Source organism: Modestobacter sp. SYSU DS0904 (assembly GCF_054051115.1).
Map to the genome: position 1 here is coordinate 1 of NZ_JBJHAQ010000024.1, position 57,671 is coordinate 57,671.

Annotated in this window: 47 protein-coding genes (1 of these 47 running past the window's edge); 23 read left to right on the forward strand and 24 right to left on the reverse strand. The window is 73.7% G+C overall.

The genetic code is table 11. The features are described from left to right. Positions 1–134: 134 nt before the first annotated feature. The 8 genes from ACI79U_RS15000 to uvrC form a co-directional block, all read right to left on the reverse strand. Complete coding sequence (locus tag ACI79U_RS15000) at positions 135–1,904, reverse strand: ABC transporter substrate-binding protein (RefSeq protein WP_457069968.1); 1,770 nt, start codon at positions 1,902–1,904, stop codon at positions 135–137. 40 nt (positions 1,905–1,944) lie between these two features. Further along, complete coding sequence (tpiA, locus tag ACI79U_RS15005) at positions 1,945–2,772, reverse strand: triose-phosphate isomerase (protein WP_457069970.1); 828 nt, start codon at positions 2,770–2,772, stop codon at positions 1,945–1,947. A gap of 9 nt (positions 2,773–2,781) precedes the next feature. After that, positions 2,782–3,975 (reverse strand): phosphoglycerate kinase, encoded by a 1,194-nt coding sequence (locus ACI79U_RS15010; protein WP_457069972.1) that lies wholly within the window; start codon positions 3,973–3,975, stop codon positions 2,782–2,784. Between the two features lie 2 nt (positions 3,976–3,977). Beyond that, complete coding sequence (gap, locus tag ACI79U_RS15015; protein ID WP_457069974.1) at positions 3,978–4,985, reverse strand: type I glyceraldehyde-3-phosphate dehydrogenase; 1,008 nt, start codon at positions 4,983–4,985, stop codon at positions 3,978–3,980. Positions 4,986–5,253: 268 nt separating this feature from the next. Continuing rightward, a complete protein-coding gene (gene whiA, locus ACI79U_RS15020) occupies positions 5,254–6,279 on the reverse strand; it encodes a DNA-binding protein WhiA (protein WP_457069976.1) in 1,026 nt (341 codons plus the stop codon). Between the two features lie 87 nt (positions 6,280–6,366). After that, positions 6,367–7,329 (reverse strand): gluconeogenesis factor YvcK family protein, encoded by a 963-nt coding sequence (locus tag ACI79U_RS15025; protein ID WP_457069978.1) that lies wholly within the window; start codon positions 7,327–7,329, stop codon positions 6,367–6,369. Then, the gene (gene rapZ / locus ACI79U_RS15030) at positions 7,329–8,267 is read right to left on the reverse strand and encodes an RNase adapter RapZ (RefSeq protein WP_457069980.1); all 939 of its coding nucleotides are present in this window, start codon (positions 8,265–8,267) and stop codon (positions 7,329–7,331) included. Before rapZ ends, ACI79U_RS15025 begins: the two co-directional genes overlap by 1 nt. Then, on the reverse strand, positions 8,264–10,330 hold the full coding sequence (gene uvrC / locus ACI79U_RS15035) for an excinuclease ABC subunit UvrC (RefSeq protein WP_457069982.1): 2,067 nt from the start codon (positions 10,328–10,330) through the stop codon (positions 8,264–8,266). Before uvrC ends, rapZ begins: the two co-directional genes overlap by 4 nt. A 134-nt stretch (positions 10,331–10,464) precedes the next feature. On the opposite strand from uvrC, the gene ACI79U_RS15040 reads away from it, so the two are divergent. Further along, positions 10,465–11,709, forward strand: coding sequence for a cytochrome P450 (locus tag ACI79U_RS15040; protein WP_457069984.1), 1,245 nt, complete (start codon positions 10,465–10,467; stop codon positions 11,707–11,709). 47 nt (positions 11,710–11,756) lie between these two features. On the opposite strand, the gene uvrA is transcribed toward ACI79U_RS15040, so the two are convergent. Continuing rightward, entirely contained in the window at positions 11,757–14,666 is a 2,910-nt protein-coding gene (uvrA, locus tag ACI79U_RS15045) for an excinuclease ABC subunit UvrA (RefSeq protein WP_457069986.1), read from the reverse strand. A gap of 101 nt (positions 14,667–14,767) precedes the next feature. Then, the gene (locus tag ACI79U_RS15050; RefSeq protein WP_457069988.1) at positions 14,768–16,243 is read right to left on the reverse strand and encodes an amidase; all 1,476 of its coding nucleotides are present in this window, start codon (positions 16,241–16,243) and stop codon (positions 14,768–14,770) included. Between the two features lie 48 nt (positions 16,244–16,291). On the opposite strand from ACI79U_RS15050, the gene ACI79U_RS15055 reads away from it, so the two are divergent. Further along, positions 16,292–16,969 carry an MBL fold metallo-hydrolase gene (locus ACI79U_RS15055; protein ID WP_457069990.1) on the forward strand — a complete coding sequence of 226 codons (678 nt, stop codon included), beginning with the start codon at positions 16,292–16,294 and terminating at the stop codon, positions 16,967–16,969. Between the two features lie 24 nt (positions 16,970–16,993). Here ACI79U_RS15055 and ACI79U_RS15060 read toward each other — a convergent pair whose 3' ends face one another. The 5 genes from ACI79U_RS15060 to uvrB form a co-directional block, all read right to left on the reverse strand. Next, positions 16,994–19,096 (reverse strand): prolyl oligopeptidase family serine peptidase, encoded by a 2,103-nt coding sequence (locus ACI79U_RS15060; RefSeq protein WP_457069992.1) that lies wholly within the window; start codon positions 19,094–19,096, stop codon positions 16,994–16,996. A gap of 134 nt (positions 19,097–19,230) precedes the next feature. Next, complete coding sequence (locus ACI79U_RS15065; RefSeq protein ID WP_457069994.1) at positions 19,231–19,833, reverse strand: M15 family metallopeptidase; 603 nt, start codon at positions 19,831–19,833, stop codon at positions 19,231–19,233. 496 nt (positions 19,834–20,329) lie between these two features. Then, on the reverse strand, positions 20,330–21,424 hold the full coding sequence (locus tag ACI79U_RS15070; protein WP_457069996.1) for a TerC family protein: 1,095 nt from the start codon (positions 21,422–21,424) through the stop codon (positions 20,330–20,332). A gap of 116 nt (positions 21,425–21,540) precedes the next feature. Then, the gene (locus ACI79U_RS15075) at positions 21,541–22,671 is read right to left on the reverse strand and encodes a TerC family protein (RefSeq protein WP_457069998.1); all 1,131 of its coding nucleotides are present in this window, start codon (positions 22,669–22,671) and stop codon (positions 21,541–21,543) included. Between the two features lie 307 nt (positions 22,672–22,978). After that, positions 22,979–25,126: an excinuclease ABC subunit UvrB gene (uvrB, locus tag ACI79U_RS15080; RefSeq protein WP_457070000.1), complete on the reverse strand. Its 2,148-nt coding sequence runs from the start codon at positions 25,124–25,126 to the stop codon at positions 22,979–22,981. A gap of 280 nt (positions 25,127–25,406) precedes the next feature. On the opposite strand from uvrB, the gene glgX reads away from it, so the two are divergent. From glgX to ACI79U_RS15135, 11 genes are all read left to right on the forward strand, one after another. Continuing rightward, positions 25,407–27,518 carry a glycogen debranching protein GlgX gene (glgX, locus tag ACI79U_RS15085; protein ID WP_457070002.1) on the forward strand — a complete coding sequence of 704 codons (2,112 nt, stop codon included), beginning with the start codon at positions 25,407–25,409 and terminating at the stop codon, positions 27,516–27,518. After that, positions 27,515–29,872: a malto-oligosyltrehalose synthase gene (gene treY / locus ACI79U_RS15090; protein WP_457070004.1), complete on the forward strand. Its 2,358-nt coding sequence runs from the start codon at positions 27,515–27,517 to the stop codon at positions 29,870–29,872. Before glgX ends, treY begins: the two co-directional genes overlap by 4 nt. A 438-nt stretch (positions 29,873–30,310) precedes the next feature. After that, on the forward strand, positions 30,311–30,883 hold the full coding sequence (locus ACI79U_RS15095) for a transglycosylase family protein (protein WP_457070006.1): 573 nt from the start codon (positions 30,311–30,313) through the stop codon (positions 30,881–30,883). Between the two features lie 156 nt (positions 30,884–31,039). Further along, complete coding sequence (treZ, locus tag ACI79U_RS15100) at positions 31,040–32,794, forward strand: malto-oligosyltrehalose trehalohydrolase (protein WP_457070008.1); 1,755 nt, start codon at positions 31,040–31,042, stop codon at positions 32,792–32,794. Positions 32,795–32,796: 2 nt separating this feature from the next. Next, a complete protein-coding gene (locus ACI79U_RS15105) occupies positions 32,797–33,507 on the forward strand; it encodes a dihydrofolate reductase family protein (RefSeq protein ID WP_457070010.1) in 711 nt (236 codons plus the stop codon). Between the two features lie 147 nt (positions 33,508–33,654). Next, a complete protein-coding gene (locus tag ACI79U_RS15110; protein WP_457070012.1) occupies positions 33,655–34,743 on the forward strand; it encodes an ATP-dependent DNA ligase in 1,089 nt (362 codons plus the stop codon). A gap of 78 nt (positions 34,744–34,821) precedes the next feature. After that, positions 34,822–36,381, forward strand: a complete 1,560-nt coding sequence (locus ACI79U_RS15115) for an alpha/beta hydrolase (protein ID WP_457070014.1) — start codon at positions 34,822–34,824, stop codon at positions 36,379–36,381. Positions 36,382–36,452: 71 nt separating this feature from the next. Next, positions 36,453–37,532, forward strand: coding sequence for a DNA polymerase domain-containing protein (locus ACI79U_RS15120; protein WP_457070016.1), 1,080 nt, complete (start codon positions 36,453–36,455; stop codon positions 37,530–37,532). A 113-nt stretch (positions 37,533–37,645) separates the two neighbouring features. After that, entirely contained in the window at positions 37,646–38,293 is a 648-nt protein-coding gene (locus tag ACI79U_RS15125) for a cyclodeaminase/cyclohydrolase family protein (protein WP_457070018.1), read from the forward strand. Positions 38,294–38,357: 64 nt separating this feature from the next. Continuing rightward, the gene (locus ACI79U_RS15130) at positions 38,358–38,990 is read left to right on the forward strand and encodes a 5-formyltetrahydrofolate cyclo-ligase (protein ID WP_457070020.1); all 633 of its coding nucleotides are present in this window, start codon (positions 38,358–38,360) and stop codon (positions 38,988–38,990) included. A gap of 121 nt (positions 38,991–39,111) precedes the next feature. Beyond that, entirely contained in the window at positions 39,112–40,713 is a 1,602-nt protein-coding gene (locus ACI79U_RS15135; protein WP_457070022.1) for a peptide chain release factor 3, read from the forward strand. Here ACI79U_RS15135 and ACI79U_RS15140 read toward each other — a convergent pair. Beyond that, positions 40,628–41,593 carry an EamA family transporter gene (locus ACI79U_RS15140; protein ID WP_457072664.1) on the reverse strand — a complete coding sequence of 322 codons (966 nt, stop codon included), beginning with the start codon at positions 41,591–41,593 and terminating at the stop codon, positions 40,628–40,630. The genes ACI79U_RS15135 and ACI79U_RS15140 overlap by 86 nt on opposite strands. A 68-nt stretch (positions 41,594–41,661) precedes the next feature. Between ACI79U_RS15140 and ACI79U_RS15145 the strand changes: the two genes are divergently transcribed. The 3 genes from ACI79U_RS15145 (at position 41,662) to ACI79U_RS15155 (ending at position 43,416) form a co-directional block, all read left to right on the forward strand. Then, entirely contained in the window at positions 41,662–42,516 is an 855-nt protein-coding gene (locus tag ACI79U_RS15145) for a LysR family transcriptional regulator (protein ID WP_457070026.1), read from the forward strand. Positions 42,517–42,643: 127 nt separating this feature from the next. Continuing rightward, on the forward strand, positions 42,644–43,084 hold the full coding sequence (locus ACI79U_RS15150; RefSeq protein ID WP_457070028.1) for a hypothetical protein: 441 nt from the start codon (positions 42,644–42,646) through the stop codon (positions 43,082–43,084). Between the two features lie 128 nt (positions 43,085–43,212). Then, on the forward strand, positions 43,213–43,416 hold the full coding sequence (locus ACI79U_RS15155; RefSeq protein ID WP_153356009.1) for a cold-shock protein: 204 nt from the start codon (positions 43,213–43,215) through the stop codon (positions 43,414–43,416). Positions 43,417–43,624: 208 nt separating this feature from the next. On the opposite strand, the gene ACI79U_RS15160 is transcribed toward ACI79U_RS15155, so the two are convergent. Then, complete coding sequence (locus ACI79U_RS15160; protein WP_457070030.1) at positions 43,625–44,092, reverse strand: hypothetical protein; 468 nt, start codon at positions 44,090–44,092, stop codon at positions 43,625–43,627. Positions 44,093–44,181: 89 nt separating this feature from the next. Between ACI79U_RS15160 and msrB the strand changes: the two genes are divergently transcribed. Next, entirely contained in the window at positions 44,182–44,622 is a 441-nt protein-coding gene (msrB, locus tag ACI79U_RS15165) for a peptide-methionine (R)-S-oxide reductase MsrB (protein WP_457070032.1), read from the forward strand. A gap of 285 nt (positions 44,623–44,907) precedes the next feature. Here msrB and hemQ read toward each other — a convergent pair whose 3' ends face one another. Further along, positions 44,908–45,639 carry a hydrogen peroxide-dependent heme synthase gene (gene hemQ / locus ACI79U_RS15170; protein ID WP_457070034.1) on the reverse strand — a complete coding sequence of 244 codons (732 nt, stop codon included), beginning with the start codon at positions 45,637–45,639 and terminating at the stop codon, positions 44,908–44,910. 158 nt (positions 45,640–45,797) lie between these two features. Here hemQ and ACI79U_RS15175 point away from each other — a divergent pair, with 158 nt between their 5' ends. Beyond that, positions 45,798–46,268, forward strand: a complete 471-nt coding sequence (locus ACI79U_RS15175) for a Dps family protein (protein ID WP_457070036.1) — start codon at positions 45,798–45,800, stop codon at positions 46,266–46,268. A 67-nt stretch (positions 46,269–46,335) separates the two neighbouring features. Here the strand turns inward: ACI79U_RS15175 and hemG are convergent, their stop codons facing one another. Next, positions 46,336–47,700, reverse strand: a complete 1,365-nt coding sequence (gene hemG / locus ACI79U_RS15180) for a protoporphyrinogen oxidase (RefSeq protein WP_457070038.1) — start codon at positions 47,698–47,700, stop codon at positions 46,336–46,338. Then, positions 47,697–48,743, reverse strand: coding sequence for a uroporphyrinogen decarboxylase (hemE, locus tag ACI79U_RS15185; RefSeq protein ID WP_457070040.1), 1,047 nt, complete (start codon positions 48,741–48,743; stop codon positions 47,697–47,699). The genes hemG and hemE overlap by 4 nt, the downstream gene beginning before the upstream one ends. Before the next feature lie 129 nt (positions 48,744–48,872). On the opposite strand from hemE, the gene ACI79U_RS15190 reads away from it, so the two are divergent. The 3 genes from ACI79U_RS15190 to ACI79U_RS15200 all read left to right on the forward strand — a co-directional run bounded on the left by ACI79U_RS15190 (position 48,873) and on the right by ACI79U_RS15200 (position 51,622). Then, a complete protein-coding gene (locus tag ACI79U_RS15190) occupies positions 48,873–49,499 on the forward strand; it encodes a DUF3000 domain-containing protein (RefSeq protein ID WP_457070042.1) in 627 nt (208 codons plus the stop codon). A 126-nt stretch (positions 49,500–49,625) separates the two neighbouring features. Further along, entirely contained in the window at positions 49,626–50,336 is a 711-nt protein-coding gene (locus ACI79U_RS15195) for a LuxR C-terminal-related transcriptional regulator (protein WP_457070044.1), read from the forward strand. A 20-nt stretch (positions 50,337–50,356) separates the two neighbouring features. After that, positions 50,357–51,622: an HRDC domain-containing protein gene (locus ACI79U_RS15200; RefSeq protein ID WP_457070058.1), complete on the forward strand. Its 1,266-nt coding sequence runs from the start codon at positions 50,357–50,359 to the stop codon at positions 51,620–51,622. Positions 51,623–51,646: 24 nt separating this feature from the next. Here the strand turns inward: ACI79U_RS15200 and ACI79U_RS15205 are convergent, their stop codons facing one another. The 4 genes from ACI79U_RS15205 to ACI79U_RS15220 form a co-directional block, all read right to left on the reverse strand. Further along, entirely contained in the window at positions 51,647–52,492 is an 846-nt protein-coding gene (locus tag ACI79U_RS15205) for a hypothetical protein (protein WP_457070046.1), read from the reverse strand. 123 nt (positions 52,493–52,615) lie between these two features. Then, positions 52,616–53,902 (reverse strand): sugar ABC transporter permease, encoded by a 1,287-nt coding sequence (locus tag ACI79U_RS15210; RefSeq protein WP_457070048.1) that lies wholly within the window; start codon positions 53,900–53,902, stop codon positions 52,616–52,618. A gap of 1 nt (position 53,903) precedes the next feature. Next, entirely contained in the window at positions 53,904–54,698 is a 795-nt protein-coding gene (locus ACI79U_RS15215) for a sugar ABC transporter ATP-binding protein (protein ID WP_457070050.1), read from the reverse strand. Between the two features lie 71 nt (positions 54,699–54,769). Further along, positions 54,770–55,852 carry a sugar ABC transporter substrate-binding protein gene (locus ACI79U_RS15220; RefSeq protein WP_457070052.1) on the reverse strand — a complete coding sequence of 361 codons (1,083 nt, stop codon included), beginning with the start codon at positions 55,850–55,852 and terminating at the stop codon, positions 54,770–54,772. 250 nt (positions 55,853–56,102) lie between these two features. On the opposite strand from ACI79U_RS15220, the gene ACI79U_RS15225 reads away from it, so the two are divergent. Next, positions 56,103–57,326: a thiolase family protein gene (locus tag ACI79U_RS15225; RefSeq protein ID WP_457070054.1), complete on the forward strand. Its 1,224-nt coding sequence runs from the start codon at positions 56,103–56,105 to the stop codon at positions 57,324–57,326. After that, positions 57,323–57,671, forward strand: the start of a protein-coding gene (locus ACI79U_RS15230; protein WP_457070056.1) for a 3-hydroxyacyl-CoA dehydrogenase NAD-binding domain-containing protein. Its footprint extends 1,730 nt past the window's final position; only the first 349 of its 2,079 coding nucleotides appear in the window; the start codon lies at positions 57,323–57,325; the stop codon falls past the right edge of the window. The genes ACI79U_RS15225 and ACI79U_RS15230 overlap by 4 nt, the downstream gene beginning before the upstream one ends.

Below are 57,671 nucleotides of genomic sequence, written 5' to 3' on the forward strand. Positions count from 1 at the left end.
CCCCCCCCCCCCCCCCCCCCCCCGCCCCCCCCCCCCCCCCCCCCCCCCCCCCCCCCCCCCCCCCCCCCCCCCCCCCCCCCCCCCCCCCCCCCCCCCCCCCCCCCCCCCCCCCCCCCCCCCCCCCCCCGCCGGGGTCAGCGCACGCCGGCGGTGGCGACGTCGTAACCACCGTAGGGCTGCATGACCAGGCCGTTGCGCAGCCGCTGCCCGGCCAGCAACTGCACGCGGTTCTCCGCCAGCGGCACGTACGTGTAGGTCTCGCCGACCGCGCGCACCACCTGCCGCCACGCGTCGGCCGCGACCGCCGGCTCCGCCGCCGCCCGCGCCGCGTCGACCAGCCCGTTGACCTGCGGGTCGTCGAGGCGCGCGTAGTTCGTGTTGCCCACCGGCCGCAGCGACCGCCCGTCGACCAGCGGCACGAGGAAGGACGTCGGCGTGGGGAAGTCCGCGGTCCAGGTGGCCAGCACCATGCCGTAGCCCCCGGCGGTGACCGCGTCCCGGTTGCCGACGTCGGTGGCGTAGTAGGTGGCCGGGTCGAGCGGACGGACCTCCGCCCGGATGCCCACCTCGGCGAGCTGCTCGGCGACCACGCCGGCCATCTCCACGATGGTCGGCACGTCCGGTACCGCGAAGACCGTGCTGAAGCCGTCCGGGTGACCGCAGGAGGCGAGCTTCTCCCGCGCCAGGGACGGATCCGGTTCCGCATCCTGGTCGTCCGGGCCGCCGTCCAGCGCGCGCGGCCACAGCGTCGAGGTGCGCACCACGTTGCCCGCCCCGCCCAGTGCCTTCTGCACGGCGTGCCTGTCGACGACGGCCGCGACCGCGGCCCGGCACTCGACGTTGTCCATCGGCGCCACGGTGGTGGGCAGCGCGAGCAGCCGCAGCGCACCGGTGGTGACGTCGTCGATCCGGCCGCCCTGGCCGAGGTCCTCGAGCCGGGTGGCGGTGGCCTGCTGCACACCCGCGCCCGACAGGTCCAGGTCCGCCGACCCGGCGAGCAGCGCCTGGTCGCGGGCGAGGCTGGACAGCCCGCTGCGCACCACCACGCGGTCCGGGAGCGCGGTGCGCACGTCGTCGGTGGCCGGGTCCCACTGCGGGTTCCGCTCGAGCACCACGCCGGTCTGGGCATCGACGGAGGCCACCGCGTACGGACCCGACGAGATGGGGTCCGTGCCGTAGCTGCCGGCCGTGTCGTTCTCCACCGGCACCGGGCTGCTGGAGGGCAGGGCCAGCACGAACGGGAAGTCCGGCGCGGGGGTGCTGAGGGTGAAGACGATCGTCCGGTCGTCCGGCGTGGTGACCGACGGCAGCCCCAGCCGCTCGGGGGTCTCGTCCTGGTAGGGCCCCGCGTAGGGGTTGGACCGGTCGTCGAGCAGGTCGACGACGTAGGTCGGTCCACCGACCACGACGTCGGAGGCGAAGGACCGCTCGATGCCGTACTCGACGTCACGCGCGGTGATCGGCCGGCCGGTCTCGAACCGCACGCCCTCCCGCAGGGTGAACGTCCAGGTGTGGCCGCCGTCCGGGGTGGTGCCGAGATCGGTCGCGAGGTCGGGCACCAGCTCGTCGGTGCTGCCGGGCTCGGTGGAGTAGGTGACCAGGGTGCGGGTGTAGAGCCGCATCAGGTTCCACACACCGGGCACGTAGGACCGCTGCGGGTCCAGGCTGTCGATCTCCCCGGCCACCACGCGCAGCGTGCCGCCGGGCTCGTCCGAGGGGCTCCGCACCCCGGCGACGCCGCTGTTCGCCTCACCGGTCTGGGTGGGCACCGCGGCCACGCCGGTGTTGCCCGTGCCGCAGCCGCTGAGGACCGCGAGGACGAGCAGGGCCGCCAGCACGACGGCCGGCCGCGCCGCGCCCTCGCGGGTGCGACGACGGACCGGCCGTCGATCATTGCTGTGCATCACCGTGGTGCTGCTCCGCCCGGGTCGGTGCCGGCGGCGGTCAGCTCCCGTCGGCGGCGTGTCGGCAGATCGATGCGAACTCGTCAGCGTCCAGGCTGGCACCGCCGACGAGCGCTCCGTCGACGTCCGGCCCGGCGAGGATGCCGGCCGTGTTGCCGGCCTTCACCGATCCGCCGTAGAGGATACGGACGGCAGCGCCCGTCTCCGCGCCGAATCGCTCGGCGAGCCGCGCCCGCAACGCCGCACACACCTCCTGCGCGTCATCCGGGGTGGCGACCTCGCCGGTGCCGATGGCCCACACCGGCTCGTAGGCGATCACGATGCCCGGCCCCTCGGCGCCGACGACCTGCTCGGCGGAGAGACCGGCCAGGGCCGCGTCGAGCTGGGCGGTGCAGTGCGCCACGTGGGTGCCGGCCCGGCGGACGTCGAGGCCCTCCCCCACGCACAGGATCGGCGCCAGCCCGTGCCGCAGCGCGGCCTGGACCTTGGCCGCGGCCACCGCGTCGTCCTCCCCGTGCAGCGTGCGCCGCTCGGAGTGGCCGACCAGCACGTACCGGCAGGCCAGCGCGGCGAGCATCGCCCCGCTCACCTCACCGGTGTAGGCCCCCGAGTCGTGCGCCGAGAGGTCCTGCGCGCCGTAGCCGATCTCCAGCTTGTCGCCGGCCACCAGCGTCTGGACGCTGCGCAGCGCGGTGAAGGGCGGGACCACCACCACCTCGGCCGCCTCGAGCTGCTTCTCCTTCAGCGAGAAGGCCAGCTTCTGCACCAGGCCGATGGCCTCCAGGTGCGTCAGGTGCATCTTCCAGTTGCCGGCGATGAGCGGGCGGCGCCCCTCCCGGGGCGCCGGCGTGCTCTTCGTGCGTGCCATCCCGCGGCCTCAGTCCGCCAGCACCGCGAGGCCGGGAAGCTCCCGGCCCTCGAGGTACTCCAGCGACGCGCCGCCGCCGGTGCTGATGTGCCCGTAGGCCGCCTCGTCGAGACCCAGCTGACGGACCGAGGCGGCGGAGTCGCCGCCACCGACGACGGAGAGCCCGTCGATCGCGCCGACCGCCTGGGCCACGCCCCGGGTGCCGCCCTGGAAGGGCGCGAGCTCGAAGACGCCCATCGGCCCGTTCCAGAACACGGTGTGCGCGCCGGCCAGGGCCTCGGCGAAGAGCTGCACGCTCTCCGGGCCGATGTCCAGGCTCATCTGGTCGGCCGGGATCCCGGTGGCCGGCACCACGGTGGTCGGCGCCTCGGCGTTGAACTCCGGGGTGCAGACGACGTCGACCGGCAGCACGATGCGGTCGCCCGCCTCGGCCAGCAGCCGCCGGCAGCTGTCGACCTGGTCGGCCTCCAGCAGCGACGTGCCGACCTCGTGCCCCTGGGCGGCGAGGAACGTGTAGGTCATCCCCCCGCCGATGAGCAGCCGGTCGACCTTCGGCAGCAGCGCCTCGATCACGCCCAGCTTGTCGCTGACCTTCGAGCCGCCGAGGACGACCACGTAGGGCCGCTCGGGGTTCTCGGTGAGCCGGGTGAGCACCTCGAGCTCGCGGGCGACGAGCCGCCCGGCCGCGTGCGGCAGCCGCTCGGCGACGTCGAACACCGAGGCGTGCTTGCGGTGCACCGCGCCGAACGCGTCGTCGACGTACAGCTCGGCCAGCCCGGCCAGCCGGTCGGCGAGCTCGCCGCGGACGGCGTCGTCCTTGCTGGTCTCGGCCGCCTCGAAGCGGACGTTCTCCAGCATGAGGACGTCGCCGTCGGCGAGCGCCTCGGCCTTGGCCGTGGCGTCCGGGCCGGCCACGTCGGCCGCCAGCGGCACCGGGGTGCCGAGCAGCTCGCCGAGCCGCGCGGCCACCGGGGCGAGGGAGTACTGCGGATCCGGCGCACCCTTGGGGCGGCCCAGGTGCGCCGCGACGACGACCCGGGCACCGGCCTCGCGGAGCGCGGTGATCGTCGGCAGGCTGGCCCGGATCCGGCCGTCGTCGGTGATGGCGCGGGTGTTCTTGTCCAACGGGACGTTCAGGTCGGCGCGCAGCAGCACGCGCCGACCCGACACCCCGCCGGCGATGAGTTCGTCGACGGAACGCATCGTCAGGAGAGCTTGCTGCCGACCAGGACGACGGAGTCGACCAGCCGGTTGGAGTAGCCCCACTCGTTGTCGTACCAGCCGACGACCTTGACCTGGTTGCCGAAGACCTTGGTCAGCCCCGAGTCGTAGATGCACGACGCCGGGTCGGTGACGATGTCGGAGGAGACGATCGGCGCGTCGGTGTAGACCAGGTACGGCGCCAGCGGGCCGGCGGCGGCCGCCTTGTAGGCCTCGTCGACCTCCTCGACGGTGACCTCGCGGGACAGCGTGACGGTTAGGTCGGTCGCCGAGCCGGTCGGCACCGGCACGCGCAGCGCGTAGCCGTCGAGCTTGCCCTTGAGCTCCGGGAGCACCAGGCCGATGGCCTTGGCCGCGCCGGTGGAGGTCGGGACGATGTTCAGCGCCGCGGCGCGGGCACGACGGAGGTCCTTGTGCGGCCCGTCCTGCAGGTTCTGGTCGGCGGTGTAGGCGTGGATCGTGGTCATCAGGCCACGCTCGATGCCGAAGGCGTCGTTGAGCACCTTGGCCAGCGGGGCCAGGCAGTTCGTCGTGCAGGACGCGTTGCTGATGATCGTCTGCGAGCCGTCGTACTGCTCGTGGTTGACGCCCATCACGATGGTCAGGTCGTCGCCGGTGGCCGGCGCCGAGATGACGACCTTCTTGGCCCCACCGGCGTCGACGTGCTTGCGCGCGTCGTCGGCCTTGGTGAAGAAGCCGGTGGACTCGACGACCACGTCGACGCCCAGCTCGCCCCAGGGCAGGTTCGCCGGGTCGCGCTCGGCCAGCACCTTGATGGTCTTCTCGCCGACCTTGATGCCCCCGTCGACGACCGTGACGTCCTCGGCGAGCTTGCCCAGGATGCTGTCGTACTTCAGCAGGTGGGCCAGCGCCTCGTTCGTGGTCAGGTCGTTGACCGCGACGATCTCGATGTCCTGACCGCTGGCGGCAGCTGCCCGATAGAAGTTGCGACCGATTCGGCCGAACCCGTTGATCCCGACCCGTACCGTCACTGCGGACCTCCCAGACCGTGTTGCCCAGCCGGACCGGTCGGCCCAGCGGCACCGTCGGCCGCGCGTGCGCGCGGCCACATTCCGCGCACACCCTATCGGCCTGCCACGGCGCGCCCGACGCCCCGGTGGGACCGGGCGGTGCACCCCGCAACACGTCAGCGACGTCTTCCCGACCAGGTCAGGAAGACGTCGCTGACGTCTCACAGCGTTCTGGAACGGCCCCCCTGCAGGGCCCCGCTGCGAGCTCGGGGGCAGGGGGGTCCTTCAACTACTGGGCCAGCATGTCGTCGGTGACGACGGATTCCGTGTCCGGGATGCCGAGGTCCTTGGCGCGCTTGTCGGCCATCGCCAGCAGACGCCGTATGCGCCCGGCAACGGCGTCCTTGGTCATCGGCGGGTCGGCGCGCTGGCCGAGCTCCTCCAGCGAGGCCTGACCGAACTCCAGGCGCAGCCGTCCGGCGACCAGCAGGTGCTCGGGCGCATCGTCGCCGAGGATCTCCAGCGCCCGCTCGACCCGGGCGCTGGCGGCGACCGCGGCGCGGGCGGAACGGCGCAGGTTTGCGTCGTCGAAGTTGGCCAGCCGGTTGGCGGTGGCCCGGACCTCGCGGCGCATCCGCCGCTCCTCCCAGGCCAGCACCGCGTCGTGGGCGCCCATCCGGGTGAGCAGCGCCCCGATGGCGTCGCCGTCGCGGACCACCACCCGGTCGGTGCCGCGGACCTCGCGGGCCTTGGCCGCGATGCCGAGCCGGCGGGCCGCGCCGACCAGCGCCATGGCGGCCTCCGGACCCGGGCAGGTGACCTCCAGCGAGGAGGACCGCCCCGGCTCGGTCAGCGAGCCGTGCGCCAGGAAGGCACCGCGCCAGGCGGCCTCGGCGTCACCGATGCCACCGGAGACGACCGAGGGCGGCAGCCCCCGGACCGGCCGGCCCCGCTGGTCGACCAGGCCGGTCTGCCGCGCCAGGCCCTCACCGTGCTTGGCGATCCGCACGAGGTAGCGCACGCCGCGGCGGATGTTGCCGCCGGCGAGCACGCTCACCCCGCTCGTGTAGCCGTAGACCTCGCTGATGTCGCGCCGCAGGCGGCGGGCGACCGAGCCGGTGTCCAGCTCCGCCTCGATCACCACCCGGCCGCCCACGATGTGCAGGCCGCCGGAGAAGCGCAGCAGCGCGGTCACCTCGGCCTTGCGCTCGGACGTCCTGGTGCACTCCACGCGGGAGAGCTCGTCCTTCACCATCGCCGTCATCGCCACGTCGTCCACCCCCGTGCCCGCACGGAGCGACCGGTCCTCGAGCATCCCGTCATCGCCATCAGCGGTGTTCCCTCTCCCCCAGGTCTGCTGGTCGGCCACCGGTGCCCCGGCGCCCGACTCCCCGCTGACCGCTCACCGGGCGCCGACCACGGAGGCCAGTGCCGCGGCGAGCCGCGCGGGGTCGTGCTGTGGTGTTCCGTCGGACGCGGCCACCGGTGCCAGCACCAGTTCTGCACCGCATCCCTGCACAGCAGACAGCAGACCACGCCGGTCAACAACTGCAGCCGCATCTGCGATCACCGTGTGCAACGACACGCCTCCCAAATGTGCCTGGAGCACGGCGAGGTGCTCCTGCGGTGAGAACCCGTCCGTCTCACCCGGTTGCGGCTCCAGGTTCAGCACGACGACCACCCGCGCGGGGCTGGCCGCCAGCGCCGCCCGCAACCGGGGCACGAGCAGGTGCGGCAGCACGGAGGTGTACCAGGAACCGGGTCCCAGGCACACCACGTCGGCGTGCGCGATCGCCGCCAGCGTCTCCTCGGGCACCGGCGGGTCGGCCGGTGAGACCCGGATGTCCTGCACCCGCCCCGGGGTGGAGGCGATGGCGACCTGGCCGCGGATGCGGCGGGTCTCCTGCGGGTCGTCGGGGTCGGTACTCGCCACGGTGGCCACCAGGTCCAGCGGGACCGCGGCCATCGGGAGCACCCGGCCCTGCACGCCCAGCAACTGCTCCAGCACGCCCAGGGCGCGCACGGTGTCACCGCCGTGCATCTCGGTGAGCCCGGTGAGCATGAGGTTGCCCACCGGGTGGCCGGCGAGCACCCCGTTGCCGCCGAGGCGGTGCTGCAGCAGCTCGGCCACCTGCTGGCCGCGCCCGTCGTGCCCGGCGAGCGCCGCGAGCGCCATCCGCAGGTCGCCGGGGGGCAGCACCGGCATCTCCCGGCGGATCCGGCCCGAGGAGCCCCCGTCGTCGGCGACGGTGACCACCGCGGTGAGGTCGGCGGTCAGCCGCCGCCAGGCGGCCAGCGACGCGGCGAGACCGTGCCCGCCGCCGAGCGCGACGACGCGGAGCGGCGCTCCGCCGGGTGCGACCACTACTCGCGCCCCAGGTCGCGGTGCCGGGCGCTGGCGGTCACACCGAGGGCGGTGAGCCGGCGGGCGAACTCCTCGGCGATCGCGACGCTGCGGTGCTTGCCACCGGTGCAGCCGACCGCGAGGGTCAGGTAGCGCTTGCCCTCGCGCCGGTACCCGGGCAGCAGCAGGTCCAGCACCCGCATGTAGCCGTCGATGAACTCCCCCGCGTGGTCCTGGGCGAGCACGTAGTCGCGCACCTGGGGGTCCTGCCCCGTCCGGGGCCGCAGCTCGGGCACCCAGTGCGGGTTGGGCAGGAACCGGGCGTCGACGACGAGGTCGGCGTCCAGCGGCAGGCCGTACTTGAAGCCGAAGCTGAGCACGGTGGCCACCACCTCCGGCGGGGCGCCGCCCTCGACGAACGAGGCCTCCAGGGTGTCGCGCAGCTGGTGCACGTTCAGGTCGCTCGTGTCGACCCAGAGGTCGGCCTCGCCGGCGATGCCGGTGAGCAGCTCGCGCTCGGCCTCGATGCCGTCGATGAGCCGGCCGCTGCCCTGCAGCGGGTGCTCGCGGCGCACCGACTCGTAGCGCCGGATCAGCACCTCGTCGCGGGCGTGCACGTAGACGACCCGGGGGCGGTGGCCGGCGTCGGCCAGCAGCCGGATCGCCTCCTGCAGGTCGCTGGAGAACGCCCGGCTGCGCACGTCGACGACGGCCGCGAACCGGCGCAGGTCACCGCGGGCACCGAGCTCCACCATCGGCTTGAGCAGGGCCGGCGGCAGGTTGTCGACGACGAAAAAGCCCAGGTCCTCCAGCACCCGCCCGGCGCTGTTCTTCCCCGCCCCGGACAGCCCGGTGACCACGACGACGTCCAGCGGTGCGACCTCGGTGCTGGCCCCGTCGGCCGAGGGCGGGACGTCGCTCTGCGGGCCCGCGGGGGCGCTCCGGTCGGCGGTGCTCATGCCTCCGTCCCGGTCTCGACCCCTGCTCCGGCGGCCGGCCGCACCCGGCCCACCTCCGCCGTCCCGCCGGCATCCGCGCCGGCGACCGGCTCCGGCGCCGGCCCCGACTCCACCTCCGGCTCGGGGTCCGCCGCCGCGGCGGCGCCCGCCGCCGTCGGCTCGGTGACCGCGGCGAGGACCGCCTCGGCGGTGCGCCGGCCGATGCCGGGCACCGCCGTCAGCTCCTCGACGGTGGCGGCCCGCAGCCGCTTGAGGGACCCGAACTGCTTCATCAGTGCCTTTCGCCGGGTGTCGCCCAGCCCCGGCACGTCGTCGAGGAGGGAGACCAGCATCGTCGTGGATCGTCGCTGCCGGTGGTAGGTGATCGCGAACCGGTGGGCCTCGTCGCGCACCCGTTGGAGCAGGTAGAGCGCCTCGGAGGTGCGCGGGAGGATGACCGGGTCGGGGTCGTCGGGCAGCCAGACCTCCTCCATCCGCTTGGCCAGTCCGCACACCGCGACGTCGACGATGCCCAGCTCGGCCAGGGACCGGCTGGCCGCGGCCACCTGCGGGGCGCCACCGTCGACGACCAGCAGGTTCGGCGGGTAGGCGAACCGCCGGGGACGGCCCTCCTCCGCGGCGACGCCCTGCTCGTCCCGGCGGTCGGCCTCGTCCTTCAGGTGCCTGGCGAACCGCCGCCGCACGACCTCGGCCATCGCTGCGGTGTCGTCGGTGCCCTGCGCCACGGAGAAGCGCCGGTAGTCGGCCTTCTTCGCCAACCCGTCCTCGAACACGACCATGCTGGCCACCACGTTGGTGCCCTGGACGTGCGAGATGTCGATGCACTCGATCCGCAGCGGGGCGTCGGGGAGGTCGAGCGCCTCCTGGATCTCCGAGAGCGCCAGGGAACGCGCGGTGAGGTCGCTGGCCCGCTTGACCCGGTGCCGGGCGAAGGACTCCTTGGCGTTGCGCTCGACGGTCTCCATCAGGCTGCGCTTGTCACCGCGCTGGGGCACCCGCAGGGAGACCCGGGAGCCGCGCAGCTCGCTGAGCAGCTCGGCGTAGACCTCGGCGTCGTCGGGCAGCTCGGGGACCAGGACCTCCCGGGGCACCGCCTCGCCGACCTCGCCGACGCCGGTCTGCTCGTCGACGCCGCCGTAGACCTGGAGCAGGAACTGCTCGACGAGCTGCCCGGTGCTGACGTCCTCGACCTTGTCGACGATCCAGCCGCGCTGGCCGCGGACCCGGCCGCCGCGGACGTGGAAGACCTGGACGGCGGCCTCCAGCTCGTCCTGGGCGAAGGCGACGACGTCGGCGTCGGTGCCGTCACCGAGGACGACGGCCTGCTTCTCCAGCGCCCGCCGCAGCGCCCCCAGGTCGTCGCGCAGCCGGGCGGCCTTCTCGTACTCCATCGCCTCGGCCGCCTCGGCCATCTCCCGCTCGAACCGGCGGGTGATCTGGTCGGTGCGGCCGCCCATGAAGTCGCAGAAGTCGTCGACGATCTCCCGGTGCTCCTCCGGGCTGACCCGACCGACGCACGGCGCGGCGCACTTGCCGATGTAACCCAGCAGGCAGGGCCGGCCGATCTGGCTCGCCCGCTTGAAGACGCCGTTGGAGCAGGTGCGGGCCGGGAAGACCCGGGTCAGCGTGTCGAGCGTCTCGCGGATGGCCCAGGCGTGCGCGTAGGGCCCGAAGTAGCGGACGCCCTTGCGCTTGGGCCCGCGCATCACCTGCAGTCGCGGGTACTCCTCGTTCAGCGTGACGGCGAGGCTGGGGTAGCTCTTGTCGTCGCGGTACCGGACGTTGAACCGCGGGTCGAACTCCTTGATCCAGTTGTACTCGAGCTGGAGCGCCTCGACCTCGGTGCCGACGACGGTCCACTCCACGCTGGCGGCGGTGGTGACCATCTGCCGGGTGCGCGGGTGCAGGCCCCAGACGTCGGCGAAGTAGCTGTTCAGCCGCTGTCGGAGGCTCTTGGCCTTGCCGACGTAGATGACCCGGCCGGCCGGGTCGCGGAACTTGTAGACGCCCGGGTCCTCCGGGATGGAGCCGACCGCCGGTCGGTACGTGGACGGGTCGGGCATGCCCCCAGGTTATGTCGGCGCCCCGACAGCCTCGTGGGCCGGACCGGTGGCCGCGGCCACGCCCCAGCGGTGAGGATGGGGAGGCCCGGAGCCGACGGGCGGCGGTTCGTGACCCGCCCGGAGGAGACCACCCGGTGATCCCCACCCTGATGACCCCTGACAGCACCCTGGCGCTGCTCCGCGAGGGCTACGCGTTCGTCTCACGGCGCTGCGACCGGCTGGGCACCGATGCCTTCCGCACCCGGTTGCTGCTGCAGCCGGCGGTGTGCCTGCGGGGCGCGGAGGCGGCCCGGCTCTTCTACAGCGGTGGGCGGTTCGACCGCGCCGGGGCGTTCCCGGCGTCGATCCTGCACCTGCTGCAGGACGAGGGCAGCGTGCAGTCACTGGAAGGAGACGCGCACCGGCACCGCAAGGACATGTTCCTCCGGGTGCTGCAGGGCACGGGCACGGAGGCGGTCACCGAGCGGTTCGCCGAGGAGTGGCGGCGCGCGGTGCCGCGCTGGCAGCGGGCCGGCCGGGTGGTGCTGCACCCGGCGGTGAACGAGGTCCTCACCCGGACGGCGACCGGCTGGGCCGGGATCCCGATGAGCGGGCGCGACGTCCGGCTGCGCACCCGGGAGCTGGCGGCGATGGTCGACCAGGCCGGGGCGATCGGCCCGCGCAACTGGTGGGCGCGCACCCTGCGGAACCGCAGCGAGCTGTGGGCCCGGGGGCTGGTCGCACGGGTGCGGTCCGGGTCGCTGCAGCCACCCGAGGGCAGCGCGCTGGCGGTGATCGCGGGGCACCGGGACCCCGCCGGTGAGCTGCTGCCGCTGCCCGTCGCGGGGGTCGAGCTGCTCAACGTCCTGCGGCCGATCGTGGCGGTGAGCCGGTACGTGGTGTTCTCGGCGCTCTCGCTGCTGCACCACCCGGGGTGGCGGGAGCGGTTCGCCGCCGGCGAGGAGGACGACCTGCTCGGCTTCGTCGACGAGGTGCGCCGGTTCCACCCGTTCTTCCCGGTGATCGCCGGCCGGGTCCACCGGCCGTTCGACTGGTCCGGCGAGCACTTCCCGGTGGGGCTCCGGGTGCTGCTGGACCTGTACGGCACGAACCACGACGAACGGCTGTGGCCGGCCCCGGAGAGCTTCCGGCCCGAGCGGTTCCGTGGCTGGGCGGGCGACCCGTACACCCTGGTCCCGCAGGGCGGCGGGGACCACCGGGACGACCACCGCTGCCCGGGTGAACCGATGACCCGGCTGCTGATGGCCGAGGCGGTGCGGCTGCTGACCCGGTCGATGACCTACCGGGTCGGGGTCCAGGACCTGAGCGTCAGCCTCTCCCAGCTGCCGGCACTGCCGCGGGACGGGTTCGTGGTGCACGACGTGCGCCCCGCCGGCTGAGCCGCGGCGTCCGGCCGCCCCCTCGGGACGGCCGGACGCCCGGGCGGTCAGCCGGCCTTCGTACGCACCCGCTTCTTCGGCGCGGCGGCCTGCTTCGGCGCGGCGGCCGCGGCGACGGCCGCGGGGTCGAGGATCTCGGCGAGGAACCGGCCGGTGTGGCTCTCCGGCACCGTGGCGACGACCTCCGGCGAGCCCTCGGCGACGATGGACCCGCCCCGGAAGCCGCCCTCCGGACCCATGTCGATGAGCCAGTCGGCGCTCTTGATCACGTCGAGGTTGTGCTCGATGACGATGACCGAGTTGCCCTTGTCGACCAGGCCCTGCAGCACCAGCAGGAGCTTGCGGATGTCCTCGAAGTGCAGGCCGGTGGTCGGCTCGTCGAGGACGTAGATGGTGCGGCCGTTGGACCGCTTCTGCAGCTCGCTGGCGAGCTTGACCCGCTGCGCCTCACCACCGGAGAGGGTGGTGGCCGGCTGGCCGAGCCGGATGTAGCCCAGGCCGACGTCGGTGAGGGTGCGCATGTAGCGGGCGATCGCGGGGATCGCCTCGAAGAACTCGGCGGCCTCCGAGATCGGCATGTCCAGGACCTCGGCGACCGTCTTGCCCTTGTAGTGCACCTCGAGGGTCTCCCGGTTGAACCGGGCTCCCTTGCAGACCTCGCAGGGCACGTAGACGTCGGGCAGGAAGTTCATCTCGATCTTCAGCGTGCCGTCGCCGGAGCAGGCCTCGCAGCGGCCGCCCTTGACGTTGAAGGAGAACCGGCCGGGCTGGTAGCCGCGGACCTTCGCCTCCGACGTGCTGGCGAACAGCTTGCGGATGTGGTCCCAGACGCCGGTGTAGGTGGCCGGGTTCGACCGCGGGGTGCGGCCGATCGGCGACTGGTCGACACCGACGACCTTGTCCAGCTGGTCCAGGCCGGTGATGGTGCGATGCCGGCCGGGGACCAGCCGCGCGCGGTTCAGCTCGTTGGCCAACGTGGTGTAGAGGATGTCGTTGACCAGGCTGGACTTGCCCGAGCCGGAGACGCCGGTGACGGCGACCAGGCAGCCCAGCGGGAAGGCGACGTCGATCCCGCGCAGGGTGTTCTCCCGCGCGCCCTTGACGACCAGCTCGCGGCCCGGGGTGGGCACCCGCCGGTCCTTCGGGATGGTGATCTCCCGGCGGCCGGACAGGTACTGCCCGGTGATCGACCGCTCGCTGGTGAGCAGGTCGTCGAGGGTGCCGCTGACCACGACCTCGCCACCGTGCTCGCCGGCGCCCGGGCCGATGTCGACGATCCAGTCGGCCTGCTTGATCGTGTCCTCGTCGTGCTCGACGACGATCAGCGTGTTGCCCATGTCGCGCAGCCGGACCAGGGTCTCGATCAGCCGGACGTTGTCGCGCTGGTGCAGCCCGATGGAGGGCTCGTCCAGCACGTAGAGGACGCCGACCAGCCCGGAGCCGATCTGGGTGGCCAGCCGGATCCGCTGCGCCTCACCACCGGCCAGGGTGGCGGCCGGCCGGTCGAGGGAGAGGTAGTCGAGGCCGACGTCGACGAGGAAGGACAGCCGGGCCTGGATCTCGCGGAGCACCCGGTCGGCGATGACCTTCTCCCGCTCGCCGAGCTCCAGGGCACCGAGCCACTCCGATGCGTCACCGATGGACAGTCCGGTCACCTCGGCGATCGACCGGTCGTTGAGCTTGACCGCGAGGATCTCCGGCTTGAGCCGGGTGCCGTGGCAGATGGGACACGGCACGTCCCGCATGTAGCCCTCGTACTTGTCCTTCATGAACTCGCTGTCGGTGTCCTCGTGCCGGCGCTCGAGGAAGGGCAGCACGCCCTCGAAGGCGGCGTAGTAGCTGCGCTCACGGCCGTAGCGGTTCTGGTAGCGGACGTGCACCTGGTCCGGGGACCCGTGCAGCACCGCCTTCTGCACCTTGGCGGGCAGCCGCTCCCACGGCGTCGTCATGGAGAAGCCGAGCATGTCGGCCAGCCCGGACAGCAGCCGCTGGAAGTACTCCTTGCTCATCGAGCCGGCCCACGGCGCGATCGCCCCCTCCTCGAGGCTCTTGGTCGCGTCGGGCACCACGAGGTCGGGGTCGACCTCCTTGCGGGTGCCGATGCCGGTGCACTCCGGGCAGGCGCCGAACGGCGAGTTGAAGGAGAACGACCGGGGCTCGAGCGCCTCGAAGGACAGGCCGTCGTCGATGCAGGCCAGGTGCTCGGAGAAGGTGCGCTCGCGGGCCGGGTCGCCCTCGGGCAGGTCGACGAAGTCGAGCAGGACGAGGCCGCCGGCCAGCCCGAGCGCGGTCTCCACCGAGTCGGTGAGCCGCCGCTTGGCGCTCTCCTTGACGGTGAGCCGGTCGACGATCACCTCGATGGTGTGCTTCTCCTGCTTCTTGAGCGTGGGCGGCTCGGTCAGCTGGTGCACGGTGCCGTCGACCCGGACCCGGGAGAAGCCCTGGGTCTGCAGCGAGCTGAACAGGTCGACGTACTCACCCTTACGGGCGCGCACCACCGGGGCGAGCACCTGGAACCGGGTGCCCTCCTCCATCGCCAGCACCTGGTCGACGATCTGCTGCGGGGTCTGCCGGCTGATCGGCTTGCCGCAGTTGGGGCAGTGCGGCTGGCCGGCGCGGGCGTAGAGCAGGCGCAGGTAGTCGTAGACCTCGGTGATCGTGCCGACGGTCGACCGGGGGTTGCGGTTGGTCGACTTCTGGTCGATCGACACCGCCGGGGACAACCCCTCGATGAAGTCGACGTCCGGCTTGTCCATCTGGCCGAGGAACTGGCGGGCGTACGCCGACAGCGACTCGACGTAGCGGCGCTGGCCCTCGGCGAAGATGGTGTCGAAGGCCAGGCTGGACTTGCCCGAGCCGGAGAGCCCCGTGAACACGATCATCGCGTCGCGGGGCAGGTCGAGGTCGACGTTCTTGAGGTTGTGCTCGCGGGCGCCGCGGACGACGAGCCGGTCCATGTGATCCCTGTCGGTCGCAGTGGTTCGTGCCGGGTGGAACGCCGGTGCCGGCGGGCGGGCTTCCCCGCCGCGGTGTCGGCTGGGTCTCCCGAGCAGGCCGGTCAGCCGGCGGGGACGCCGGACCGGGGGTGGGGGTCGAACACGGGCGCGTGCCGGCGCCAGGGCAGCCGGCGCTCGAGCTCTCCGGCCAGCCAGAGTAGTCGCGTCTCGCTCCCGGCCGGTCCGACCAGCTGGACCGAGGTGGGCAGCCCGGACCGCCCGGGGCCGGCGGGCAGCACCAGCGCCGGCAGACCGGCGCCGTTCCAGGCGGAGGTCCACGGCGCCCACCGCGCGTTGGCGGTCGCGTTGGCCAGGAAGCCGCGTTCGTGCCAGGGGCGGGCGGGCAGCGGCGGGCCGCTGACCACCGGGGTGAGCAGCACGTCGACGTCGGTGAAGAAGTCGGCCATCCGGGCCCGGAAGGCGGCCAGCGCCCCGGGGCGGAGCAGGTGGGCGCGCTGCACCAGCCGGCCCAGCCGGGTGTGCACCCGGTGCCGGGGCTCGAGCGCGCGCTGGTCGATCCCGAGGGCGTCGGCGTCGGTGACCGGACCGGCCAGCCAGCGGGCGACGACCCCGGCCGCCGCCGTCGGGGTGATCGGTGGATCGCGGTGGACGACGGTGTGCCCGGCGGCCCGCAGCTCGGCGACGACGCCGTCCAGCGCCGCCCGGCCCGCGGCGTCGAGCCGCACCCCGGGGACCGGGGACCGGGTGGAGACCGCGATCCGCAGCGGCGCGGCGGGCGCCGGTGGCTCGGCCAGCGGCGTGCCGGCGAGGACGGCGGTGCCGGCGGCGAGGTCGGCGACCGTGGTGGCCAGCACGCCGTGCTCGGCCATGCCGTACCAGCTGTTCGCCCCGACCGGACCGGGCACGACGCCCGTGCCGGGTTTCAGCGTGACCAGCCCGCAGGCGGCCGCCGGCAGCCGCAGGGACCCCATCCCGTCGTTGCCGTGGGCCAACGGCACCACGCCCGCCGCGACGGCCGCGGCGCTGCCACCCGAGGACCCGGCGGCGGACCACGCGGTGTCCCAGGGGTTGCGGGTGACGGTGCCCGGGCCGTCGGTGGCCGAGTAGACGCAGAGCTCGGGCGCCCGGGTGATCCCGACGACCACCGCGCCGGCGGCGCGCAGCCGCGCGACGACCGGGTCGTCGGTGGCGGCCGGGGACGGGGTGTGCGCGGCGGACCCGTCGGTGGCCACCTCCCCCGCCACGGCCACGTTGTCCTTCACCGCGACCGGGACGCCGGCCAGCGGCAGCCGGGCACGGTCGGGCGAGGCGTCGACCGCGGCGGCCTCGGCCAGCACCGCCTCGGCCCGGACCAGCCGGAAGGCGCCGATCCGCGCCTCCACCGCGGCCAGGTGGGCCAGGTGGGCCCGGACCACCTCGACGGCGGTCAGCTCACCGGACCGGACGCGGGCGGCCAGCTCGGTGGCGGACAGCCCGACGACCGGGCCCGCTCCCCCGGCTCCGGATGCGCCGGCATCAAATGCCCCGGATCCCGGTGCCGGACCTGCGGGCGCGGCACCTGCAGCACTAGCGTCCATGCGGTCGAACCTAACCGGGGCCACCGACAGTTCTCAGATCGGAGCGGGATGAACGACAGCTACACCGGCGAGGTGCGGGTCGGCGGACCGGCCGACGTCCGCGAGCTGCCCGGTCTGACCATCCGCAAGCTCGCGGTCAGCGAGATGGCGAACAACGCCTACCTGATCACCGACAGCGGCACCGGGCCGGGCACCGGCCAGGCGCTGCTGATCGACGCCGCGGCCGAGCCCGGCGCGCTGCTGGACCTGATCGACGCCGCCGACCTCCGCACGGTGGTCACCACCCACGGCCACTGGGACCACCACCGCGCGCTCCCCCAGGTCGTCCGGGCCACCGGCGCCGAGACGGTCGCACACCCGGCCGACGCCGCCGACCTGCCGGTGCCGGTCACCCGGCCGGTCGAGCACGGCGACACCGTCGCCGTCGGCGACCAGGTGCTCGAGGTCGTGCACCTGCGCGGGCACACGCCCGGCAGCATCGCGCTGGTCTGGCGGGGCGCCGACGGCGCCGGCACCCACGTCTTCACCGGCGACAGCCTCTTCCCCGGCGGGGTGGGCAACACCCAGCAGGACCCCGTCCGGTTCACCAGCCTGCTCGACGACGTCGAGGCCCGGCTGTTCGGCGTGCTGCCCGACGAGACCTGGGTGTACCCCGGGCACGGCGCCGACACGACACTGGGCGCCGAACGCCCCCACCTCGCGGAGTGGCGCGACCGCGGCTGGTGACGGGACCGCTGCCGACCGGACCGGTCAGAGGCGGGTGGCCGGCACCGAGAGGGTGTCGTCCCGCCGGCCCCCTGCCTCGCCGTCGACGGCCGCGTCCTCGACCGCGCCCTCGACGGGCCCCTCGACCGGCCCCGCGGACCGGTCCGCACCGGCCGGCAGCTCGGCGGCGCCCGCCCGGTTGCCGGGCGTCGGCAGCCAGCGGGCCCACCAGCGCAGCACGTGCTCGAGCCGGGCCAGCCGGTGCCTCGGCCGGCCGGAGCGGGACAGCTCGTGACCCTCGCCCGGGAACAGCAGCAGCTCGGTGGGCACGCCGCGGCGCTTGAGCTCGACGTAGAGCCGGGTGCCCTGCTCCAGCGGGCAGCGCCAGTCCTCCTCGGAGTGGATCACCAGCGTCGGCGTGGTGATCCGGTGCGCGGAGGCCAGCGGCGACTGGGCGGCGACGCGGGCCGGGTCGGTGCCGACGTACTCGTCGGCGAAGAAGAACCCGATGTCGGAGGAGCCGACGAAGCTGACCGGGTCGTTGAACGCCCGCTCGCTGATCCCGGCCACGAACCGGTCGGTGCGGCCCAGCAGCAGGGTGGTCATGAACCCGCCGTAGGAGCCGCCCATCAGACCGACGCGGGAGGCGTCCAGCTGCGGGTCGGTCAGCGCGTCGTCGAGGAAGGCCAGCACGTCGTCGGCGTCCAGCCCGCCCAACTGCTCCTTGACCACCCGGCCGTGCTCCTGGCCGTAGCCGGACGACCCGCGCGGGTTGCACATGAGCACCGCGTAGCCCGCCTCGACGTAGGCCTGGGTCTCGTCGAACAGCGTCCAGCCGTACTGGCTGAACGGCCCGCCGTGCACGGTGAGCAGCACCGGGTGCGGCCCGGGACCGGGTGGGGTGGTCAGCCAGCCGTGCACCGGGTACCCGTCGGGCGCGGTGGCGGTCCGTTCGCGCATCCGGTGCAGCCGGCCGGTCGCCTGCAGCTGCGCACCGAAGGAGGTCAGCAGCCGGCGCCGTCCGGGGGTGAGCGCGATCAGCTCACCGGCGGACCGGTCGTGCGCGACGGTGGCGACGACGACTCCCCCGCCGGCCCCGATCCCCTGCACCGCGTACGGCCCGTCGATCAGCGCCTCGGGCTCCCCACCGGTCAGCGGCACCCGCAGCAGCTCGACCGCGCCGCGGCGCTGCACCCCGACGAGCACTCCCTCGGCGGTGACGACCGTCGCCGGGGTCTCGTCGCCCCGGTCGGTGGTCTCCGGGTCCAGCACCGGGGTGACCGGGCCACCGCCGGCGGGCACCCGGCACAGCGTCGTGTTGCGGCCGACGAAGTCCCGGCCGGTGTCGCCCAGGTCGGGCTGCGCGGTGAGCCAGATCGTCTCCCCCGACGGGTCCCAGGCCGGGTGGGCACAGGCCGAGCGGCCCTGCGTGACCCGACGCAGCCCGGATCCGTCGGGGCGCACCACGAAGACGTCGCTGACCAGGTCGGCATCGGCCCGCTCGTGGCGGGCGGAGACGAAGGCGAGCAGCGTGCCGTCCGGGCTCCAGGCGACGTCGGCGTCGTCGTGGTCGCCGCCGGTCACCTGGACCGGCTCCGGCAGCGGAGCGGCGGTGTCGTCGGCGTCGCCGGGGAGGTCGACGACGAACACGTGGCGCCGCCGGTCGGTGGTGAAGCCGACGTCGTCGCTGCGGTACTTCAGCGTGGTGATCAGCCGGGGCGCCTCGGCCGCCGGGACGACGTCCTCGTCGGTCCCGTACCGCCCGGCCTGGGGCACCCGCGCGGTGTAGGCCAGCCGCCGGGAGTCCGGTGACCAGACCGGGACCCCGGCGCCGAGGTGGTGGTCGGTCAGCCTCCGGGACGCGCCCCCTGCGGTCGGCAGCAGGTGCAGCTGCGGCGCGCCCTTCGGCTCGGCGGCCAGGTAGGCCAGCCAGCGGCCGTCCGGGGAGAATGCGGGAGCGTTGTCGCGGTGACCGGCGGTGAGCGGGCGGGCCGGGGCCGAGCCGTCGGTGGGCACGGTCCAGAGCTGGCTGCGGTACTCGTCGGCGTCCAGGTCCAGCCGGGTCACGGCGACGACCGCGGTCCGCCCGTCCGGGGAGACCGCGGGCACACCCGGGACGCGCAGCAGGGAGAGGTCGGTCGGCCGCATGGTCGCGACGCTAGCCGAGGCTCCTCGCCGGCCAGATGGTGAGCCCCGCTAACGGGTGAGGTCCCAGGGCGCCGGCAGGACACGACGGGGGATCTCGGCCGGCGGGACGGCGAGCTGGTCGCGGCCGGCGGGCTTCACCGTGCGGTCGTCGGGGCGTACACCGGCCCACCGCTGATGCCGAAGAACTCCTCCAGCGTGCCGACCTGCCGGGTGGCCATCTCGGTCACCAGGTCGACGCCCACCCACCGGAAGTGCCAGGCCTCGCCGGAGTAGCCGGTGAGGTGGCTGTTCGCGGCCGTGTAGCGCAGCAGGAAGCCGTGCCCGGCGGCGTGCTCGGCCAGCCACCGCCCCTCCGGCGTGCCGCCGAAGCAGTCCGCCAGGTCGCAGGCCGGGTTGGTGCGACCACCGAAGTCGACGGCCAGCCCGGTCTGGTGCTCGCTGTGCCCGGCCCGCGCCGACACGTTCTCGGCGTGGGTGACGCCCTGGGCGTCGATGACCCGTTGGTGCACCTCCGCCTGGTAGCCGTACGAGCGGTAACCACTGACCAGGGTGAGCGGGACACCGTCGACGTCGGCCGCCGCCAGCAGCGCCTGGAGGTCACCGGCGATCCGGGCGTCGACCTGCTTGCCGGCCACGGTGGCCAGGGAGGCCGGCCGGTGGTCCATCGGCCGCAGCGGGTGCTGCTTGTTCACCACCACCCAGGGGCTCGCCGGATCGGTCGTGGAGTGCGCGGCCACGTCGAAGCCGGGGGCCGGGGCCGCTGCGGGCGGGCTGCTGCCGGGCGGGGACCGGACGGGCGGTGGAGAGGGCGAGGGGGGCGGCACCGGTGCGACCGGTGGGGTCGGCGGCGGCCCGGGTGCGGACTCGACTTCCGGGTGCGCCGCCCCCTGGGTCGGTGCACCCGGGGAGCCGGATCCGCCGGCCCCCTCCGGTGGCGGCCCCACCAGCCCCACCGCCGCCACCGTGCCGGCGCCCAGCAGAGCACCCGCGAGGAGCGCGCCGATCCGGTCGCGCGCCCGGCTCGAGGATTCTGGCCCGTGGCGCCGGGCTGGGGTGACCGCCGTGGTCCGGCGGCCTCCACGCATCCGGTGACGGGTGCGGCCGTGGGGGTGCGGTGTGTGCATGCACGGTGGACGGAGCGCGGGCTGCCGGTGGTTGCAGCGCCGGCGCACCGTCCTCATCCGTCCCGGCGGCGCCTCTCCGGCGGCCCGGGTGCACCGGACCGCACCCCGATCAGGACGGCCGGGGTTCCTCTCCGGCGATCGCCTGGGCACGCTGCTCGTCCTCGGTCAGCGCGCCGGGACGGCCCGGTTCGCCGGTGTCGGTGCTCGCCGGGTCGATCGCGGTGCCCTCGGCGTCGGGTGCCTGACCGCGGGTCCTCAGCAGGCTGGCGACGGTGGCCACCAGCAGGACCACGAGGATCACCACCAGTGACAGCCAGGTGGGCACGGTGGGCACCGCGTCCAACGGCGCGCGCTCCCCGACGAACGGGTACTGGTTCTCGTGCAGCGCCTCGAGGATCAGCTTCACCCCGATGAACGCGAGGATGACGGCCAGCCCGAGGGACAGGTAGACCAGGCGCTTGAGCAGGCCGCCGAGCAGGAAGTACAGCTGGCGCAGCCCCATCAGCGCGAAGACGTTCGCGGTGAAGACGATGAACGCCTCGCGGGTGAGGCCGAAGATCGCCGGGATGCTGTCCAGCGCGAACAGCAGGTCGGTGGTGCCCAGCGCGAGGAAGACCACGATCATCGGCGTCCACAGCTTCTTGCCGCCGTGCTCGACCCGGATCTTGCTGCCGTGGTACTCCGCGGTCATCGGGAGGACCTTCCGCATCCGGCGGATGAGGGCGTTCTCCTCGTAGTCCTCGTCCTCGTCGCGGTGCCGGACCAGGTTGATCGCGGTCCAGACCAGGAAGGCGCCGAACAGGTAGAAGACCCAGATGAACTGCTCGATCAGGGCGGCGCCGGCCAGGATGAAGATCCCGCGCAGCACCAGCGCGATGATGATCCCGACCATCAGGACCTCTTGCTGCAGCTTCCGGGGCACCTGGAAGCGGGCCATGATGATCACGAAGACGAAGAGGTTGTCGACCGACAGCGAGTACTCGGTCAGCCAGCCCGCGTAGAACTCGGTGGCGAACGCCCCGTCGGTGACGGCGAGCAGCAGCAGACCGAACAGCAGCGCCAGCCCCACGTAGAAGCTGACCCAGGCGGTCGCCTCCTTCACGGAGGGCTCGTGCGGACGACGGGCGACGATCGCGAGGTCGGCGAGCAGCAGGACGGTGAGCCCCACGAACGTCGAGATCTCGAACCAGACGGGGAGCTCCACGTACCGGAACTCTACAAGTAGGTTGCACCAACCACCCGGCGTGCCTCGGTCAGGAGCCGGTGTCCCGCCGACCTGCCCGCCGGCCGGCCAGAGGCCGCCGGCGGGCAGGGAGCATCTCAGCCCTCGTCGGACCCGTCGCGCTTGGTGACCGCCGCCTGCCGGGGCTCCGGCAGGCCGTCCGCGGAGGCCCGCTCGGGGTCGCCCGGTGCGCCGATGTTCCGGCCGGTCCGGTCGGCACCCGGGTCGCCCGGGCCGGTGCGCGCGGCCCGGCGGGCCTCGTCCTGCTTGTTCTTGCGCAGGCTGGCCACCGTGGTGACCACCAGGGTGACCAGGATGACCACCAGCGACAGCCAGGTCGGGATCTCCGGGATGGCGGTGACGTGCTCGCCGCCGTTGATGAACGGCAGCTCGTTCTCGTGCAGCGCGTGGATGACCAGCTTGATGCCGATGAAGCCCAGGATCACCGCGAGGCCGTAGGCGAGGTACACCAGCTTGTCGAGCAGGCCGTCGAGCAGGAAGAACAGCTGCCGCAGCCCCAGCAGGGCGAAGGCGTTGGCGGTGAAGACCAGGTAGGTCTCCTGCGTGAGCCCGAAGATCGCCGGGATGGAGTCGACGGCGAAGAGGATGTCGGCGCTGCCGATGGCGATCAGCGCGATGGCCAGCGGGGTGATGAAGCGCTTGCCGTCGATCTTCGCGGTGAGCCGGTCGGAGTGGTACTCCTGCGTCGTCGGCAGCACCTTGCGGGTCAGCCGCAGGACGGCGTTCTCCTTGAACTCCTCGTCCTCGTCGTGCCCACCGCTGCGGGCCTGCGCGATCGCGGTCCAGATGAGGAAACCGCCGAAGATGTAGAAGACGAAGCTGAAGTTCTCGATCGCCGCGGCGCCGACGAAGATGAACAGCGTCCGCAGCACCAGGGCGAAGGCGATGCCGAACAGCAGCACCTTCTGCTGCAGCTCCCGGGGCACGGCGAAGCTGGCCATGATCAGCACGAAGACGAAGAGGTTGTCGACCGAGAGGCTCTTCTCGGTGACCCACCCGGCGAAGTACTCACCGCCGTAGGTGCCGCCGGCGAACCACAGGACCAGCAGGCCGAAGACGAGCGCGATGCCCACGTAGACCGCCGACCAGGTGGCCGACTCCTTGAGCGTGGGGGCGTGCGGGGTGCGGACGTGTCCGACGAAGTCGAACACCAGCATCCCGATGATGGCGGCGACGGTGATCGCCCAGACCCAGAGTGGGACGTCCAACGGATTCCTCCGGTTCACTGGCAGCAGTCAGTACCGGAGGTCTCTCCCGCCGCCCCGGGAACCGGGCCGACCGACAGCGCCGGGGTCGGGTGACCCGTGTTGACGACCACTGTCGCGCAGGGATACTCCCCTCCACGTCGGACCCGATCACCGCCGACAGTGGCTGCACTGCCACCTCGATCGCCCGCAGTGCGAGTCCGTGGCCCCAACGTACAGCCCGCCCGCGGAGTTCCCGGCGCCGGCGCCGAATTCTGCGGCGGCCGGTGCGGACCCACCAGGTGCCCGGGCCCGCTGGGTGTCGGTAGAGCTAGGCGTGCGCGGCGTCGAGCTGGCGCAGCTCCTTCTTGAGCTCGGTCAGCTCGTCGCGCAGCCGCGCGGCGACCTCGAACTGGAGCTCCCGGGCGGCGGCGAGCATCTGGTCGTTCATCTGCGTGATCATGTCCGCGAGCTCGTTGCGCGGCAGGCCCTGCACGTCGATCGACCCGGCCTTGCCCTTGGTCGATCCGGCCTTGCTCTTCGACGACAGCCCGGGCACCGGCGCCTTGCCACGCGACTGCTGCCGGCCCGACCCGCCGAGCAGCTCGGTGGCGGCCCCGCCCGTCAGACCCTCGGTGTCCTCCGCCGCCCGGTAGATGCCGTCGAGGATGTCGACGATCTTCTTGCGCAGCGGCTGCGGGTCGATGCCGCGCTCGGTGTTGTAGGCGATCTGCTTCTCGCGGCGCCGGTTGGTCTCGTCGATGGCCTGCGCCATCGACGGGGTGATCTTGTCGGCGTACATGTGCACCTGACCGGAGACGTTGCGCGCCGCCCGGCCGATCGTCTGGATCAGCGAGGTGCCCGACCGGAGGAAGCCCTCCTTGTCGGCGTCGAGGATCGCCACCAGCGACACCTCGGGCAGGTCGAGGCCCTCGCGCAGCAGGTTGATGCCGACCAGCACGTCGTACTCGCCCTGCCGCAGCTCGCGCAGCAGCTCGACCCGGCGCAGGGTGTCGACCTCGGAGTGCAGGTACCGGACCTTGATGCCCAGCTCGAGCAGGTAGTCGGTGAGGTCCTCGGACATCTTCTTGGTCAGCGTGGTGACCAGGACCCGCTCGTCCTTCTCGGTGCGCAGCCGGATCTCGTGCACCAGGTCGTCGATCTGGCCCTTGGTGGGCTTCACCACGACCTCGGGGTCGATCAGGCCGGTGGGGCGGATGACCTGCTCGACGACGTCACCCTGGACCCGGCCCAGCTCGTACTTCCCCGGCGTCGCGGACAGGTAGACGCTCTGCTTGATGCGGTCGGTGAACTCCTCCCACTTCAGCGGTCGGTTGTCCATCGCCGAGGGCAGCCGGAAGCCGTGCTCGACCAGGGTGCGCTTGCGGCTCATGTCGCCCTCGTACATGCCGCCGATCTGCGGCACGGTGACGTGCGACTCGTCGATGACCAGGAGGAAGTCGTCCGGGAAGTAGTCGATGAGGCAGGCGCCGGCGCTGCCGGGGGCGCGCCCGTCGATGTGCCGGGAGTAGTTCTCGATGCCGGAGCAGAACCCGACCTGCCGCATCATCTCGATGTCGTAGGTGGTGCGCATGCGCAGCCGCTGGGACTCCAGCAGCTTCCCCTGCCGGTCGAGCTCGGCCAGCCGCTGCTCCAGCTCGGCCTCGATGGTGCCGATCGCCCGCTCCATGCGCTCCGGGCCGGCGACGTAGTGCGTGGCCGGGAAGACGAACAGCTCGTCGACCTCGCGGACCACCTCGCCGGTGAGCGGGTGCAGGTAGTACAGCCGCTCGATCTCGTCACCGAACATCTCGATCCGGCAGGCGAGCTCCTCGTAGACCGGGAAGATCTCGATCGTGTCGCCGCGCACCCGGAAGGTGCCCCGGCTGAAGGCGAGGTCGTTGCGGGTGTACTGCTCGGTGACCAGGGTGCGCAGCAGCTCCTCCTGGGAGCGCTGGTCGCCCACCTTCACCTTGAGCGCCCGCTCGACGTACTCCTGCGGCGTGCCCAGGCCGTAGATGCAGGACACGGTCGACACGACGATGACGTCGCGCCGGGTGAGCAGGCTGTTCGTCGCCGAGTGGCGCAGCCGCTCCACCTCCTCGTTGATCGAGGAGTCCTTCTCGATGTACGTGTCCGTCTGCGGGACGTACGCCTCGGGCTGGTAGTAGTCGTAGTACGAGACGAAGTACTCGACCGCCGCGTCGGGCAGCAGCTCGCGGAACTCGTTGGCCAGCTGGGCCGCGAGGGTCTTGTTCGGCGCCATCACCAGGGTGGGGCGCTGGACCTGCTCGACCAGCCAGGCGGTCGTGGCCGACTTGCCGGTGCCGGTGGCGCCGAGCAGGACGGTGTCGGTCTCCCCCGCGTTCACCCGCTCGGCGAGGGCCTTGATCGCCGCCGGCTGGTCGCCCGCGGGCTGGTACTCGCTGACGACGCGGAACTGCCCCCGGGTCGGGCGGAGATCGGTGTTCGTGCGCACGGGACGACGGTACGACGGCGGTGTGACAGAACGGTCCGCACGGCCGCCCGGGCCGGTGGACGCCATGATCGCCGCGCACCGCCGAGGGGCAGACTGCGGGGTGACCTGCCTGGAACACCTCGACGACGTGTCCCACCCACCGCACGGCTGTGGTGGAGGCGACAGGTGTGATCGGGGCCCGTTGCGGGCATCCGACGGCGAACCCCCGGTCCGGTCACGGACCAGGGGTGTGACGCCAGCCCCCAGACCGGGGGCCTCAGCCAGGAGGACGACCTCTCCCATGACCACCCAGGTGTGGCCCGGTTCCGACTACCCGCTCGGTGCGACCTACGACGGCACGGGCACGAACTTCGCCATCTACAGCGAGGTCGCCGAGAAGGTCGAGCTCTGCCTGTTCGACGACCAGGGCAACGAGGAGCGCGTCCGGCTCCCCGAGCGCGACGCGTTCGTCTGGCACGCCTTCCTCCCGGGGATCCAGCCCGGCCAGCGGTACGGCTACCGGGTCTACGGGCCCTACGACCCGGACCAGGGCCAGCGCTGCAACCCGAACAAGCTGCTGCTCGACCCGTACGCCAAGGCGATCGACGGGCAGATCGACTGGGACGAGGCGGTCTTCGGTTACCACTTCGAGACCGGTGAGCGCAACGACGACGACTCCGCCGTGCACATGCCGAAGTCCGTCGTCGTCAGCCCGTTCTTCGACTGGGGCACCGACCGGCCGCCGAAGACGCCGTACCAGAAGACGGTCATCTACGAGGCCCACGTCAAGGGGCTGACGATGACGCACCCGCGGGTGCCCGAGGACCTGCGCGGCACCTACGCCGGCATCGCCCACCCCGCGGTCATCGAGCACCTCACCGACCTCGGCGTCACCGCGATCGAGCTCATGCCGGTGCACCAGTTCGTGCAGGACCACACCCTGCTGCAGAAGGGGCTGCGCAACTACTGGGGCTACAACACGATCGGCTTCTTCGCCCCGCACAACGAGTACGCCCAGTCGACCGACGGCCAGCAGGTGCAGGAGTTCAAGGGCATGGTCCGCGCCCTGCACGAGGCGGGCATCGAGGTGATCCTCGACGTCGTCTACAACCACACCGCCGAGGGCAACCACCTGGGCCCCACCCTGTCCTTCAAGGGCATCGACAACCGGGCCTACTACCGGCTGGTCGAGGGCGACGAGAAGTACTACATGGACACCACCGGCACCGGGAACTCGCTCAACGTCCGCGACCCGCAGTCGCTGCAGCTGATCATGGACTCGCTGCGCTACTGGGTGACCGAGATGCACGTCGACGGCTTCCGCTTCGACCTGGCCTCCACCCTGGCCCGCCAGTTCCACGAGGTCGACCGGCTGTCGGCGTTCTTCGACCTGGTGCACCAGGACCCGATCGTCAGCCAGGTGAAGCTGATCGCCGAGCCCTGGGACGTCGGCGACGGCGGCTACCAGGTCGGCAACTTCCCGGCCCTGTGGACGGAGTGGAACGGCAAGTACCGGGACAGCGTGCGCGACTACTGGCGCGGCGACGACGGCACCCTCGGCGAGTTCGCCAGCCGCATCTCCGGCTCCGCCGACCTCTACCAGCACGCCGGTCGCCGGCCGGTGGCGAGCATCAACTTCGTCACCGCACACGACGGGTTCACCCTCAACGACCTGGTCTCGTACAACGACAAGCACAACGAGGCCAACGGCGAGGGCAACAACGACGGCGAGAGCCACAACCGCAGCTGGAACTGCGGCGTCGAGGGCCCGACGAAGGACCGCCAGGTGCTCGAGCTGAGGGCGCGGCAGCGCCGCAACTTCATCGCCACGCTGATGCTCAGCCAGGGCGTGCCGATGCTGCTGCACGGTGACGAGCTGGGCCGCAGCCAGGGCGGCAACAACAACGGCTACTGCCAGGACTCCGAGCTGACCTGGATCGACTGGGAGGACGTCGACGAGGGGCTGCTGGAGTTCACCAAGCTGGTCACCCGGCTGCGCACCGACCACCCCACATTCCGCCGCCGGCGGTTCTTCCACGGGCGCCCCGTCCCGTGGGAGGAGACCGACCCCCAGCAGGACATCGCCTGGCTGGGCGCCGACGGCGAGCCGATGGACGACGCGGACTGGTCCGACGGCTCCGCCAAGTCGCTGGCGATGTACCTCAACGGCCACGGCATCCGGGAGATGGACGACCGCGGCGAGTACGTCAGCGACGACCACTTCTACCTGGCGTTCAACGCCTCGCACGAGGCGATCAAGTTCACCCTGCCCAGCGAGGACTACGCGGAGAGCTGGACGCTCGTCGTCGACACCGCGGAACTGGGCGAGCTCGAGCAGGTCGAGCTGAAGCCCGGGGCGAAGATCACCCTGAAGGCGCGGTCGACCGTCGTCCTGCAGGCAGCCGCGCCGTGACGACGCCGTCGACCGGCGGCCGCGGCCGGGAGGTGCCCTCGGGCACCTACCGGCTGCAGGTGACCGCCGACTTCACCCTGGACGACGCGGCCTCGGTGGCCGGCTACCTGGCCGATCTCGGGGTCAGCCACGCCTACTCCTCGCCGCTGCTGCGGTCGGCGGCGGGCAGCACGCACGGTTACGACACCACCGACCACGCGCACATCGACGAGCCGCGCGGGGGGCGGCCGGGCCTGGACCGCTTCGTGGCGCAGCTGCACGAGCACGGCCTGGGCCTGGTGCTCGACCTGGTGCCCAACCACATGGGCGTCTCCGACCCCGCCGAGTCCGGCTGGTGGTGGGACCTGCTGCAGCACGGGCGGGAGTCCGCGCACGCCGACGCCTTCGACGTCGACTGGGACTTCGGCGGCGGCCGGATCCGCATCCCCGTGCTGGGCAGCGCGGACGACGTCGCGCAGCTGGAGCTCACCGAGGTCGACGGTCAGCTGGAGCTGCACTACTACGACAACCGCTTCCCCGTGGCGCCGGGCACGGCGTCCCCGGGGGACGACCCGCGGGCGGTGCACGACCGGCAGCACTACGAGCTGGTCGACTGGCGCCGCGCCGACGACCAGCTCAACTACCGACGGTTCTTCGCGATCAACACCCTCGCCGGGCTGCGGGTGGAGGACCCGGAGGTCTTCCGGGCCACCCACGCGCTGGTCGTCGAGCTGGTCGCGAACGACTCGGTCGACGCGCTGCGGATCGACCACCCGGACGGGCTGGCCGACCCGAAGGGCTACCTGGACCGGCTCGCCGCGGCGACCGGCCACCGGTGGACCGTGGTGGAGAAGATCCTCGAGCCCGGCGAGGAGCTGCCCGCGAGCTGGCAGACGGCCGGGACGACGGGCTACGACGCGCTCGCCGAGGTCGACGGGGTGCTCATCGACCCGGCCGGGGAGCCCGCGTTCACCGCGCTGGACACCGAGCTGGCCGGCGGCCGGGTCGACTACGCGCAGCTGGTGCACGGCTGCAAGCGTGAGGTCACCGACGGGATGCTCGGCTCGGAGGTGGCCCGGCTGCAGCGGATCGTCGGCGACCTCGGGCGGGCGGGCGGCAGTGCAGTCGCGCCCGCCCAGGTGACCGAGGGGCTGGCCGAGCTGCTCGCGTCCTTCCCGGTCTACCGCAGCTACCTGCCCGACGGCCGCGAGCACCTGGACGAGACGGTCGCGGCGGTCAAGCTGCGGCGGCCCGACCTGGCCACCGCCGTCGACGCGCTGCACCCGTTGCTCGGCTCGGCCGGCACCGAGCTGGCCACCCGCTTCGAGCAGACCTCCGGCCCGGTGATGGCCAAGGGCGTGGAGGACAGCGCCTACTACCGCTGGGCGCGGTTCGTCGCGCTCAACGAGGTCGGCGGTGACCCGGCCCGGTTCGGCAGCTCGGTCGCGGAGTTCCACCAGGCGCAGCAGCACCGCGCAGCGCACCGGCCGGCGTCGATGACCACGCTGTCCACGCACGACACCAAGCGCAGCGAGGACGTCCGGGCCCGGCTGGCGGTGCTGGCCGAGATGCCGACCGAGTGGGCCGGCCTGGTGCGCGGCTGGCTGGGCCGGCACCCGCTCGCCGACCGGTCGCTGGCGCACCTGGTGTGGCAGAACCTGGTCGGTGCCTGGCCGCTGTCCCGGGAGCGGGCGCACGCCTACGTGGAGAAGGCGGCCCGGGAGGCCGGCACCTCGACCACCTGGACCAACCCGGTGCAGGAGTTCGAGGACCAGCTGCACGCCCTGGTCGACGCGGCGTTCGACGACTCCACGACGCACGCCGAGATCGAGCGGTTCGTGGCCCGCATCGCGCCGTTCGGCTGGTCGAACTCGCTGTCGCAGAAGCTGCTGCAGCTCACCATCGCCGGCGTCCCGGACGTCTACCAGGGCAGCGAGCTCTGGGACTTCTCGCTGGTCGACCCGGACAACCGCCGTCCGGTCGACTACGACCTCCGACGGCGGCTGCTCGCCCGGCTCGACGAGGGCTGGGTGCCGTCGGTCGACGCCGAGGGCGCCGCGAAGCTGCTGGTCGTCTCCCGCACGCTGCGGCACCGGCGGGAGCACCCGGAGGCGTTCGCCGGGTACACGCCGGTGCAGGCCACCGGGGCCGCCGCCGACCACGTCGTCGCCTTCGACCGCGGTGGCGTGGCGACGGTGGCGACCCGCCGGCCGGTGCACCTGGCCGCGACCGGCTGGGGCGACACCGGGCTGGCGCTGCCCACCGGCGCGTGGCGCGACCTGTTCACCGGCACCCGCGTGGTCTCCGACGCCCACGGCGTCCGGGCCGCGGAGCTGCTCGCCCAGTTGCCGGTCGCCCTGCTGGTCCGGGACTGAGCAGCCGGCGGTCGGGTCTACGGACCCGGCCGCCGGCCCAGCCGGAGGTGCGGAGCGCAACCTCGGACTCTGGGGTCTCGGATCTCGACCGTTCGTGAACGGCTGCCGACGGTCGGTGAGCGACGGCGGGCCTGTCGCCGCTGCGCGTGCGGGACCCGTCGTGCGCCACCTAGCGTCGGTCGGGCGCCCGGGCCCTCCCGGCCGGGTGCGGCACCGGACCGCCCAACCCCGTCCGCCGGTGACCTCAACCGAACCCCAGGACGGGGGCGGGGGACCCATCTCCGGCGCGACCGCACATCCGTGCGCGCGTCTCGGGGTGAAGCCGCACCGCTCGTCCGACACCCGGCTCCGTGCCGGGCCGTCGGAGCGGGCGCGCGGCCGGGCACCGATCGCCCGAACCCGACAGCTCACCCCGCAGGCGGCGATCGGAGGATCCCCATGACCGAGTCCACCCGTACCCGCCGGCTGGTCCGCCGCGGCGCCCTCACCACCGGCGCGGCCGCCCTCGCGGTCGGCGCGTTCGCCGCACCGGCGTCCGCCGCGCCGCAGCACGACTGGAGCGGCGTCGCGCAGTGCGAGTCCAGCGGCAACTGGAGCATCAACACCGGCAACGGCTACTACGGCGGCCTGCAGTTCTTCCAGCCCACCTGGGAGGGCTACGGTGGCCTGGAGTTCGCGCCGCGGGCCGACCTGGCCACGCCGGCGGAGCAGATCGCCGTGGCCGAGCGGGTGCTCGTCGGCCAGGGCGTCGGCGCGTGGCCGGCCTGCGGTCGGTTCCTGACCGAGGGGACGACGCCCGTCGCGGCGTCGGCCCCCGCCCCCGCACCCGCCCCGGCGCCGGCGCCTGCCCCCGCCGCTCCGGCCGGGGCGACGTACACGGTCGCGCCCGGCGACTCGCTGGGGACGATCGCGGCCGCGCACGGGACCAGCTGGCAGCAGCTGTTCGAGCAGAACCGCGACGTGGTCAGCAACCCGCACCTGATCTACGTCGGCCAGGTCCTGTCCGTCTGATCGGGCGGCCGGGTGGCCGGGGCGAGCGCCCGGGCCACCCGGCTCCGGCGGGGTGTCGCGCGGCACGGTTGACCGCGCGCCGGGCGGGCATGATCGGGCAGCCACCCGTCCCGCCCTGCCCCACGTTGCCCTGCCCCGCCCCCAGGAGGCCCCCGCATGTCCGAGCCCGTCGAGTTCTCCGTCTGGGCCCCGCTCCCCGAGCGGGTGCGCCTGCAGGTCGACGGCCAGGTGCACGACATGAAGCGCGACGACGAGGGCTGGTGGCGGGCCACGGTGCCCGCGGAGCCGGAGAGCGACTACGGCTTCCTGCTCGGCGACACCGAGACCCCCCGCCCGGACCCGCGTTCGCGCCGCCAGCCGGACGGGGTGCACGGGCTGTCCCGCCGCTACGACCCCGCCACGTACTCCTGGGGCGACGCCGCGTGGACCGGCCGCCCGCTCGCCGGGGGCGTCGTCTACGAGATGCACATCGGCACGTTCACCCCCGAGGGGACGCTGGACGCCGCCGTCGACCGGCTCGGCCACCTGGTCGACCTCGGCGTCGACTTCGTCGAGCTGCTGCCGGTCAACGCCTTCAACGGCACCCACAACTGGGGGTACGACGGCGTCGCCTGGTACGCCGTGCAGGAGACCTACGGCGGCCCGGCCGCCTACCAGCGCTTCGTCGACGCCTGCCACCAGCGCGGCCTGGGCGTGATCCAGGACGTCGTCTACAACCACCTCGGCCCGTCGGGGAACTACCTGCCGGAGTTCTTCCCGATCTTCTCCGAGGGCGGGGCGAACACCTGGGGCGACTCGATCAACCTGTCCGGGCCCGACTCCGACGAGGTGCGCCGCTACATCCTCGACAACGTGCAGATGTGGCTGCGCGACATGCACGTCGACGGGCTGCGGCTGGACGCCGTGCACGCGCTGGTCGACGAGCGCGCGACGCACGTGCTCGAGGAGATGGCGATCGAGACCGAGAAGCTGTCGGTGGCGCTCGGCCGCCCGCTCACGCTGATCGCCGAGAGCGACCTCAACGACCCGCGGATGGTCACCCCCCGGGTGGCCGGCGGCACGGGCATCGACGCGCAGTGGAGCGACGACTTCCACCACTCGCTGCACACCCAGCTGACCCGTGAGGCGCAGGGCTACTACGCCGACTTCGCCGACGCCGGCCTCGAGGGCCTGGCCCGGGTGCTCACCGGCGCCTACTTCCACGCCGGCGACTGGTCCAGCTTCCGCCGCCGGCACCACGGCCGGCCGGTCGACACCACCCAGCTGCCGGGCTGGAAGTTCCTCGGCTACCTGCAGGACCACGACCAGATCGGCAACCGCGCCGTCGGTGACCGGATCTCCGCGACCCTCTCCCCCGGCCTGCTCGCCGTCGGCGCCACCCTGGTGCTGACCAGCCCGTTCACCCCGATGCTCTTCATGGGCGAGGAGTGGGGCGCCGCGACGCCGTGGCAGTTCTTCACCAGCCACCCCGAGCCGGAGCTGGGCAAGGCCACCGCCGAGGGCCGGATCGGCGAGTTCGCCGCGCACGGGTGGGACGCCGCCGTCGTCCCCGACCCGCAGGACCCGGAGACCTTCACCCGCTCCAAGCTCGACTGGTCGGAGCCGGCGCGGGAGCCGCACGCCGGCCTCCTGGCCACCCACAAGACGCTGCTGGCGCTGCGCAAGCAGCAGCCGGAGCTGCTCGACCCCGACCTGTCCGCGACCGGCGTCACCTGGGACGACGAGGAGCGCTGGGTGGTCGTGGAACGGGGGTCGCTGCGGGTGGTGGCCAACCTCTCCGGTGAGCAGCGGCGGATCGAGCTGGACGCCGCGGCCGGCGAGGTGCTGTTCAGCACCGGCGAGGCCCCGCAGCTGGACGGCGAGACGGTGACGCTGCCGGCGGAGACCGCGGCCGTCGTCAGCACCCGCTGACGGTGCGCGACCTCCCCCGCGACCCCGCCGGCCTGGCCGACGCCTACCGCGTCGCGCCGGGCCGGCACCTGCGGGTGGACTTCATCGCCTCCCTGGACGGCGCGATCAGCGTCGACGGCCGCAGCGGAGCGCTCGGCTCGGACGGCGACCGCCGGGTGTTCCGCACCCTGCGGGCGCTGTCCGACGGCGTGCTCGTCGGCGCCGGGACGGCGGCGGCCGAGGGCTACCGCCCGGTGCTGCCCGACTCCGCCGTCGGCCGGCTGCGCACCGAACTGGGCCGCGAGCCGGTCATGCCGGTGGTGGTGGTCTCGCGGCGGGCGTCGCTCCGGCCGGACGACCAGCTGGTCACCGACGCCGTCGCGCCCACCGTGCTGGTCACCTGCGCGGCGGCCGAGCCGTCGCGCCGGGCGGCGCTGGCCGCGGCCGGGGTCGACGTGCTGGTCTGCGGCGACGACGACGTGGACCTGCCCGCGGCCCTGTCCGGGCTCGCCGAGCGCGGACTGGGGCAGCTGGTCTGCGAGGGCGGGCCGGCGCTGCTGACGGCGGCCCTCACCGCGGGCGTGGTCGACGAGCTGGACCTGTCGGTCTCCCCGCTGCTCGTCGGCGGCGGTCCGGGGCTCGTCCCCGAGGCCCTGCCCGCCCCGCTCCGCGCCGAGCTGCTGCAGGTGCTCACCGAGGACGGCGTGCTCTTCACCCGCTACGCGGTGCGCTGACCGCCGGAGGTCGAGCCGGGCTCCCGTCCCTCCAGCCGCGTCGTGACGCGGCTCGACGGGCGGTTGGCCGGCTCCACCTCGTGGGACAGCCGGGCCGGCCGTGATCGTTGCGCTCGACGACCGCCCGGGGCTGCTTGACTGACGCCCATGGACCTGCCCGTGCTGCCCCCGGTCAAGCCGATGCTCGCCAAGCCCGCGGCCGCGCTGCCCACCGGCGAGGACTGGTTCTACGAGCCCAAGTGGGACGGGTTCCGCTGCATCGTGTTCCGGGACGGCGACGAGGTCGAGCTGGGCAGCCGCAACGAGCGCCCGCTCACCCGCTACTTCCCCGAGATCGTCGAGGCGGCGAAGGCACAGCTGCCCGAGCGGTGCGTGGTCGACGGCGAGATCGTCGTCCCGCGTGGCGACCGGCTGGACTTCGAGTCGCTGCTGCAGCGGATCCACCCGGCCGCCTCCCGGGTCAACCGGCTGGCCGCCGAGACCCCGGCGTCGTTCGTCGCCTTCGACCTGCTCGCCCTGGGCGACGAGTCACTGCTGGGGACCCCGTTCGCGCAGCGCCAGGCCCGGCTCCGCGAGGCCCTGGCCACCGCCGAGGCACCGGTCCACGTCAGCGCCATCAGCCGCGACGCCGAGGTCGGGCAGCGCTGGTTCCACGAGTTCGAGGGCGCCGGGCTCGACGGCGTCATCGCCAAGCGCGGCGACCAGCCCTACTCCCCCGACCAGCGGCTGATGACCAAGGTCAAGCACGTGCGCACCGCCGACTGCGTGGTCGCCGGCTTCCGCTGGCACAAGAGCGGCCCCGTCGTCGGGTCGCTGCTGCTCGGCCTCTACGACGACGCCGGCACCCTGCAGCACATCGGCGTCGCCGCCTCCTTCACCATGAAGCGCCGCGCCGAACTGGTCGAGGAGCTCGCCCCCTACCGCGCCCAGGCGCTCGACGGCCACCCGTGGCAGGACTGGGCCAACGCCTCGACGTCGGCAACGGGGACGGGCGAGGACGGCGAGCGCCGGATGCCCGGGGCCACCAGCCGCTGGAACGCCGGCAAGGACCTCTCCTGGGTGCCGCTGCGCCCGGAGCTCGTGGTGGAGATCAGGTACGACCAGCTCGAGGGCAGCCGACTGCGGCACACCGGCCAGTTCGTGCGCTGGCGCACCGACCGGGACGCCCGCTCGTGCACCTACGACCAGCTCGAGGTGCCGGTGCGCTACGACCTGGGCGAGGTCCTCGGCGGCTGAGCCGGCCGAACCGGCTGAGGGGCACGCCACGGTCGTTGCGGCAGCCACCTCCGCGATCGCCTCCTACGCTTGGCGATCATGTACGCGCACCGCCGACCGATCGCCGCCCTGGGCGGGGCCCTCCTCGCCGCCGCCGTGGCGCTGACCGGCTGCACCTCCTCCGGGGACGACGCCGAGCAGGCCAGCAGCTCCCCCACCGCCCCCGCCGAGCCCGAGGCGCAGCCGATCGAGTGGACCGACTGCGACACCGACATCGACCAGATCATCGCCGGCCGCCCCGGCTCGGAGCGCGAGCTGCTCTTCGAGTGCGGCACCACCACCGTGCCGGCCGACTACGACGACCTCGACGGCGGCGACCTGCAGCTGTTCCTGGTGCGCGCCGCGGCCGCCGGTCAGACCGACCGGATCGGCTCCCTGGTGGTCAACCCCGGTGGCCCGGGCGTCTCGGCCAGCGACGCAGCCATCCAGGCGGCGCTGACCCTGCCGCCGGAGGTGCTCGCCCGGTTCGACGTCGTCGGCGTCGACCCGCGCGGGGTGGGGCTCTCCACGCCGGTGGAGTGCGTCACCGACGAGCAGAAGGACGCGCTGTTCGCGGCGAACCCCCGCGCGCTGGACGAGCCGAACGTGACCGCCACCTTCGACCTGGTCGACGAGGTCGCGGCCGCCTGCAGCGCGGAGTACGGCGAGGCGCTCGGCGCCTTCAACACCGTCGACACCGCCCGGGACCTGGACCTCGTGCGCGAGTCCCTCGGCGACGAGCAGCTGACCTTCCTCGGCTACTCCTACGGGACGACGCTCGGCTCGACCTACGCCGAGCTGTTCCCCGACCGGGTGCGCGCCCTGGCGCTGGACGGCGCGGTCGACCCGACCGCCACCGACCAGGAGCGGGCCGAGGCGCAGGCCGTGGGCTTCGAGGCCACCTTCGACGCGTTCGCCGCCAACTGCACCGGCCTGATCAGCGGGTGCCCGCTGGGCGACGACCCGCGGGGGGCGCTCAACGCCCTCCTGGAGCAGGCGGCCGCCGCCCCCATCCCCAGCTCGCGCGAGGGTGAGACCCGCCAGGCCACCCCCGGCCTGGTGGTCAACGGCGTCCGCTCGGCGCTCTACCAGCCCAGCGCCTGGCCGCAGCTGGCCCAGTCGCTGGCCGCCGCCCGGGACGGCGACGCCGCCGGCATCCTGACCCTCGCCGACACCTACACCGGCCGCACCGACGACGGCAGCTACAGCAACGTCGTCGACGCCAACCTGGCGATCAGCTGCGCCGACGGCCAGGAGCAGTTCACCACCGAGGAGGTCGCGGCGCTGGCCGCCGACTGGAACGCCCGGTACCCGCTGTTCGGCGCGGACGCCGCGCTGGGGCTCTACACCTGCTCTGCCTGGGAGGCACCGACCACGCCGCTGCCGGAGCGGGACGCCGCCGGCAGCGCACCGATCATGGTCGTCGGCACCCAGGCCGACCCGGTGACCCCGGGGCAGGGCGCCGTGGACATGGCCGCGGAACTGGCCAACAGCGTGCTGCTGACCTGGGAGGGCAGCGGGCACACCGCCTACCCCAAGACCGAGTGCGTGACCCAGGCGGTCAACGCCTACCTGATCGACCTGGTGGCGCCGCCCGAGGGGATCACCTGCCCGGCCTGATGCGGTGGCCTGATCTTGCGCGGGCGGCCGGCGGGCCGGAAGCTGACCAGCCGGAGGACCAGCCAGCGCACGTGAGCGGACGGAGCCCGATGGCCAGCAGCAAGGACGCCGTGGTCCTGGAGGTCGACGGGCACGAGGTCCGGGTGAGCAACCCGGAGAAGCCGTACTTCGCCGACAAGGGCATCCGCAAGATCGACGTCGTCCAGTACTTCGTCTCCGTCGGCGAGGGCATCCTCTTCGCGCTGCGCGACCGGCCGACGACGCTGGAACGCTGGCCCGGCGGCGTCTTCGAGGGCGCCCGGCTCTCCACCCGGGTCGACAACACCGGCGACGCGTTCTACCAGAAGCGGGTGCCGAAGAACGCCCCCGACTGGGTGCCGACGGCCCACATCACCTTCCCCAGCGGGCGGACCGCCGACGAGATCGCGCCGGACTCGGTCGCCGTCGTCGCCTGGTGCGCCAACCTCGGCACGCTCACCTTCCACCCGTGGCCGGTGTCCAAGAGCGACGTCGAGTCCCCCGACCAGATCCGGATCGACCTGGACCCCCAGCCGGGCACCGACTTCTCCGACGCCGTCTGGGTGGCCCCGCACGTGCGCGAGCTGCTGCACGAGTTCGGCATGGAGGGGTGGCCGAAGACGTCCGGCGGCCGGGGCGTGCACGTCTACGTGCCGATCCAGCCGCGCTGGACCTTCCCCGAGGTGCGCCGGGCGGTGATCGCGTTCGGCCGGGAGCTGGAACGGCGCATCCCCGACCGGGTCACGATGAACTGGTGGAAGGAGGAGCGCGGCGAGAAGATCTTCATCGACTACAACCAGATGGCCCGGGACCGCACGATCGCCTCCGCCTACTCCATCCGGCCGAAGCCGCACGCCCCGGTGAGCGCCCCGGTCGACTGGGACGAGCTGCCCGACGTCTCGCCCTTCGACTTCGACGTCCTGACCATGCCGAAGCGGTTCGCGGCGGTCGGCGACAGGCACGCCGGGCTGGCCGACCACGCCTTCGACCTCACCCCGCTGATCGAGCTCGCCGACCGGCAGGAGCGCGACCTCGGGCTGGGCGAGATGCCCTATCCGCCGGACTACCCGAAGATGCCCGGCGAGCCGATGCGGGTGCAGCCCAGCCGCGCGAAGAAGGCACCCAGCGCCTGAGATCCCGCCGATCACCGCGGTGAGTCGCCGGTGGGGCCGGCCGCTGGCAGAGTGGCCGGCATGACGCGCAACGGAGCTCCCCGGGCACACACATCTCCCCGGGCGCTGGCGCGATGACGAGGTCGGCAGAGGTCCCCGAGGTCGACGTCCAGCCGCTGGGCGACTTCCTGGGGCAGTTGGCGGCCCGGCTGCCCGCGCCCGGCGCCGGCGCCACCGCGGCGATCGAGGCGGCGCTGGCGGCCTCGCTCATCGGCATGGTGGGCCGCTTCACGACCGGCGACGAGTACGCCGAGCACCAGGAGCTCGTCTCCGCGGTGACCGAGCAGGCCGACGCCGTGCGCACCGCCTGCCTGGCGGCCGCGGCGGCGGACGAGGTGGCGTTCACCGCGGTCACCGAGGCCTACCGGCTGCCCAGGGACACCCCGGAGGAGCAGGAGTCCCGGCGCGAGGCCGTCCACGCGGCACAGGTCGGGGCAGCCCAGCCGCCCCGGGACGTCATCGAGGCGGCCGCCGCCCTCGTCCCGCTGGCCGAGCAGCTGCTGCCGATCGCCAACCCGAACGTCGTCAGCGACGTCGCCGCCGCCACCGCCGCCGCCCGGGCGGCAGCCGTCACGGCCCGGCTGGCCGTCGAGGTGAACCTGCGGGGCATCACCGACGAGGACGCGCGGGCCGATCTCGGCGCAGCCGTGGACCGCGTCGACGAGCTGATCCGGCGGGCCGATGCGGTCGAGGCCACCGTCCGCGACCGCATCGGCCGCTGATGTCCGGGCTGCCCGAGGGACCGACCGCCCCCGCCACCCGGCCCGCGCGCCGCGAGCTCGACCGATGACGTCACCGGAGCAGTGGGCGGCCGCGGCGGGCGGGCCGGCCGAGGACGCGGCGCGGGCCAAGACCGAGTACCGGCAGGGCCTGCTGGCCCGCCGCGCGGCCCGCTCCGCCGAGGAGCGGACCGCGGCCGCCGCCTCGATCACCAGCGCGCTGCTGCGCGGACTCGCGGGCCACCGCACCATCGCCGCCTACGTGCCCGAGCCGGACGAGCCGGGCGGTCCGCTGCTGCCCTCCGCCCTGGACCAGCTCGGCGCCCGGGTGCTGCTGCCCGTCATCCCCGCCACCGGCCGGGAGCTGCGGTGGGCGGTGAGCAGCGACCAGCTCGTCGAGGGCCGGTACGGGCTGTCCGAGCCGGTGGGTCCGCGGTTCGGTCCGGACGAGCTCGCCACCGCCGAGGTCGTCGTCGTCCCGGCGCTCGCGGTGTCCCGGGCCGGCGTCCGGCTCGGCCGCGGGGGCGGGTACTACGACCGCGCGCTCCGGCACGCCCGGCCCGACGCGCTCCTGGTGGCCCTGGTCTTCGACGACGAACTGGTCGACCACCTGCCTGCGGAACCGCACGACCACGCCGTCGGCGCCGTGGTCACCCCCTCCTCCGGCTGGCTGCGGCTGCCGGCGCCGCCCTCCCCGTAGCCGGCCCGGCCGGCACCCGCACCCAACGGCCCCGCTGACCCGGCGCGCGCACGGCCTACCATCGGGACGCCGGCGCACGTCCTTCCGGGTCGACGCATGCCCGGGTACGGAGGAGTGCAGCGTGAGTGAGCAGGCAGTACTGGCCGAGGCGGGCCGGCGGCGGACGTTCGCCGTCATCAGCCACCCCGATGCGGGGAAGTCAACGCTGACCGAGGCCCTGGCGCTGCACGCGCGGGTGATCGGGCAGGCCGGCGCGGTGCACGGCAAGGCCGGCCGCCGGGGCACCGTGTCGGACTGGATGGACATGGAACGCGACCGCGGCATCTCCATCACCTCCGCCGCGCTGCAGTTCGAGTACGGCCCGGCCGGCGGGGAGAAGGCGGTGATCAACCTGCTGGACACCCCCGGGCACGCCGACTTCTCCGAGGACACCTACCGGGTGCTGACCGCCGTGGACGCCGCGGTTATGCTCGTCGACGCCGCCAAGGGCCTGGAGACCCAGACCATGAAGCTGTTCGCGGTGTGCAAGCACCGCGGCATCCCGGTGATCACCGTGGTCAACAAGTGGGACCGCCCCGGCATGGACGCCCTCGCCCTGATGGACGAGATCGCCGACCGCACCGGCCTCACCCCCACCCCGCTGACCTGGCCGGTGGGCATCGCCGGGGACTTCCGCGGCGTGCTGGACCGCCGCGACGGCAGCTACCGGCACTTCACCCGCACCGCCGGCGGCGCCACCATCGCCCCCGAGCAGGTCCTCACCGCCGACGAGGCGATCGCCCGGGAGGGCGAGGCCTGGACCACCGCGGTCGAGGAGTCCGAGCTGCTGGCCGAGACCGGCCAGGTGCACGACCAGGAGCTGTTCCTGGCCCACGCCACCACCCCGGTGCTCTTCGCCTCCGCCGTCTCCAACTTCGGCGTCGGCCAGCTCCTCGACGTGCTGGTGACGATGGCGCCGCCACCGGCCGACCGGCCCGACGCCGAGGGCAAGCCGCACCCGATCGACGCCCCGTTCAGCGGCTTCGTCTTCAAGGTGCAGGCCGGCATGGACACCGGTCACCGCGACCGGCTGGCCTACCTGCGCGTCTGCTCCGGCGTCTTCGAGCGCGGCATGGTGGTCACCAACGCCCGCACCGGCCGCCCCTTCGCCACCAAGTACGCCCAGCAGGTGCTCGGCCGCGAGCGCGAGACGATCGAGACCGCTTACCCCGGCGACGTCGTCGGCCTGGTCAACGCCGCCTCGCTCGGCATCGGCGACACCCTCTACGCCGACCACCCGGTCCACTACCCGCCGGTGACCACCTTCGCCCCCGAGCACTTCGCGGTGGTCCGGGCCGCCGACACCAGCAAGTACAAGCAGTTCCGCAAGGGCATCGACACCCTCGGCGGCGAGGGCGTGGTGCAGGTGCTGATCTCCGAGCGCCGCGGCGACGGCGCCCCGGTGTTCGCCGTCGTCGGCCCGATGCAGTTCGAGGTCGCCTCGCACCGGATGGAGCACGAGTTCGGCGCCCGGGTGTCCTTCGAGCGGCTGCCCTACCAGATCGCCCGCATCACCGACGCCGAGTCCGCCCCCGAGCTGGCCGTCGCCCGCGACGTGGAGGTCATGCAGCGCGCCGACGGCGAGCTGCTGGCGCTGTTCACGAACAAGTGGGCGCTGGGGGTGCTGGAGAAGAACAAGCCGCACCTGACGCTGACCCCGATGGTCGCCGCCCAGCTGAGCTGACCCGCCGGCTGCCCCGGGCCAGCCGGCTGCCGGCGTTGGCGCCGACGATCGCGGTGATGCCCAGCCAGGCGTCCCAGCCCAGCGACTCCCCGAGCACCATCAGCCCGACCAGCGCGGCGAGCACCGGGTGGATGCTCATGAACAGGCCGTAGGCGCTGGTCGGCACCCGACGCAGCGCCGCGACGTCGACCACCATCGGCACCGCCGAGGCCAACAGCCCGGCGGTGACCGCGCAGGCCAGCGCCACCGGCGAGGGCGGGTGCTGCCCGAGCGCCAGCACCCCGACCGGCACGAAGGCCAGCGCCGACACCGCCGCCGCGGTGGCCGGGCCGGTCCGGCCCGGCACCCGGGCGCCCAGCACCCGGTTGACCAGGATGTACGCCGCCCAGCAGGCCGCGGCCAGCAACCCCAGCCCGATGCCGACGTAGTCGGTGGTCGGCTGCGGCCGGGTGAGGACCAGCACGCCGGCCGCCGCGCCCAGCGCGCACAGCTGCGGTGCCCGCCCTCGGGCGGTGACCAGCGCGACGGCGAGCGGCCCCAGGAACTCCAGGGTGACCGCCAGGCCCAGCCCGATCCGGTCGATCGCCGAGTACAGCGACAGGTTCATCGTGCCGAAGACGACGGCCAGCAGCAGCACCGGCCGCCACTGGGCGGCGGTGAAGGTCCACGGCCGCGGGCGGGCCAGCGCGGTGAGCGCCACCCCGGCGACCCACTGCCGGACGGCGACCACGCCGACCGCCCCCAGCACCGGGAACGCCAGCGCGCCCACCGCGGCACCGAGCTGGTTCGCCAGGGCGCTGCCCGCCATCAGCAGCAGGCCGGCGCCCGCCCCCGCGGGCAAGGCCGGCGCCCCATCCACCACTGTTCCGGACCGCACCATGCCGGCAGCCTGCGGCCACCGTCGCCATGCGCAGAATGCATCCGACACGCAATGCATACGCTGCACGCATGGACGTCGAACTCCGCCAGTTGCGCTGCCTGGTGGCGATCGTCGACGCCGGCACCTTCACCGACGCCGCCCTCGAGCTCGGCGTCTCCCAGGCGGCCGTCTCCCGCACCCTGGCCTCCTTGGAGCGGGCCCTGGGCGCCCGACTGCTGCGCCGCACGGCCCGGGAGGTCGGCCTGACCACGGCCGGGCAGCGGGTACTCCCCCGCGCCCGCCGGCTGCTCGCCGACGCCGCCGAGCTCCACCGGGTGGCCGGCGGCGACGGCGGCCACGTGCGGATAGGCCACGCCTGGTCGGCGATGGGCCGGCACACCCTGGACTTCCAGCGCCGCTGGAGCGCCGGCCAACCGGGCACCCCGCTCCAGCTGGTGCGCACCAACTCCCCCACCGCCGGGCTCGCCGAGGGCGCCTGCGACCTCGCCGTCGTCCGGGTCGCGCTGGACGAACGGCGGTTCGGCACCGCGCTGCTCGGGCTCGAGCGGCGGATGTGCGCCCTGGCCGCCGACGATCCGTGGGCCCGTCGCCGCTCGCTGCGGCTGGCCGAGCTCGGCGACCGGCTGCTGCTGGTGGACCGGCGGACCGGCACCACGACGCCGGAGCTGTGGCCGGAGCCGGCCCGGCCGCGGATCGAGCACACCAACGACGTCGACGACTGGCTCACCGTCATCGCCACCGGCCGCGCGGTCGGCGTCACCACCGAGGGCACCGCGGCGCAGTACCAGCGCCCGGGCGTCGTCTACCGCCCCATCCGGGACGCCGAGCCGGTCGCCGTCCGGCTGGCCTGGTGGCGCGACGACCCGCACCCGGCGACGTCGGCCGTCGTCGAGCTGCTCACCGAGCTGTACCGCCGCCCCTGAGCCCGACCGCACAGCCGGGTCCCACCCGATCGGGTGGTCCGCGGCCGCCCAGGTGGGGCGAGCGCTCCCGGCGGGCACCTGGGATGCCGTTGACGTCCAGGTCAGCGCCGATCGGCAGGGAGCAGGGATGAGGGTCTCGTTCTTGGTGTACGGCGTGCTCTACGTCGTCATCGAGATCATCGGGTACCAGCTGGAGCGCATCGGCTGGCCGGAGCTCACCCCGCTGGACGTGGCGACCGCGGTCACCAACGCGATGCTCGCCGCCGCCGTCTTCGTGGCCGCGCTGGTCGCCGCCGACCTGCTCGGACACCGCTGGCGCCGCTGGGTGCGCGCCTACCGCGAGGAGCAGGCGCGGCTGGCCCAGGAGCGGTGGGCCGCCGAGCAGGCGCCCCTCGGGGTGCGGTCGTGGCGGCCGGCGCGCTGGGCGCTCCCCGCCGCCGGACCGGCCCTGCCGTGGTCGCCCACGGACCGTCCGGGCGGGGCGTCCCCGGGGGCCCCGGTCAACGCCTACGCACCCGCCACCGGCACCGCGCACGCCTTTCCCGAGGACGACGGCCGGCTGCTCTGACCGGCATGCCGGTACCAGATCTGTCCCTGACCCCCCACGAATGGCCTGGAGCCGCTAGGGTTCTGTGTGTCGGGAAGGCCCTGCGCACTGGCAGGACCCCGACGCACCACCGCAGCTAGGAGCGAGCAATGCCCGAAGGAACAGTGAAGTGGTTCAACGCAGAGAAGGGGTTCGGCTTCGCCACCCCTGACGGGGGCGGCCCGGACGTCTTCGTCCACTACTCGGCCATCCAGTCCAGCGGGTACCGCTCGCTCGACGAGGGCCAGCGCATCTCGTTCGACGTCGAGCAGGGCCAGAAGGGCCCGCAGGCGGCGAACGTCAACCCGCTCTGATCTCCTCAGAGCAGGGCTGATCGCGGCCCCAGGAAGACCTGCAGCACCCCCACCCGGCACGCCGGGTGGGGGTGCTGTCTCGTTCCGGAGTCCTCAGCGGGCGCGCCCCACCCCGCCGTTGTGCACAGACCGTCGGTCTGCCGGGCGCGGATCGACGTCGAGTGCACAACGGCGGGCGGCCCAGCCTGCGTCCAGGCGCGGGCTCAGCTCAGCGGGCGCGCGGGACGTAGCCGCCGATGAGCGCGGACATCAGCAGGGCGCCGTCGTGCGGGCCCACCGCGGCGGCCGCGTCGGCGAAGGCCCGCCAGCGGTCGCGCTCCACGTCGCTCATCGCGTTCGCCGCCCGAACCTCCAGCTGCTCCAGCAGCCGCTCCCACTCCCCCTGCGGCGTGGGCCAGAGGCCGGCCAGCCGGCGGGCCTCCGCCGAGGCCGAGGTGAACCGGACGACGTCGCCGGCGTGGTTGGTCAGCGCCACCACGTAGCCCGCCGAGACCAGGGCGTTGGCCGCCGACACGACCTGCGGCCTGGGCAGACCGCTGGCCGGGACCACCGCGCCGAGGTAGGGGGCGCTGCCGTGCGGCGGCTCGTCGAGCAGCCGCACGATCGTCCGCAGCACCGGCAGGTCGCGGGTGAACCACACGTCGGACAGGGGCTGCTGGGCATCGGGTGCGGTCACCGCACCAGTGTCCGCCGTCCCGGCCGGGTCCGGGCCACCCGGGTCGCTCGGCGGGGTGACCGGTGGCGTGCCCGCCGTACCGTGGAGGCATGACCACATCCGCCTCCCAGCCGACCACCCCCGCCGCCCAGCCCCGGGTCGTCAAGAGCGACGAGGAGTGGCGCGCCCAGCTGTCGCCGGAGGAGTACGCCGTTCTGCGCCAGGCCGGTACCGAGCGCCCGTGGACCGGTGAGTACGTCGACACCAAGGCCGCCGGCACCTACTCCTGCCGGGCGTGCGGCGCCGAGCTGTTCACCTCCGGGACCAAGTTCGACTCGCACTGCGGCTGGCCGTCGTTCTACGAGCCCACCGCCGCCGACAACGTCGTCCTGCGCGAGGACGCCAGCCTCGGCATGGTGCGCACCGAGGTGCTCTGCGGCAGCTGCCACAGCCACCTCGGTCACCTGTTCGCCGACGCGCCGCAGACCCCCACCGGCGACCGCTACTGCATCAACTCGGTGAGCATCAAGCTCGACCCCGAGCAGAGCTGACAGCACAGACCAAAAGACGACGAAGGCCCGTCCCCCACCGGGGACGGGCCTTCTGCGTTGTCAGGCACCTTCTGCGTTGTCGGGCACGAGTACGGACCCGCCGATGTGTCGCGCCAGCGACCCCCTCGTCCCCGGCGCGGGCCCGGAGGGTCCCGCCGGGGACGACGGCCCGCGGCTCCGCGATTCGGACGCGGGGCCGGAGGCTCCCGGCCGGATCACGGGCAACGGCTCAACTCACCAGGGGCACGGCACCTGGCCGCGGTGTCGTCCGGAGGACGACCATCATCACGGCAGGTCGGCGATGAGCTCCTCGACCGGCTTGCGGGTGCCGGTGTAGAACGGCACCTCCTCGCGCACGTGCCGGCGGGCGCGGCTGGCCCGCAGGTCGCGCATCAGGTCGACGATGCGGTGCAGCTCGTCGGCCTCGAAGGCGAGCATCCACTCGTAGTCGCCGAGCCCGAAGGAGGAGACGGTGTTGGCCCGCACGTCCGGGTAGGGGCGGGCCTGCATGCCGTGCTCCTTGAGCATGTCCCGCCGCTCCTCGTCGGGCAGCAGGTACCACTCGTAGGAGCGGACGAAGGGGTAGACGCACACATAGCGGCGCGCCTCCTCGTCGGCGAGGAAGGCCGGCACGTGGCTGCGGTTGAACTCCGCCGGCCGGTGCAGCGCCAGCTGCGACCACACCGGCTCCAGGTGCCGCCCGAGCGCGGTGCGGCGCAGCCGGGTGTAGGCCTCCTGCAGCGCCTCCGGGGTCTCGGCGTGCCACCACACCATGAGGTCGGCGTCGGCGCGCAGGCCGGCGACGTCGTAGACCCCGCGGACGACGACGTCCTTGCCGGAGAGCTCCTCGAACAGCCCGCTGACCTCGTCGGCGAGGGCGGTGCGCTGGTCGTCGCCGAGCGGGCGCGCGAGCTTGAAGACCGACCACATGGTGTAGCGGATCAGCTGGTTGAGCTCGGTGGCCCGCTTGCCGACGCTGCGCTGCTCCGGGGTCGTGTCGCTCTGCTGCTCGCTCATGCGACCCATTGTCGCCCCGCCCGCACCGGGCCGGTCAGGGACCTTCGTCGATCACGCCCGTGAGCCTCGACACGGGGGTTTCCCGCCGCGGACGGGAGGGGTAGCGACCAGTTGGATCTTGTACTGGCTGAACCGTCAGCCCGACACGAGGAGGACAGATGGCCGTCATCAAGAGCCCGTTGCCCGAGGACGTGCAGAAGGTCACCGGTGAGGCGCTGCAGGGCGCCGTCGTCGACCTGATCGACCTGGGCCTGGTCGCCAAGCAGGTGCACTGGACGCTGGTGGGCCGCAACTTCCGCAGCATCCACCTGCAGCTGGACGACGTCGTCGACACCGCCCGCGAGTACCAGGACACCGCCGCCGAGCGGGCCGCCGCGATCGGCGTGCTGCCCGACGGCCGCACCGAGGCGCTGCGCGCCACCGCACTCCCCCAGCCCCCGGTGGCCTGGATCAACGCCGACGACGCGATCCGCTACTTCGTCGAGGTGTTCGAGGTCGTCGTCACGCGCATGCGTGAGCGGATCGAGGCGACCGAGGACGACGAGGTCACCCAGGACCTGATGATCGAGATCACCGGTGCGCTCGAGAAGCACTGGTGGATGTGGCAGGCCGAGGCCGCTCAGGACTGACCCTGCAGCGACTGGACGACCACGCCGGAGGCCGGTTCCCCACCCCGGGGAGCCGGCCTCCGGCGTCTCAGGTGATCGCGGCGACCGCGCGGCGGGCGTCGCGGATGCAGGCCGGCACCCCCACGCCCTCGTAGGCGGCGCCGGCGACGGCGAGCCCGGGCACGGCGGCGACCGCGGACCGGATCGCGGCGACCCGGCCGGGATGCCCGACGAGGTACTGCGGCAGCCCGTCGACCCAACGCACCAGGTGGGTCTCGACCGGTTCGGGCCGCGCCAGCTCGAGCAGCTCGGCGACGTCGGCCACCACGGCGGCGGTCAGCTCGGCGTCGTCCCGGTGCAGGGCGGCGTCGTCACCGAAGCGCCCCACCGACGAGCGGACCCGCAGCACCCCGCCGTCGGAGAGGTGCGGCCACTTCGCCGAGGAGACGGTGACGCCCTTGACCAGCCGGCCGGTCACCGGCGGGACGAGCAGGCCGGACCCCGCGGGCACGTCCTGGGCCGGGAAGGCCATCGCCACCACGGCCATCGACGCGTACGGGATGCCGCCCAGCGGCTCCACCGCGTCGGGCGCGACGTCGGCCAGCAGCGCGGCGGTCGGCCCGGCCGGGGTGGCCAGCACGACGGCGTCGGCGGTCAGCTCCTCCCCCGACGCCAGCGTCAGGGTGAAGCCCGCGGCGGTCCGCGCCAGCCGGTCCGCGCGGGCGCCGAGCCGCACCTGCGCGCCGCTGGCGGCGACCAGGGCCTCCGGCAGCGAGCCGATGCCGGGCGCCACGGTCACGAAGACCGGGCCGTCGACGTCGCCCCGGCTGCGGGCCCCGGCGTCGCGGGCGGCGGTGGCCGCGCCCAGCACCGAGGTGGCGCGGCGCAGGTGGGCGGCCAGCCCGGGCATCGTCGCGTCCAGGGAGAGCTCGTCGGGCCGGCCCGCATAGACCCCGCCGAGCAGCGGCTCGAGCAGCCGGTCGACGACCTCGTCACCGAGCCGCTCGCGCAGCAGTTGCCCGACCGCGACGTCGCCGTCCAGGTGCAGCGGCGGCAGGTCGGCCTCGGCGGCCACCCGGGCGATCCCGGCCGGGGTGAGCACGCCGTCCAGCCCCTCGGCGGAGGTGGGCACCCCCTGCACGGTGCCCGCGGGCAGCCGGAAGCGCCCTTCCGGCAGCACGATCGACGCCTGCGTGGTCTGCGGCGCGACGAGCTGGTCGCCCAGCCCGAGCGCCCGGACCAGCTCGACCGCCTCCGGCACCCAGGCGAGCATCGCCTCCGGGCCGGTGTCGTACCACTGGCCGGCCAGCTCGACCCGGTCCAGCTTGCCGCCGAGCCGCCGGTCGGCCTCGAGCACCACGATCTCGTCGTCGGGACGGGTCCGGCGCCACGCCCAGGCCGCGGCGAGCCCGGTGAGCCCGCCGCCGACGACGACCAGCCGGTGGCGGCTCATCTCGCGGAGAGCTCGTGCACCAGCTCGACCACCTGGGTCAGCGCGCCGGGGTCGGTGTCGGGGAGCACGCCGTGGCCCAGGTTGAAGATGTGCCCGCGGGCGGCGCGGCCCTGCTCGACCACCCGGCGCACCTCGCGCTCGAGCGTCTCCCGGTCGGCCAGCAGCACCGCGGGGTCGAGGTTGCCCTGCAGCGAGTAACCCGGGCCGACCCGGCGGGCGGCCTCGTCCAGCGGCACCCGCCAGTCGACGCCGACGACGTCTGCGCCGGCGTCGCCGATCAGCGGCAGCAGCTCCCCGGTGCCGACGCCGAAGTGCACCTTCGGCACGTCCCGGTCACCCAGGCCGTCGAACACCGCGCGGGAGTGCGGCAGCACCCGGGTGCCGTAGTCGACCGCGGACAGCACCCCGGCCCAGGAGTCGAACAGCTGGACGGCGCTGGCGCCGTTGTCGACCTGCACCCGCAGGAAGGTCGCCGCGCTCACCGCGAGCCGCTCCAGCAGGCGCTGCCATGCGGCCGGCTCGGCGTACATGAAGGCCTTGGTGCGGGCGTGCTCCTTGGACGGGCCGCCCTCGATCAGGTAGGTGGCCAGCGTGAAGGGCGCCCCGGCGAAGCCGATGAGCGGGGTGCTGCCCAGCTCCCCGACCAGCGAGCGCACCGCGGTGGCGAGGAACTCCAGCCGGTCGGGCTCCAGCGGGGGCAGCGCGTCGACGTCGGCGACGCTGCGGATCGGCTGCGCCACGACCGGCCCGATGCCGGGCTTGATCTCGATGTCCACCCCGGCCACGACCAGCGGCAGCACGATGTCGGAGAAGAGGATCGCCGCGTCGACCCCGTGCCGGCGCACCGGCTGCAGGGTGATCTCGGTGACCAGGTCGGGGTCCTGGCAGGCGGCCAGCATCGCGGTGCCCGCCCGCAGCGCCCGGTACTCGGGCAGCGAGCGGCCCGCCTGGCGCATGAACCAGACGGGGGTGCGCGAGACCGGCAGCCCCCGAGCCGCCCGGACCAGATCGGAGTCGGCGGCCGGTGCCGCTGGGGTGCCCACGACTGGCCATCCTCCCAGATGCGGCGGGAGCCGCTCGGCCGCCTCCGGGAGCCGGTCGCCGAGGTCACGGCTGGGTCGCGCCGCGCGTCGGGTACTGCCGGACCGGCGTCCGCCACCTACCCTGCGGGCGTGGTTCAGCAGCGCACGCGCGCCGAGCAGGGGCGGCAGCCCGAGGAGGCCCCGGCTCGCCCGCCGGAGTTCGTGGCCGCGCTCGCCGCCCTGGCCACCGTCCACCCCCGGCCGGAGGTGGAGCTGGAGCACATCCCGGCACCGCAGCGGCTGGCGCCGTTCGCCGCCGCGATCGGCGCCCGGGTGGCCGATCCCGACGACGAGGACGAGGACCTGGCCAGCGGCCGGTTCATCGTGCTGTTCGACCCCGAGGGCCACGAGGCCTGGGCCGGCACCACCCGCTGCGTCGGCTTCGTCTCGGCGCTCACCGACGAGCACATGGTCGACGACGCGATGTTCTCCGAGGTCGCCTGGAGCTGGCTCACCGACGCGCTGGCCGGCTCCGGCGCCCGGCACCACTCGGTGGGCGGCACCGTCACCCGCACGGCGTCCACCAGGTTCGGCTCGATCGCCGCGCCGGAGCACTCCGTCGAGGTGGAGATCCGCGCCTCCTGGACGGCGGAGGACACCGACCTGGACCGCCACCTCGCCGCCTGGCTGGAGGTGCTGAGCAACGCCGCCGGGCTGCCGCCGCCGGGGATCCACCTGCTCGGTGCGAACGGGCGGGCCGACGACGACCGCGCCTAGACTCTTCGGCGTACTCCACTCGGCGTAACGGTTCTGCGGCCGAGTGATCGGACACGCCGGATCGAGGACCGGCCTGGTCGCTGCCGCGGCCGGGCCACCTGCGGCCGGCCCACGGCGGGAGGGTCGATGGGGGCAGGTGGGGCACGGCCCGACGGCGCCCTCTTCGGTCCGCACGCCGGCGCGCTCGTCGTCGACCCCGCCCCGCTGCTGCGCGAGGCGCTGGCCGGGCGGCTGCGCGCGCTGGGCGCCCGCGAGGTCGAGGAGGCCGCCTCGCTGGAGGAGGCCCGGGTCCGGGCGCACGTCTCCGGCCCCCGCGCACTGTGCGTGCTGGAGGTCGACCTGCCCGGGACCGGTCCGGAGAGCGCCGGGCGCGGTGGTGACCCGGGGCGGGGGCTGGAGCTGCTCCCCACCCTGCGCACCGAGGGCTGGCCGGTGACCGTGGTGCTGACCGCGCTCGCCGACCCGGCGGTGGTGCGCGCGGCCTTCCTGGCCGGCGTCCAGGGGTACGTGCTGAAGACCAGCCCGCTGGCCGTGCTCACCGAGGGGCTGCGCGCCGCGCTGTCCGGCGAGGTGTACGCCGACCCGGGGATCGCCAGCAGCCTCGCCCAGGGCCTGACCCAGAACGGGGTCGAGGAGGCCGTCGGCGAGCTGTCCCCGCGCGAGCGGGACATCCTGCGGCTGGTGGCCGACGGGCACACGAACAAGGAGATCGGCGAGAAGGTGGACCTGTCCGCACTGACCGTGAAGAGCCACCTGGCGCGCATCGCGCGCAAGCTGGGCACCGGCGACCGGGCGCACATGGTGGCGCTCGGCATCCGTTCGGGGGTCATCAACTGAGCACCGACCCGGGCGCCCAGCTGCCCACCGAGTCCACCGCGCCCACCGACCCCACCGACCCGACGGCGGAGCCCGTCGTCGACGAGGGCCCGCCCGCGACCCCGCTGCTCGCGCCGCGCGACGGGCTGCCCCCGGTCGTCGAGACCTCGACCGCGCTGGTCGCCTACGCCGACGCGCTGGCCGCCGGCACCGGACCGGTCGCCGTGGACGCCGAGCGGGCGTCGGGCTACCGCTACGGCCAGCGCGCCTACCTGGTGCAGCTGCGCCGCGAGGGCGCCGGCACCGGCCTGATCGACCCGGTCCCGCTGCCCGACCTCTCGGTGCTGCAGGCCGCGATCGCCGACGCCGAGTGGGTGCTGCACGCCGCCAACCAGGACCTCCCGTCGCTGGCCGAGATCGGCCTGGTCCCGGCCCGGCTGTTCGACACCGAGCTGGCGGCCCGGCTGGCCGGTCTCCCCCGGGTGGGGCTGGGCGCCGTCGTGGAGTCGCTGCTGGGCTTCCGGCTGGAGAAGGGGCACTCGGCGGCCGACTGGAGCACCCGCCCGCTGCCCGAGGACTGGCTGGTCTACGCCGCGCTGGACGTCGAGGTGCTGGTCGACCTGCGCGACGCGCTGGCGGCCCTGCTGGAGGAGCAGGGCAAGACCGAGTGGGCCCGGCAGGAGTTCCAGGCGATCCTCGCCGCCGACCCACCCGCACCCAAGGCCGACCCGTGGCGGCGCACCTCGGGCATGCACGGCCTGCGCAGCCGGCGGCAGCTGGGCATGCTCCGGTCGCTGTGGCAGGCCCGCGACGACCTGGCCCGCCGCCGCGACGTCGCTCCCGGGCGGGTGCTGCCCGACGCGGCGATCGTCTCCGCGGTGCAGGCCGACCCGAAGAGCGAGGGCGCGCTGCTGGAGCTGCCGGTGTTCCGCGGCCGGGCCAACCGGAAGCTGGTGGGCACCTGGTTCGGGGCGCTGACCCGGGGGCGCGAGCTGCCGGAGAACGAGCTGCCGCTGCACAGCCGCCCGGGCGACGGTCCGCCGCCGGTGAACCGCTGGGCCGACCGCGACCCAGCCGCCGCGGCCCGGCTCAAGGCCGCGCGGGCCGGCCTCGCGCAGGTCTCCGAGCAGTGGTCGGTGCCGGTGGAGAACCTGCTCTCCCCCGACCTGGTCCGCCGGCTGATGTGGACGCCGCCGGCGCCGGCCGACGCCGACTCCGTCGCCGCCGCGCTGCGCGCCGGTGGTGCCCGCGAGTGGCAGGTCGGGCTGACCCGTGACCTGCTGACCGAGGCCATCACGCAGGGTTGAGGCGGCGCGAAGGGCTGAGCCGGCTCAGCCCCTCGCGGGGTCGGCCAGCCTGGTCCGCAGCTCGCGGACCAGGCGGCGGGGGTCGTCGGCGAACAGCGCGACGGCCTCGGTGGGCACGGTCCGCCCGTCCAGCTCGATCGCGGCGCCCGGGCGCAGCGCCAGCCGCACGCTGGTCTCCCCGGCGACGCTCAGCGCCACCCGGTCGGCGGTGACCTCGAAGTTCCGCTCGGCCCCGTCGGTGGCGGCCACCCGGGCCTCGGCGACGTCGGCCAGCCGCACCTGCGCCGTCCGCAGCTGACCGAACCGCAGCGTCAACTCGTCGGCGCCCAGGATGTGCGGGTTCTGCCGCAGCGACAGCGCGAACCCGATCAGCCAGGCCATCCCCCACAGGGCGAGCGCGAACACCACCCAGCGCACGGTCGGCCAGGGCAGCAGCAGGTGCACGACGCCGATCTCCACCGGGGTGAGCCCGATGACCACACCGAGGAGCACCCCGATCCGGGAGGTGTAGGAGAACGCCTCCTCCCCCGGCCGGACCACGGTGCGCCGGCGCACCGCCCAGCCCAGCGCCCGGAGCACGCCCAGCTCGGAGCGGATCAACCAGTACACCGGGCGCGGTAGCGCCGCCGCGGCGCCGGCGAGCACCGCCGTCCCCCGACTGCCGCCGCCGTCCCGGGCCCGGCGGTACTCCCGGCGGAACAGCGTCGCCTCGGCGAGGAACACCCCGGCGAGGAGCACCTCACCGACCACGGCGACGACGACGGCGGTGCGCACCGGGAGCACCCCGGCGACCACCAGCCCGAGGTCGGCCAGCGGGATGAGCACGGCCAGCCAGGGCGCCGTCCGCAGAAACACCTGCCTGGCCCGCATCGCCACCCCCGTCCCGGTGCGGTGACCCTAACGGCCGGTCCCGTCCGATGGGGCCGAACGCGGCCACGACGACGGAGGGCGGCCCCGGTGTCCCGGGACCGCCCTCCGCATTGCGCTGGAGCGCTAACTTCGCCCGGCGGCCGCGCGGCGGCGGGCCAGGGCGTCCACGGAGGCGGCGAGCAGCAGCACGCCGCCGGTGATGATGTAGTTCAGGTACGCCGACACACCCAGCAGCCCGAGGCCGTTGTCGATGATGGCGATCACCAGGCCACCGAGCACGGCGTCGCGCACCCGGCCCCGGCCACCGAAGAGGCTGGTGCCACCGATGACCGCCGCACCCACCGCGTACAGCAGGGTGTTACCGCCACCGGAGCCGGGCGTCACCGAGCTGAGCCGGGCCGCCGCGACCAGACCGCTGACCGCGGCCATGGACGAGGACAGCACGAACACCATGATCCGGATCCGGACGACATTGATGCCCGCCCGGCGGGCGGCCTCCTTGTTGCCGCCGACCGCGTACACGTGCCGGCCGAACGTCGTCCGCCCGAGCAGGAACGTCAGCGCCAGCAGCAGGATCACGACCACCGGGATGGCGTACGGGATGCCCTTGAGGTCGACCGCGGCCGACAGCGCACGGTCGGCGTTGAGGATCCAGGTGAGGACCACGACGACGACCGCGATCAGCGCGATCCGGCCCAGCACGATGCCGAGCGGCTGGGTGGTCAGCCCCTTGCTGCGCTGCGCCCGCCAGCGGTTCAGCGTGAGCGCCGCGTAGAGCACGATCACCGCGGCGGCGAGCAGCCAGCCGATCCCGACCGGGATGTAGCTGTTGGTCAGCGCCCGGATCACGTCGTCCCGGATCGGCACCGTGCCGCCCTGGCCGATGATCCGCAGCGTGACGCCCTGGAAGGCGAGGAACAGCGCCAGGGTCACGACGAACGACGGGATGCCGATCATCGCGACCAGCGTGCCGGTGAACAGACCGATCACCGCGCCGGTGACCAGCGCCCCGAGCACCGCGATGTACCAGGGCACCCCGACCTCGGCCAGCATCTGGGCGAGGACCGCGGCCGCGACCCCGCTGACGACACCGGCGGACAGGTCGATGTCACCCAGCAGCAGCACCCAGACCAGGCCCATCGCCAGCAGGGTGATCGGCGCGGCCTGGATCAGCAGGTTGGTGATGTTCAGCGGGGTGAGGAACGTCTCCGGCCGGAGCGCGAAGAACAGCAGGGTGAGCACGACGATGCCCAGCACCGCCGGCAGCGCACCGAGGTCGCCGCCGCGGATGCGGTCCACGTACCCGCGGAGGGTGCCGCCGACGGTGTCCTCCGCGCGGTCGTTCTCGAACCCGGACGGCGCCGACGCACCGGGCTCGACGTCGCTGGTGGGGATGGTGTTGCTCGCCATCTCAGGCCCCCTCGTAGACGGACGGATCGAGGCCCAGCTCGCCTGAGCGTCCCGACGTGATGAGCTCGATGACCTGCGTCCGGTCGACCTGGTCGATCGGGACGTCGGCCGCCATCCGGCCGAGGTACAGCGCGGCCACCCGGTCGGCGACCTCGAAGACGTCGACCATGTTGTGGGTGATGAACAGGACGGCGTGCCCGGTGTCGGCGAGGCGCCGGACCAGGTCGAGCACCTGCCGGGTCTGCGCGACGCCGAGGGCGGCGGTCGGCTCGTCGAGGATGACGAGCTTGGACTCCCACAGCACGGCCTTGGCGATCGCCACCGTCTGCCGCTGACCGCCGGACAGGCTGGAGACCAGCTGCCGCACCGACTTCAGGGTGCGCACCGAGAGCGTGGTCAGGGTGTCCTTGGCCGCCTGCTCCATCGACACCTCGTCGAGGACGACGCCCTTCGTCCGCTCGCGGCCGAGGAACATGTTCTGCACGACGTCGAGGTTGTCGGCCAGTGCGAGGTCCTGGTAGACGACCTCGATGCCCAGGTGTGCGGCGTCCCGGGGCCCGGTGACCTGCACCCGCTCGCCGTCGAACCAGAACTCACCGCTGTCGATCGGGTGGATGCCCGCGATGGACTTGATCAGGGTGCTCTTGCCGGCGCCGTTGTCGCCGACGAGAGCGGTCACCGAGCCGGGGTAGACCTTCAAGTCTACCCCGTGCAGCACCTGGTTGGCGCCGAAGCTCTTGGTCACCCCGCGCAGTTCGAGGATCGGGGACCCGTCCTCGGACTTCGGAACGGACATGCGTGGTCCTTCCTGGAACACGGCTGCGGGGCGCCCCCCGCGAACGGAGGGCGCCCCGAGACGGATGGGTCCTACTGGATGCCGAGCTCGGTGCAGGCGGCGGCGTACTCGCCCTGGCACAGGTCCTCAGCGCTGACCTGGCCGTCCTCGACGACCCGGCTGACGTTGTCGCGGGTGATCGAGACCGGGTCCAGCAGCACCGACGGGACGGTGCGGTCGCCCTCGGGGTCCTCGGACTCGCCGTTGATGACCGACGGGTCCTCCTCACCGTTGATCAGCGCGATCGCCAGCTCGGCCAGCGCGTTGGCCTCCTCGGCGGCCGGCTTGTAGACCGTCATGCACTGGCGGTTGGCCAGGATGTTCTGCAGCCCCTCGACCGAGGCGTCCTGCCCGGTGACCGGGACCTGACCGGCCTGGTTGTTGCGCGCCAGCACCTGGATGACGGCGTTGGCCAGGGTGTCGTTGGCGGCCAGCACGCCCTGGATGTCGCCACCCTGCTGGGTGTACATCTGCTCGAAGATCGTCAGCGCCTCGGTCGGCTCCCAGCCGGGGACGGCCTGCTCGGCGACCTGGGTGTACTGGGTCATCGGGTCGAGGACCTCGTGCGCACCCTCGGAGAACAGCGTGGCGTTGCTGTCGTCGGGCGAGCCGTTCAGGAAGGCGATGTTCGCCGGCTCCGGCCCGAGGCAGTCGGCCAGGCCCTGACCCTGCAGCCGGCCGACCTCGGTGTTGTCGAAGGAGACGTAGTACTCCGCCGAGCCACCGAGGGTGAGCCGGTCGTAGTCGATCGTCGCCACGCCCTGCTGGGCCGCCTGGTCCTGGATCTGGGCGCCCGAGGCGTTGTCCAGGTTCACGATCGCCAGCACGGTCACCCCGGAGGTGATCATCTGGTTGGCGATGGTCTGCATCTGCTGGGCGTCGCCCTGCGCGTTCTGGATGTCGGCCTCGATGCCGGCCTCCTCGAAGGCCGCCTCCAGCAGCGGGCGGTCGAAGGACTCCCAGCGGGGGGAGGACTCCGTGTCGGGGAGGATCACGCCGACCTTGCCCTCTGCCTGGGCGCCGCCGTTGTCACCGCCGCCGCTGGTGCCGCCACCGTCGTCGCCGCCACCGCAGGCGGCGAGGGGGAACACGAGGGAGGCTGCCAGAGCAGTCATCAGGGTGCGCCGTCGCGCCATGAGCTTTCCTGCCATTTCGTCGAGGTTCCGGAAAGTGCCGTGGGGGATCGTGCGCTCCATCACATGTGCTGGCAAGCACACTGCGGGACCGTTGCGGGACCGTGATCCAGAACCCCCCGACCCGGTCATGGCGACAGGGGTGGGGTCACCCATGCGGTTACCAGCCGGTAACTTGCTCTCCGACCGGCTCGTCCCCCGATCCGGCGACCGGACTCGACGCGGAGGTCCCGTGCCCAACCCCCAGCAACGGTCACGCTCGCTGCGTGAGGTCGTCTTCGTCGACGGGGTGCGCACCCCCTTCGGCAAGGCGGGCCCCACGGGCCTCTACGCCGAGACGCGCGCCGACGACCTGGTCGTGCGCTGCATCCGCGAGCTGATGCGCCGCAACCCGGCGCTGCCGCCCGAGCGCGTCGACGAGGTGGCGATCGCCGCCACCACCCAGATCGGCGACCAGGCGCTCACCATCGGCCGCACCGCCGCGCTGCTGGCCGGGCTGCCGACGAGCGTGCCCGGCTTCGCGATCGACCGGATGTGTGCCGGCGCGATGACCGCGGTGACCACCACCGCGTCCGGCATCGCCTTCGGCGCCTACGACGTCGCCATCGCCGGCGGCGTCGAGCACATGGGCCACCACCCGATGGGCGAGGGCGTCGACCCGAACCCGCGGTTCGTCAGCGAGCGGATCGTCGACGGCTCCGCGCTGGTGATGGGCTCGACCGCGGAGAACCTGCACGACCGCTTCCCGCACCTCACCAAGGAGCGGGCCGACGCGTTCGCGCTGGCCAGCCAGCAGAAGTACGCCGCGGCCGTGGCGGCGGGCCGGATCGGCCCCGAGCTGGTGCCCGTGGCGACCCGCTCGGCCGAGACCGGCTGGGGCCTGGCGACGGTCGACGAACCGCCCCGGCCGGGCACCACGCTCGCTGGCCTGGCCTCGCTGCGGACGCCGTTCCGCCCGCACGGCCACGTCACCGCCGGCAACGCCGCCGGGCTGAACGACGGCGCCACCGGGTGCCTGCTCGCCGCCGAGGAGGTCGCCGAGGAGCTCGGGCTGGACGTCGGCATGCGGCTGGTCGGTTACGCCTTCGCCGGGGTCGAGCCCGAGGTGATGGGCGTCGGCCCGGTCCCCGCGACGGAGAAGGCGCTGGCCCGCACCGGGCTGACCATCGGCGACATCGGCCTGTTCGAGCTCAACGAGGCCTTCGCCGTCCAGGTGCTGGCCTTCCTGGACCACTTCGGCATCGTCGACGACGACGACCGGGTCAACCCCTGGGGCGGCGCCATCGCCGTGGGCCACCCGCTGGCCTCCTCCGGGGTGCGGCTGATGACGCAGTTGTCCCGGCAGTTCGCCGAGCGGCCCGACGTCCGCTACGGCCTGACCGCGATGTGCATCGGCATCGGCATGGGCGGCAGCGTCATCTGGGAGAACCCGAACTGGGAAGGGGCACAGGCGTGAGCGCCGTCGTCACGGACGAGGTCGTCACCCGGGCGCTGGTCCGGTACCTGCCGGTGCCCGGGCTGGCCGGGGAGATCGCTCTGATCACCCTGGACAACGGGCACGACCACACCCGCCCGTCCACCTTCGGGGCCGGCGGGCTGGCCTCGCTGGACGCCGCGCTCGACGCGATCGCCGCGCACTCCCCCGCCCCCGCGGCGATCGCGGTCACCGGCAAGCCGTTCGTCTTCGCCGTCGGCGCGGACCTCTCCGGCGTCCCGGCGATCACGTCGGCGGCGCAGGCCCGGGAGGTCGCCGAGACCGGGCACCGGGTCTTCCGCCGGCTCAGGGACTCGACGGTCCCGA

What these genes read in the sequence shown, in the direction of transcription:
- ACI79U_RS15000 (WP_457069968.1), bottom strand. Translation starts at nt 1,904, where the DNA reads ATGCACAGCAATGATCGACGGCCGGTCCGTCGTCGCACCCGCGAGGGC.
- tpiA (WP_457069970.1), bottom strand. Translation starts at nt 2,772, where the DNA reads ATGGCACGCACGAAGAGCACGCCGGCGCCCCGGGAGGGGCGCCGCCCG.
- ACI79U_RS15010 (WP_457069972.1), bottom strand. Translation starts at nt 3,975, where the DNA reads ATGCGTTCCGTCGACGAACTCATCGCCGGCGGGGTGTCGGGTCGGCGC.
- whiA (WP_457069976.1), bottom strand. Translation starts at nt 6,279, where the DNA reads ATGCTCGAGGACCGGTCGCTCCGTGCGGGCACGGGGGTGGACGACGTG.
- rapZ (WP_457069980.1), bottom strand. Translation starts at nt 8,267, where the DNA reads ATGAGCACCGCCGACCGGAGCGCCCCCGCGGGCCCGCAGAGCGACGTC.
- uvrC (WP_457069982.1), bottom strand. Translation starts at nt 10,330, where the DNA reads ATGCCCGACCCGTCCACGTACCGACCGGCGGTCGGCTCCATCCCGGAG.
- uvrA (WP_457069986.1), bottom strand. Translation starts at nt 14,666, where the DNA reads ATGGACCGGCTCGTCGTCCGCGGCGCCCGCGAGCACAACCTCAAGAAC.
- ACI79U_RS15050 (WP_457069988.1), bottom strand. Translation starts at nt 16,243, where the DNA reads ATGGACGCTAGTGCTGCAGGTGCCGCGCCCGCAGGTCCGGCACCGGGA.
- ACI79U_RS15055 (WP_457069990.1), top strand. Translation starts at nt 16,292, where the DNA reads ATGAACGACAGCTACACCGGCGAGGTGCGGGTCGGCGGACCGGCCGAC.
- ACI79U_RS15060 (WP_457069992.1), bottom strand. Translation starts at nt 19,096, where the DNA reads ATGCGGCCGACCGACCTCTCCCTGCTGCGCGTCCCGGGTGTGCCCGCG.
- glgX (WP_457070002.1), top strand. Translation starts at nt 25,407, where the DNA reads ATGACCACCCAGGTGTGGCCCGGTTCCGACTACCCGCTCGGTGCGACC.
- ACI79U_RS15095 (WP_457070006.1), top strand. Translation starts at nt 30,311, where the DNA reads ATGACCGAGTCCACCCGTACCCGCCGGCTGGTCCGCCGCGGCGCCCTC.
- treZ (WP_457070008.1), top strand. Translation starts at nt 31,040, where the DNA reads ATGTCCGAGCCCGTCGAGTTCTCCGTCTGGGCCCCGCTCCCCGAGCGG.
- ACI79U_RS15110 (WP_457070012.1), top strand. Translation starts at nt 33,655, where the DNA reads ATGGACCTGCCCGTGCTGCCCCCGGTCAAGCCGATGCTCGCCAAGCCC.
- ACI79U_RS15115 (WP_457070014.1), top strand. Translation starts at nt 34,822, where the DNA reads ATGTACGCGCACCGCCGACCGATCGCCGCCCTGGGCGGGGCCCTCCTC.
- ACI79U_RS15125 (WP_457070018.1), top strand. Translation starts at nt 37,646, where the DNA reads ATGACGAGGTCGGCAGAGGTCCCCGAGGTCGACGTCCAGCCGCTGGGC.
- ACI79U_RS15130 (WP_457070020.1), top strand. Translation starts at nt 38,358, where the DNA reads ATGACGTCACCGGAGCAGTGGGCGGCCGCGGCGGGCGGGCCGGCCGAG.
- ACI79U_RS15140 (WP_457072664.1), bottom strand. Translation starts at nt 41,593, where the DNA reads ATGGTGCGGTCCGGAACAGTGGTGGATGGGGCGCCGGCCTTGCCCGCG.
- ACI79U_RS15145 (WP_457070026.1), top strand. Translation starts at nt 41,662, where the DNA reads ATGGACGTCGAACTCCGCCAGTTGCGCTGCCTGGTGGCGATCGTCGAC.
- ACI79U_RS15150 (WP_457070028.1), top strand. Translation starts at nt 42,644, where the DNA reads ATGAGGGTCTCGTTCTTGGTGTACGGCGTGCTCTACGTCGTCATCGAG.
- ACI79U_RS15155 (WP_153356009.1), top strand. Translation starts at nt 43,213, where the DNA reads ATGCCCGAAGGAACAGTGAAGTGGTTCAACGCAGAGAAGGGGTTCGGC.
- msrB (WP_457070032.1), top strand. Translation starts at nt 44,182, where the DNA reads ATGACCACATCCGCCTCCCAGCCGACCACCCCCGCCGCCCAGCCCCGG.
- hemQ (WP_457070034.1), bottom strand. Translation starts at nt 45,639, where the DNA reads ATGAGCGAGCAGCAGAGCGACACGACCCCGGAGCAGCGCAGCGTCGGC.
- ACI79U_RS15175 (WP_457070036.1), top strand. Translation starts at nt 45,798, where the DNA reads ATGGCCGTCATCAAGAGCCCGTTGCCCGAGGACGTGCAGAAGGTCACC.
- hemG (WP_457070038.1), bottom strand. Translation starts at nt 47,700, where the DNA reads ATGAGCCGCCACCGGCTGGTCGTCGTCGGCGGCGGGCTCACCGGGCTC.
- ACI79U_RS15195 (WP_457070044.1), top strand. Translation starts at nt 49,626, where the DNA reads ATGGGGGCAGGTGGGGCACGGCCCGACGGCGCCCTCTTCGGTCCGCAC.
- ACI79U_RS15205 (WP_457070046.1), bottom strand. Translation starts at nt 52,492, where the DNA reads ATGCGGGCCAGGCAGGTGTTTCTGCGGACGGCGCCCTGGCTGGCCGTG.
- ACI79U_RS15210 (WP_457070048.1), bottom strand. Translation starts at nt 53,902, where the DNA reads ATGGCGAGCAACACCATCCCCACCAGCGACGTCGAGCCCGGTGCGTCG.
- ACI79U_RS15215 (WP_457070050.1), bottom strand. Translation starts at nt 54,698, where the DNA reads ATGTCCGTTCCGAAGTCCGAGGACGGGTCCCCGATCCTCGAACTGCGC.
- ACI79U_RS15220 (WP_457070052.1), bottom strand. Translation starts at nt 55,852, where the DNA reads ATGACTGCTCTGGCAGCCTCCCTCGTGTTCCCCCTCGCCGCCTGCGGT.